General features: G+C 67.8%; 51 protein-coding genes and 1 pseudogene (2 of these 52 cut by a window edge). 25 read left to right on the top strand and 27 right to left on the bottom strand.

Annotation, left to right across the window (positions count from 1 at the left end; all coding sequences use genetic code 11):
* On the top strand, positions 1-1,770 hold the 3' portion of the coding sequence (locus ACYVJ8_RS13785; RefSeq protein ID WP_460713331.1) for a DUF885 domain-containing protein. The gene continues 39 nt to the left of window position 1, outside the view; only the last 1,770 of its 1,809 coding nucleotides appear in the window; its start codon lies beyond the left edge, outside the window; the stop codon is at positions 1,768-1,770.
* An 83-nt stretch (positions 1,771-1,853) separates the two neighbouring features.
* Here the strand turns inward: ACYVJ8_RS13785 and ACYVJ8_RS13780 are convergent, their stop codons facing one another.
* Positions 1,854-2,537: a YdcF family protein gene (locus ACYVJ8_RS13780; RefSeq protein WP_460713329.1), complete on the bottom strand. Its 684-nt coding sequence runs from the start codon at positions 2,535-2,537 to the stop codon at positions 1,854-1,856.
* A gap of 163 nt (positions 2,538-2,700) precedes the next feature.
* On the opposite strand from ACYVJ8_RS13780, the gene ACYVJ8_RS13775 reads away from it, so the two are divergent.
* The 3 genes from ACYVJ8_RS13775 to ACYVJ8_RS13765 are packed head-to-tail and all read left to right on the top strand — an operon-like array spanning position 2,701 to position 5,497.
* On the top strand, positions 2,701-3,891 hold the full coding sequence (locus ACYVJ8_RS13775; protein WP_460713754.1) for a beta-ketoacyl-[acyl-carrier-protein] synthase family protein: 1,191 nt from the start codon (positions 2,701-2,703) through the stop codon (positions 3,889-3,891).
* Entirely contained in the window at positions 3,888-4,688 is an 801-nt protein-coding gene (locus ACYVJ8_RS13770; protein WP_460713327.1) for a beta-ketoacyl synthase chain length factor, read from the top strand. Before ACYVJ8_RS13775 ends, ACYVJ8_RS13770 begins: the two co-directional genes overlap by 4 nt.
* Entirely contained in the window at positions 4,685-5,497 is an 813-nt protein-coding gene (locus ACYVJ8_RS13765) for a glycosyltransferase family 2 protein (protein ID WP_460713325.1), read from the top strand. The genes ACYVJ8_RS13770 and ACYVJ8_RS13765 overlap by 4 nt, the downstream gene beginning before the upstream one ends.
* Positions 5,498-5,508: 11 nt before the next feature.
* Here the strand turns inward: ACYVJ8_RS13765 and ACYVJ8_RS13760 are convergent, their stop codons facing one another.
* From ACYVJ8_RS13760 to ACYVJ8_RS13715, 10 genes are all read right to left on the bottom strand, one after another.
* Positions 5,509-6,036 (bottom strand): hypothetical protein, encoded by a 528-nt coding sequence (locus ACYVJ8_RS13760; protein WP_460713322.1) that lies wholly within the window; start codon positions 6,034-6,036, stop codon positions 5,509-5,511.
* Between the two features lie 394 nt (positions 6,037-6,430).
* Positions 6,431-6,838: a hypothetical protein gene (locus ACYVJ8_RS13755; protein ID WP_460713320.1), complete on the bottom strand. Its 408-nt coding sequence runs from the start codon at positions 6,836-6,838 to the stop codon at positions 6,431-6,433.
* Between the two features lie 149 nt (positions 6,839-6,987).
* Positions 6,988-7,719, bottom strand: a complete 732-nt coding sequence (gene fabG / locus ACYVJ8_RS13750; protein ID WP_460713318.1) for a 3-oxoacyl-ACP reductase FabG — start codon at positions 7,717-7,719, stop codon at positions 6,988-6,990.
* A complete protein-coding gene (locus ACYVJ8_RS13745) occupies positions 7,716-8,153 on the bottom strand; it encodes a phosphotransferase (RefSeq protein ID WP_460713316.1) in 438 nt (145 codons plus the stop codon). The genes fabG and ACYVJ8_RS13745 overlap by 4 nt, the downstream gene beginning before the upstream one ends.
* Positions 8,150-10,432, bottom strand: coding sequence for an MMPL family transporter (locus tag ACYVJ8_RS13740; RefSeq protein WP_460713752.1), 2,283 nt, complete (start codon positions 10,430-10,432; stop codon positions 8,150-8,152). The genes ACYVJ8_RS13745 and ACYVJ8_RS13740 overlap by 4 nt, the downstream gene beginning before the upstream one ends.
* A 266-nt stretch (positions 10,433-10,698) precedes the next feature.
* Entirely contained in the window at positions 10,699-11,358 is a 660-nt protein-coding gene (locus ACYVJ8_RS13735; RefSeq protein WP_460713314.1) for a LolA-related protein, read from the bottom strand.
* Positions 11,282-12,331 (bottom strand): LpxL/LpxP family acyltransferase, encoded by a 1,050-nt coding sequence (locus ACYVJ8_RS13730; protein WP_460713312.1) that lies wholly within the window; start codon positions 12,329-12,331, stop codon positions 11,282-11,284. The genes ACYVJ8_RS13735 and ACYVJ8_RS13730 overlap by 77 nt, the downstream gene beginning before the upstream one ends.
* A complete protein-coding gene (locus tag ACYVJ8_RS13725; protein WP_460713310.1) occupies positions 12,328-12,609 on the bottom strand; it encodes a hypothetical protein in 282 nt (93 codons plus the stop codon). Before ACYVJ8_RS13725 ends, ACYVJ8_RS13730 begins: the two co-directional genes overlap by 4 nt.
* Before the next feature lie 45 nt (positions 12,610-12,654).
* Positions 12,655-13,347, bottom strand: coding sequence for a COG4648 family protein (locus ACYVJ8_RS13720; RefSeq protein WP_460713308.1), 693 nt, complete (start codon positions 13,345-13,347; stop codon positions 12,655-12,657).
* 56 nt (positions 13,348-13,403) lie between these two features.
* Entirely contained in the window at positions 13,404-13,673 is a 270-nt protein-coding gene (locus ACYVJ8_RS13715) for a phosphopantetheine-binding protein (protein ID WP_460713750.1), read from the bottom strand.
* A gap of 112 nt (positions 13,674-13,785) precedes the next feature.
* Between ACYVJ8_RS13715 and ACYVJ8_RS13710 the strand changes: the two genes are divergently transcribed.
* From ACYVJ8_RS13710 to hemB, 9 genes are all read left to right on the top strand, one after another.
* The gene (locus ACYVJ8_RS13710) at positions 13,786-15,165 is read left to right on the top strand and encodes an NAD(P)/FAD-dependent oxidoreductase (protein WP_460713306.1); all 1,380 of its coding nucleotides are present in this window, start codon (positions 13,786-13,788) and stop codon (positions 15,163-15,165) included.
* Positions 15,162-16,169, top strand: a complete 1,008-nt coding sequence (locus ACYVJ8_RS13705) for a chorismate transformation enzyme, FkbO/Hyg5 family (RefSeq protein ID WP_460713304.1) — start codon at positions 15,162-15,164, stop codon at positions 16,167-16,169. Before ACYVJ8_RS13710 ends, ACYVJ8_RS13705 begins: the two co-directional genes overlap by 4 nt.
* A 93-nt stretch (positions 16,170-16,262) precedes the next feature.
* On the top strand, positions 16,263-16,511 hold the full coding sequence (locus ACYVJ8_RS13700; RefSeq protein WP_460713302.1) for a hypothetical protein: 249 nt from the start codon (positions 16,263-16,265) through the stop codon (positions 16,509-16,511).
* Positions 16,512-16,844: 333 nt separating this feature from the next.
* Positions 16,845-18,287: an OprO/OprP family phosphate-selective porin gene (locus tag ACYVJ8_RS13695; RefSeq protein WP_460713300.1), complete on the top strand. Its 1,443-nt coding sequence runs from the start codon at positions 16,845-16,847 to the stop codon at positions 18,285-18,287.
* 15 nt (positions 18,288-18,302) lie between these two features.
* Positions 18,303-19,334 carry a sulfate ABC transporter substrate-binding protein gene (locus ACYVJ8_RS13690; RefSeq protein ID WP_460713298.1) on the top strand — a complete coding sequence of 344 codons (1,032 nt, stop codon included), beginning with the start codon at positions 18,303-18,305 and terminating at the stop codon, positions 19,332-19,334.
* 103 nt (positions 19,335-19,437) lie between these two features.
* Positions 19,438-20,304, top strand: a complete 867-nt coding sequence (gene cysT / locus ACYVJ8_RS13685; protein WP_460713296.1) for a sulfate ABC transporter permease subunit CysT — start codon at positions 19,438-19,440, stop codon at positions 20,302-20,304.
* Positions 20,252-21,139: a sulfate ABC transporter permease subunit CysW gene (gene cysW, locus ACYVJ8_RS13680; RefSeq protein WP_460713294.1), complete on the top strand. Its 888-nt coding sequence runs from the start codon at positions 20,252-20,254 to the stop codon at positions 21,137-21,139. Before cysT ends, cysW begins: the two co-directional genes overlap by 53 nt.
* Before the next feature lie 117 nt (positions 21,140-21,256).
* Complete coding sequence (locus tag ACYVJ8_RS13675; protein ID WP_460713292.1) at positions 21,257-22,303, top strand: sulfate/molybdate ABC transporter ATP-binding protein; 1,047 nt, start codon at positions 21,257-21,259, stop codon at positions 22,301-22,303.
* Between the two features lie 11 nt (positions 22,304-22,314).
* Positions 22,315-23,304, top strand: coding sequence for a porphobilinogen synthase (gene hemB, locus ACYVJ8_RS13670; protein WP_460713290.1), 990 nt, complete (start codon positions 22,315-22,317; stop codon positions 23,302-23,304).
* 6 nt (positions 23,305-23,310) lie between these two features.
* Here the strand turns inward: hemB and ACYVJ8_RS13665 are convergent, their stop codons facing one another.
* Entirely contained in the window at positions 23,311-24,195 is an 885-nt protein-coding gene (locus ACYVJ8_RS13665; protein WP_460713287.1) for a TolB family protein, read from the bottom strand.
* Between the two features lie 188 nt (positions 24,196-24,383).
* Between ACYVJ8_RS13665 and aroE the strand changes: the two genes are divergently transcribed.
* Entirely contained in the window at positions 24,384-25,229 is an 846-nt protein-coding gene (gene aroE, locus ACYVJ8_RS13660; protein ID WP_460713285.1) for a shikimate dehydrogenase, read from the top strand.
* Positions 25,230-25,240: 11 nt separating this feature from the next.
* The gene (locus ACYVJ8_RS13655) at positions 25,241-25,495 is read left to right on the top strand and encodes a YkgJ family cysteine cluster protein (protein WP_460713283.1); all 255 of its coding nucleotides are present in this window, start codon (positions 25,241-25,243) and stop codon (positions 25,493-25,495) included.
* 79 nt (positions 25,496-25,574) lie between these two features.
* Here ACYVJ8_RS13655 and ACYVJ8_RS13650 read toward each other — a convergent pair whose 3' ends face one another.
* The 7 genes from ACYVJ8_RS13650 to ACYVJ8_RS13620 all read right to left on the bottom strand — a co-directional run bounded on the left by ACYVJ8_RS13650 (position 25,575) and on the right by ACYVJ8_RS13620 (position 33,271).
* The gene (locus ACYVJ8_RS13650; protein ID WP_460713281.1) at positions 25,575-26,855 is read right to left on the bottom strand and encodes a DUF58 domain-containing protein; all 1,281 of its coding nucleotides are present in this window, start codon (positions 26,853-26,855) and stop codon (positions 25,575-25,577) included.
* A gap of 47 nt (positions 26,856-26,902) precedes the next feature.
* Positions 26,903-27,928, bottom strand: coding sequence for an AAA family ATPase (locus tag ACYVJ8_RS13645; RefSeq protein WP_460713279.1), 1,026 nt, complete (start codon positions 27,926-27,928; stop codon positions 26,903-26,905).
* Entirely contained in the window at positions 27,925-29,148 is a 1,224-nt protein-coding gene (locus ACYVJ8_RS13640; RefSeq protein WP_460713277.1) for a DUF4350 domain-containing protein, read from the bottom strand. Before ACYVJ8_RS13640 ends, ACYVJ8_RS13645 begins: the two co-directional genes overlap by 4 nt.
* Positions 29,145-30,728 (bottom strand): DUF4129 domain-containing protein, encoded by a 1,584-nt coding sequence (locus ACYVJ8_RS13635; protein ID WP_460713275.1) that lies wholly within the window; start codon positions 30,726-30,728, stop codon positions 29,145-29,147. Before ACYVJ8_RS13635 ends, ACYVJ8_RS13640 begins: the two co-directional genes overlap by 4 nt.
* Before the next feature lie 10 nt (positions 30,729-30,738).
* Positions 30,739-31,776, bottom strand: coding sequence for a stage II sporulation protein M (locus ACYVJ8_RS13630; protein WP_460713273.1), 1,038 nt, complete (start codon positions 31,774-31,776; stop codon positions 30,739-30,741).
* A gap of 2 nt (positions 31,777-31,778) precedes the next feature.
* The gene (locus ACYVJ8_RS13625; protein WP_460713271.1) at positions 31,779-32,504 is read right to left on the bottom strand and encodes an RDD family protein; all 726 of its coding nucleotides are present in this window, start codon (positions 32,502-32,504) and stop codon (positions 31,779-31,781) included.
* Between the two features lie 227 nt (positions 32,505-32,731).
* Positions 32,732-33,271 carry a gamma carbonic anhydrase family protein gene (locus ACYVJ8_RS13620; protein ID WP_460713269.1) on the bottom strand — a complete coding sequence of 180 codons (540 nt, stop codon included), beginning with the start codon at positions 33,269-33,271 and terminating at the stop codon, positions 32,732-32,734.
* Between the two features lie 47 nt (positions 33,272-33,318).
* Between ACYVJ8_RS13620 and xth the strand changes: the two genes are divergently transcribed.
* On the top strand, positions 33,319-34,107 hold the full coding sequence (gene xth / locus ACYVJ8_RS13615) for an exodeoxyribonuclease III (protein ID WP_460713267.1): 789 nt from the start codon (positions 33,319-33,321) through the stop codon (positions 34,105-34,107).
* Positions 34,108-34,170: 63 nt separating this feature from the next.
* Here xth and ACYVJ8_RS13610 read toward each other — a convergent pair whose 3' ends face one another.
* Complete coding sequence (locus tag ACYVJ8_RS13610) at positions 34,171-34,443, bottom strand: GlsB/YeaQ/YmgE family stress response membrane protein (protein ID WP_386754769.1); 273 nt, start codon at positions 34,441-34,443, stop codon at positions 34,171-34,173.
* A 257-nt stretch (positions 34,444-34,700) separates the two neighbouring features.
* Positions 34,701-36,029 (bottom strand): AMP-binding protein, encoded by a 1,329-nt coding sequence (locus ACYVJ8_RS13605; protein WP_460713748.1) that lies wholly within the window; start codon positions 36,027-36,029, stop codon positions 34,701-34,703.
* A 168-nt stretch (positions 36,030-36,197) separates the two neighbouring features.
* On the opposite strand from ACYVJ8_RS13605, the gene ACYVJ8_RS13600 reads away from it, so the two are divergent.
* The 4 genes from ACYVJ8_RS13600 to ACYVJ8_RS13585 all read left to right on the top strand — a co-directional run bounded on the left by ACYVJ8_RS13600 (position 36,198) and on the right by ACYVJ8_RS13585 (position 39,372).
* A complete protein-coding gene (locus ACYVJ8_RS13600) occupies positions 36,198-36,809 on the top strand; it encodes a 4'-phosphopantetheinyl transferase family protein (RefSeq protein ID WP_460713265.1) in 612 nt (203 codons plus the stop codon).
* Between the two features lie 29 nt (positions 36,810-36,838).
* Complete coding sequence (gene rsmG / locus ACYVJ8_RS13595) at positions 36,839-37,495, top strand: 16S rRNA (guanine(527)-N(7))-methyltransferase RsmG (protein WP_460713263.1); 657 nt, start codon at positions 36,839-36,841, stop codon at positions 37,493-37,495.
* Between the two features lie 168 nt (positions 37,496-37,663).
* On the top strand, positions 37,664-38,470 hold the full coding sequence (locus tag ACYVJ8_RS13590) for a ParA family protein (RefSeq protein WP_460713261.1): 807 nt from the start codon (positions 37,664-37,666) through the stop codon (positions 38,468-38,470).
* Complete coding sequence (locus ACYVJ8_RS13585) at positions 38,467-39,372, top strand: ParB/RepB/Spo0J family partition protein (RefSeq protein WP_460713259.1); 906 nt, start codon at positions 38,467-38,469, stop codon at positions 39,370-39,372. The genes ACYVJ8_RS13590 and ACYVJ8_RS13585 overlap by 4 nt, the downstream gene beginning before the upstream one ends.
* 138 nt (positions 39,373-39,510) lie before the next feature.
* Here the strand turns inward: ACYVJ8_RS13585 and pdxR are convergent, their stop codons facing one another.
* A complete protein-coding gene (pdxR, locus tag ACYVJ8_RS13580) occupies positions 39,511-40,971 on the bottom strand; it encodes a MocR-like pyridoxine biosynthesis transcription factor PdxR (RefSeq protein WP_460713256.1) in 1,461 nt (486 codons plus the stop codon).
* Between the two features lie 81 nt (positions 40,972-41,052).
* Here pdxR and ACYVJ8_RS13575 point away from each other — a divergent pair, with 81 nt between their 5' ends.
* Positions 41,053-41,856: an MBL fold metallo-hydrolase gene (locus ACYVJ8_RS13575; protein ID WP_460713254.1), complete on the top strand. Its 804-nt coding sequence runs from the start codon at positions 41,053-41,055 to the stop codon at positions 41,854-41,856.
* Between the two features lie 34 nt (positions 41,857-41,890).
* Here ACYVJ8_RS13575 and ACYVJ8_RS13570 read toward each other — a convergent pair whose 3' ends face one another.
* On the bottom strand, positions 41,891-42,892 hold the full coding sequence (locus tag ACYVJ8_RS13570) for an aldo/keto reductase (RefSeq protein ID WP_460713252.1): 1,002 nt from the start codon (positions 42,890-42,892) through the stop codon (positions 41,891-41,893).
* A 172-nt stretch (positions 42,893-43,064) separates the two neighbouring features.
* Here ACYVJ8_RS13570 and ACYVJ8_RS13565 point away from each other — a divergent pair, with 172 nt between their 5' ends.
* Complete coding sequence (locus tag ACYVJ8_RS13565) at positions 43,065-43,997, top strand: AraC family transcriptional regulator (RefSeq protein ID WP_460713250.1); 933 nt, start codon at positions 43,065-43,067, stop codon at positions 43,995-43,997.
* 37 nt (positions 43,998-44,034) lie between these two features.
* Positions 44,035-44,367 (top strand): low molecular weight protein tyrosine phosphatase family protein, encoded by a 333-nt coding sequence (locus ACYVJ8_RS13560; protein WP_460713248.1) that lies wholly within the window; start codon positions 44,035-44,037, stop codon positions 44,365-44,367.
* 69 nt (positions 44,368-44,436) lie between these two features.
* Here ACYVJ8_RS13560 and ACYVJ8_RS13555 read toward each other — a convergent pair whose 3' ends face one another.
* The 3 genes from ACYVJ8_RS13555 to ACYVJ8_RS13545 form a co-directional block, all read right to left on the bottom strand.
* A complete protein-coding gene (locus ACYVJ8_RS13555) occupies positions 44,437-47,223 on the bottom strand; it encodes an Ig-like domain-containing protein (RefSeq protein WP_460713246.1) in 2,787 nt (928 codons plus the stop codon).
* Between the two features lie 183 nt (positions 47,224-47,406).
* Positions 47,407-49,497, bottom strand: a complete 2,091-nt coding sequence (locus tag ACYVJ8_RS13550) for a M13 family metallopeptidase (protein WP_460713244.1) — start codon at positions 49,495-49,497, stop codon at positions 47,407-47,409.
* Between the two features lie 90 nt (positions 49,498-49,587).
* On the bottom strand, positions 49,588-51,432 hold the full coding sequence (locus tag ACYVJ8_RS13545) for a potassium transporter Kup (RefSeq protein ID WP_460713746.1): 1,845 nt from the start codon (positions 51,430-51,432) through the stop codon (positions 49,588-49,590).
* Positions 51,433-51,741: 309 nt separating this feature from the next.
* Here ACYVJ8_RS13545 and ACYVJ8_RS13540 point away from each other — a divergent pair.
* Together ACYVJ8_RS13540 and ACYVJ8_RS13535 are read left to right on the top strand one after the other, a co-directional pair.
* A pseudogene (locus ACYVJ8_RS13540) lies at positions 51,742-53,133 on the top strand (sensor histidine kinase); the annotation flags it as partial.
* On the top strand, positions 53,130-53,852 hold the full coding sequence (locus tag ACYVJ8_RS13535; protein WP_460713242.1) for a response regulator: 723 nt from the start codon (positions 53,130-53,132) through the stop codon (positions 53,850-53,852). The pseudogene ACYVJ8_RS13540 and the gene ACYVJ8_RS13535, both read left to right, overlap by 4 nt.
* A gap of 51 nt (positions 53,853-53,903) precedes the next feature.
* On the opposite strand, the gene ACYVJ8_RS13530 is transcribed toward ACYVJ8_RS13535, so the two are convergent.
* Positions 53,904-54,988, bottom strand: the 3' portion of a protein-coding gene (locus tag ACYVJ8_RS13530) for an MFS transporter (protein ID WP_460713240.1). The gene runs 583 nt beyond the window's last position; 1,085 of the gene's 1,668 nt are visible here — the last part of the coding sequence; the start codon falls outside the window, past its right edge; its stop codon occupies positions 53,904-53,906.

Below are 54,988 nucleotides of genomic sequence, written 5' to 3'. Positions count from 1 at the left end.
CTCGCGCCCGTCACCCTCACCGCCCAGGCCGCACCCGCGGCCAAGACCGCCGCCGCCAAGCCCGCGGCGAAGGCCGCGCCTTCGTGGGTGGCCAAGAGCAACGAGTACACGCAGATCCTCATACTCGCGCAGGCGCCGTTCCAGCCGGAACAGGTGTCGTTCTTCGGCGTGCCGGGCTTCGACGACCAGGTGTTCGACTACGGTCCGGACTATGCGAAGCGCTTCCGCGATGCCACGACCAAGGCCAAGGCCGAACTCGTCGCCAAGTCGGCGAAGGAAACCGATCCCAATGTGAAGCAGGACATCGCGATCCTGCTGCAGGCCGCCGACGACCAGGCCAAGGCCAGCGAGGTCAACGAGCGCCTGGTGCGTCCGTGGCTGGATGCCGGGCAGACGATCTTCACGGGCATGCAGTCGCTGCTGTCCGACCAGACGCCGCAGGAACGCCGCGCCAAGGCGGTGCTGCGCCTGCAGCGCTATACCGGCCTCGCGTCCGGCTCGACGCCGCTGGTCGAACTGGCCCGCCAGCGTTACACCGAGCGCGCCGAAAAGGGCCTGCTGCAGCCGACGCAGATCGAAGTGCAGCAGTCGCTCGACAACGTGAAGACCTATCAGCAGGGCATCCGCGACCTCTTCGCCAAATACAAGCTCGACGGCGAAGCCGCCGCCGCACTGGATGCGCTGGACAAGCAGCTCACCGAATACGCGGCGTGGTCGAAGTCGACCGTGCTGCCGACCGCGCGCACCGACTACAAGCTGCCCGATGAACTCTACGCGCTGCAGCTCAAGGGCTTCGGCATCGACATCGACCCGCGTGTGCTGATCGAACGTGCGCAGCTGGAATTCATGGAAACCCGCAACGCCATGCAGCAGCTGGCGCCGCTGGTGGCCAAGGCCAAGGGCCTGAAGTCGACCAATTACGTCGACGTCATCAAGGAGCTGAAGTACCCGCAGTTCAAGGACAACGAAGTCGAGCCGCACTACCGCAACGTGGTGATGCCCGAGCTGGATCGCATGATCGCCGCGAACAAGGTCGTTTCGCTGCCGCAGCGGCCGATGCAGATGCGTCTGGGCACGCCCGCCGAGAACGCGGCGCAGCCCGCGCCGCACTTCCTGCCGGCGCCGCTGGTGGGCAACACCGGCCAGCAAGGCACCTTCGTGCTACCGCTGGGCAATCCGAACGCGGGTGCCGACGGCGTCTACGACGACTTCAACTACCCGGCCGGCGCGTGGACGCTGACCGCGCATGAAGGCCGCCCGGGCCACGAGCTGCAGTTCACCGCGATGGTCGAGCGCGGCGTGTCGCTGGCACGCACGCTGTACGCGTTCAACTCGGTCAACGTCGAAGGCTGGGCGCTGTATGCCGAAGCCGAGATGGTTCCGTACGAACCGCTCGAGGGCCAGCTGATCGCGCTGCAATTCCGTCTGCTGCGCGCCTCGCGCGCGATGCTCGACCCGATGATCAACCTCGGCCTCACCAACCGCGACACCGTGGTCCGCGTGCTGACCGAAGAGGTCGGCTATTCGAAGGCGATGGCGCGGCAGGAAGTGGACCGCTACTCGGTACAGTCGCCGGGCCAGGCCGGCAGCTACTTCTACGGCTACTCGCGGATCATGCAGCTGCGCGCCGAAACCGAAGTCGCACTGGGCCGCAAGTTCGACCGCAAGGCCTTCAACGACTTCCTGCTCGACCAGGGCCTGCTGCCGCCGGCGTTGCTGGCGAAGGCGGTGCGTGAGGAATTCGTGCCGGCGCAGAGGGCGAAGCCGTAAGAACGAATGCGAAGGTGGGCCTCGGCCCGCCTTCGTTTTTTCACCGGAGGCGGGCTTAGGCCCGCCTTACTTTTTCAGGCGTGCTACGTCACCCGCTCCAACATCCGCCGATGGCGGATCAACCGCGCCCAGCGCGTGCCCAGGTCGATCCAGCAGACGTAGGCCGCTTCACCCGCCAGGCGCCACAGCGTGTCGGGACGCAGGGGCAGCCGCGTTTCAGCGGCGCACAGCTCCCAATCGAAGCCGAGCTGGTGCGCGAACAGCGCACAACGCGCGAGGTGATAGCGGTTGCTCAAGAGCGTCACCCTCGTGCGCATGCCCTCACCGAGCAGCGCGCGGGCATTGCGCAGGTTCTGCAAGGTGTCGCGCGAGCGCGACTCCAGCCGCAGCGGCACGTCGCGGGCGAAGCCGCGCGCGTACAACCCGTCGCGCGCCACTTCCGCTTCGCTGAGCTCACCGTGCGCGCCGCCGCCGAGCAGCACCAGGTCGCGTTGCGGCACCTGCTGCCACAGCGATACGGTGCGGTCCAGGCGTGCGGCGAAATCGGCGTCGATGCGGCCTTGCGGGGCATTCTTGCCGAACAGGAGCACGCATTCGCCGCGCTGGGGTTGGCACGGCGCACGCCGGGCGACGCGCAGCACGTGCATGAAGTAGCCCACGTACACCAATCCCGCGCTCAGCACGCAGACGCTCGCGGCGACCACGCCGGCATGCAGCACGTCGCGGTCGACGGCGAGCGAGATTCGGTGGGCGATACGGCTGCTCATGGGGCGGCGCTTCTTGGACGCGAATTGGGGGCAGGCGCCCCGCTAAAGGATAAAGGCACGGTGTTGCAAACAGTTGGCCGCGACCGGGCGCTGGCTATACTCCGGGCCCGTCCTGTTGGAGTTCCGCGTGTCGCCGATGTCGTCGCATGTCCGCCCGCCGCCGATGGCGCCGCTGGCGATCCGCGCCTACACCGCCACCACGGCATTGGGCCGGGGCCGCGAAGCCCAGCGGCAGGCGCTGCGCGCGGCTCGCAGCGGCCTGCGCCGCAACGACCTGCCGGTGCTCGCGCCCGGACAGGAGCCCCTGGACTGCTGGATCGGCCGCGTCGACGGCCTCGAAGATCTCGCCCTGCCAGCTGAACTGGCTGAATGGGAATGCCGCAACAACCGCCTCGCCTGGCTCGCCCTGCAGCAGGACGGCATGCGCGACGCGATCGACCAGGCGATCTCGCGCCACGGCGCCGGCCGCATCGCGGTGGTGATCGGCACCTCGACCGCCAGCATCGGCGCCACCGAGGAAGGCTATGCGCGCCAGGAGAACGGCGTCATCCCCGCCGACCTGCAGCGGCCGCGCGTACATACGCCGCATTCGCCCGGCGACTTCGTGCAAGCGGTGACTGGGCTGACCGGTCCGTGCATGACCGTGGCGACGGCGTGTTCCTCCAGCGCCAAGGTATTCGCGCAGGCGGCGCGCCTGATCGCCGCGGACGTGTGCGATGCGGCGCTGGTCGGCGGCATCGATACGCTGTGCGGCAGCGTGCTGTTCGGCTTCAACTCGCTGCAATTGGTCTCGCCCGATCCGTGCCGGCCGTTCGATGCGGCGCGCACCGGCCTATCGCTGGGCGAGGCCGGCGGCTACGCGCTGCTGGAGCGCGCATCCGAAGGCGATGCGTTGCAGTTGCGCGGCTATGGCGAATCCAGCGACGCCCACCACATGTCCACACCGCACCCGCAAGGGCTGGGCGCGCAGCTGGCGATGCGCGATGCGCTCGCCCGCGCCGGCATCGCACCGGAAGACGTGGGTTACCTCAACCTGCACGGCACCGCCACGCAGGCGAACGATTCGGTCGAAGCGCTCGCGGTGGCCGCGCTGTTTCCCGAATCGCTGCACGCCAGCTCCACCAAGGGCTGGACCGGACATACGCTCGGCGCGGCCGGCATCGTCGAATCGGTGATCGCGCTGCTCGCGCTCGAACACGGCGAGCTGCCCGGCATCCTCAATAGCACCACGCCGGATCCGGCCTGCGGCCCGCAGATCCGCTTCGACGCCGCACGCCGACCGATCGCGCACTCGATGAACAATTCATTCGGCTTCGGCGGCAACAACTGCTCTTTGGTGTTCGGTCGCGCATGAAGCCCTTGTTCGCCACCATTGAAGGCATCGGCTTCTGGGCACCCGGCCTGCCGTCCTGGGATGCCGCGGTCGCCCATGCTCGCGACGGAAGCGTGGTCGCCGACGCCGCTGTCCGTCCGTCGCCGCAACTGCTCGCGCCGAACGAACGCCGCCGCGCACCGGAAACCGTCGCCGTCGCGCTCGACGTCGCCCTCGCCGCCTGCACCGCCGCCGGCCGCGAACCGGCCGCGCTGCCGTCGGTGTTCGCTTCGACCCACGGCGATCTGGCGATCACCGATTACATGTGCGCCACGCTCGCTACCGATCCGCGCAGCATCTCGCCGACGCGCTTCCACAACTCCGTGCACAACGCCGCGGCGGGTTACTGGACGATCGGCGCCGGCGCCATGCAGCCGACGACCGCGATCAGCGCGGGCGGAGCCACCTTCGCCCAGGGCCTGCTGGAAGCGCTGACGCAACTGGCGGGCGATGCCGAGGCGGTCCTGCTGGTCGCCTACGACAGCCAATCGACCGGGCCTCTCGCGCAGATTCTTCCCAGTCGCGGGCTATTGGGAGCGGCCTTGGTTTTGTCGCGCTACGAGCGCGAAGGCGCGCCGATGCTCACCGCCGAACTCGCTTCCGGCGAAGCCGACGCGGCCGCCGCCGGGCCGCTCTCCCGTCACGTCGCCGGCAACGCCATGGCGCCGATGCTGCCGCTGTTCGATGCACTTGCCGACAACGGCACGCGTGCTAAGGATGACACCGTAACGCTGCCTGCCGGCCCCGGCCGCACGCTCAACCTCAGGATCCGCTGGTGATCGACCGCAACCACGTCCACATCGTGATTCCCGCCCTCAACGAGGCGCTGCGCATCCGCGGCGTCGTCGAGGCCGCGCTGCGCGAATGCCCGCACGTGATCGTCGTCGACGACGGCTCCGACGACGGCACCGGCGAGCGCATCGCCGACCTGCCCGTGACCGTGCTGCGCCATGCTCAACGCATGGGCAAGGGCGCCGCGCTGCGCGACGGTTTCGCCGAGGCCCTGCGCCAGGGCGCGCGCGGCGTCATCACCATGGACGGCGACGGCCAGCACGACGCCGCCGACATTCCGCGCCTGATCGAAGCGGCCAACGCCTATCCCAACCACATCGTCATCGGCGCACGCCTGCGCAAGCGCGCATCGCAGCCGGGCTACCGGCGCATGGCCAACGAGTTCGGCGACTGGGGCATCTCCTGGGGTTGCGGCTTCCTCGTCGCCGACACGCAGAGCGGCCAGCGCTTCTACCCGGCCAGTGTCGCGGCGTTGCGCGACGTGCCGGGCGAGGATTTCGTGTACGAGGCGCAGATCCTGATCACTGCGTCGCGCCGCCTGGGCGTGCGCTGCGTATCGGTGCCGATCGAATCGCGCTACCAGGGCGCCGAGCCGGAAGGCCCGCAGTTCCGCAAGAGCCACTTCCGCCCGCTACGCGACCTGTACCGCATCACTTCGCATGTGGTGAAGCAGGTGTGGAACTACGGCGACGTAGTCCGCGAATACCGCATCACCCGCGCGCATCCGCCGGTGATCCACGACCCGAGCGGTGAATTCGCCAAGCTGCCGTTGGAGCGTGCGCAGCGTAGCGCTTGACGGCTTGCTTGCTAGCCGCGACCAACAAAGCGTTGAACGGCATCCCAAGCCTTGCGCCACAGGGACACCTCCCATGCCATGAGCCGGGCAGCCCACTCCGGCATGCCCGCGTCCTTGGCCGCAGCCAATGCCGCAGGAGCAGCGTCTTGGCCCTTGCGGAAGACGGAGCGATAGATCACCAGCGCAAGCTTGAGCTCAATAGCGAAAAGCACGGCAAGTCCAATGTAACGGACGAAGCCGGCAGAACTAAGGATGTGATGATGCTCGCTCGGCACGATGTGCCCCGCCACCCAGATCCCAAGACAGGACAATCCCAAAGCGCGCAACACAGCGGCCTTTCCTCTGGCGCGATAGCACCAGAGATACAGCGCCGGAATAACGACGCTCAGGTCAAAGAGTAGGGCCGCCTCAAGCAGTACCGGACTCGACCAATTGTCTAGTGATACGACCGAGATGTCTGCGGCGGCTACAACCAACGCTGCAGGAACAAACCAGTGCGCACGAAGAGCACTTCTTGCTTTTCCATCAGTTGCGGTCATGGAAGTTCCTTCGCAGCCCACTTGTCGGGGCGACCATGATTACGGCTTTGGCGTTAAGCAACTATCGAACGATCTCGCTCCCCGAACGCGTTGCCCGCGAGCGCACAGGTCGCCTCGCTAGGAACCAGCCATTGCAGGCGCTCTTGTCTTTTGCCAGCGCACCCGAGATGTGTGACGGGCAGGTGGTGCCGGTGGGCAGGCGTGACTGTCAGCGGCATGGATGCCGCTGACAAGCCTCCATGGACGGATTCACGGCGTGTCACGACTGCCTGCCGGCGCCGCCTGCCCGCGCCGGGATTGCTACCGCCGACAGCACGTCCCCTCACCCTGCGTCGCTGGCGCGACGCTTTCCCTCTCCCCGCAAGCGGGGCGAGGGGTCGGCCTAGGTCGGCTGCTATTCCTCGATCACGTAGATCGCGATGCCGTCGGCGCGCTGCTGCGCCGTCGGAATGCCCAGGCCGACCGAAGCGCCACCGTGGCGGCCAAAGCTGCCGCCACCGACGCCGAAGCTGACCGGGGACGCCGTCTGGTCGACACCGAGCAGGATCACGCCGTTGGCGCCGAGTTTGGCCGCTTCGCGCGCCAGGCGGTCGATGGCGGAATTGATCTGCCCCTGGGTGCCGAAACCGGCGCCGCTCTTGGCATCGAGGCGGGCGATTTCCTCGTACTTCTTCGGCGGCACCTGATAGACCTTGACCTGGCTCGGGTCGATGGCGGGACGCGCCTGGCCGAGCATCACGTGGTGCGTGCTCGCGCAGCCGGCGAGCACCAAGAAGAGGACGGCGGTGAGGAGCGTGCGCATAGGTCACCTGAAGGAAGAATCGTCGCTTCGACCCCAGGGATGTTCCGCCCGGGCCGCTGAATGCCGGGTCAAATAATGCCCGTCGAATCCCGCAGCCACCACCGCAGTCATCACCGGCGATAGCGTGGCGGCGACGGACGGCGTACGGCTCAGCTCATCCCGCCGTCGATGCCGATCACCTGGCCGTTGATGTAACCGGCGGCGTCCGAACACAGAAACCCGACCAGCGCAGCGACTTCGGCCGGCGTGCCCGCGCGCGCGGCCGGGACCATCTGCCGGATCGCTTCCGGGGAGAACACGTCCGCGGTCATGCGCCCGGCGATCACGCCCGGCGCCACGACATTCGCGGTGATCCCCCGTGAACCCATTTCGCGCGCCAGCGACTTGGTAGCGCCGTGCAACGCCGCCTTCGCCGCGGCGTAGTTCGCCTGGCCGCGGTTGCCCAGCACCGCCGCGACGCTCGATACGCTGACGACGCGACCCCAACGCGTGCGCGCCATCGGCAGCAGCAGCGGTTGGGTAACGTGGAAGAAGCCGTGCAGCGATACGTCGATCACGCGCTTCCATTGCGCTTCGCTCATGCCGGCCAGCGGCGCGTCGTCGTGGATGCCGGCATTGTTGACGACGATCTGGATCGGGCCGGCTTCGAGCAGCGCGTTCAAGGCCTGGCGACTGGCTTCGCCATCGGTGACGTCGAAGGCGACGGCTTCGGCCGAACCACCCGCCGCACGAATCGTCGCCACCGCTTCTTCGGCACGCACGACATTGCCGTTGGCATGCACGATCACGTGCAGGCCGTCCGCGGCGAGCCGCGTGCAGATTGCCGCGCCCAAGTCGCCGCTGCCGCCGGTGACCAGCGCGCGCTTGCGGGTGTCGCTCATGCTTCGTCTCCTTGCAGCATCACCGCGGCGCGGCCTTCGGCGATCACCTCGCCGGCGTGGGTGATGCGGAATGCGTATTGCTGGCTGTGCGCCGATTCGGCGAGCGGCTGCGCCTCGCACTCGATGGCACCGGCGAGGTTGTCGATGCGGTCCACGTGCAGGGCGATGCCGCGCAAGGCGACGAGCACGCCAGGCCGCGCGGCGCGATGGCCGGCGCCCGCGCGCAGGCCGCCGTGTACCGCCATCGCCTGCGCGCCGTATTCGCACAGGTGTACCGCATGCAAGCGACCGTTGTGACGCAGCGGATGCGCGAGATCCAGGTGGTTATGGGCGCGCAGGCGGATATGCGCCTCGTCCCACGCCAGCACCTCATCCCAAAGGCACATCGAACCCTGATGCGGGATCAGGCGCTGGATGGCGGCGCGGTCGATCACGACGGCATCCTTTCCTGAAGATCGCGAGGCAGCGTTTCAGCGGCAGGCTCGACGGCAGGCAAGTCCGAGGCGCCACGCGTCGTGCTCCGCGTCACCAGCAGCGCGAGGACGAAGTTGAACAATACGCCCAGCGCCACGGTCGAACCGATCGCGCGCAGCACGGGTATCGACGACAGCGCCAGCAGCGAGAACACCAACAGCGTCGTCAGGCTGCACACGATGAGCGCATGCAGCGTGCGCAGCTGCTCATCGCGCTCGTCGCCGGCGTGATCGAAGAACAATGCGTAGTCGAGGCCAAGCCCGGCGGCCAGGATCAGCGCGACCAGATGGAACAGATTGAGCTCGATCCCCAGGCCGCGCAGCACGGCGAGAATCAGCAAGGTGGTGAGCACCATCGGCGCCAGCACGCGCAGCACGCGGCGCGGCTGCTTCAGCGCGATCCAGACGGTGATCACCAGCAGCACCGATGCCAATGCCAACGCCCACAGCACGCGTTGGCGATAGGCGGCGACGAGCGATTCGGACGCCTGCTTGAGATCCAACAGTTGCGCGCCATGTGCCTTGGCGACACGTGCGACGGCGGCGGGATCGCGCAGTCCACTCAGCGAAACCAGCGCGGTGGCGTGATCGCTACGCTCCAGCAGCAGGCCGCCGACCGTGGCGGCGAGCGGCGTGTCGTCGAGGTCTTGTGGGGATAGCGGTGAAGCGGCGCGTGCCGCTTCGATGTCTTCGAGGAATTCCGTGAACGCGTCCGCATCGAAAGCGCTGCCGGCCACTGCGCCGGTGAAGGCGCGCTGCAAGACTTTGCGCTCCGGCAACCGTGCCTGCCGCGCGCGCTGCACGGCACGGCTGGGCAGATAGCGCGCGGCGGAGTCGTAGGCGGCGATGACGCGACGGGTGCACAAGGCCTCCAGCGCGGGCTGCATCTTTTCCAGCGCCTGCAGTGCGTGCTCCGCATCCGGCGCTTCCACGGCAACGATGTAGCGCACGTCGGGTGCGCCCATCTCGCCGCGCAGGTGCGCATCGCGCGCGAGCAGCGCGGACGGCACCGGCGTGAGCTTGGACAGATCGTTCTGCCAGAACGCACCGGGCGCCCACCACGCTATCGCGAAGGCCATGCCGCACAAGGCGACATAGGCCACGGCGTTGAGGCGCGGCCACTTCACCACATGCGCCCACAGCTGCGCCAGGCGCGGCGACGCGGCGGGATCGCGCGGCGAAGGATCGATCAGCGCGGGCAGCAGGAAGCGCGTGGTGAGTGCGGCCACGCCCAGGCCGGCGACGGTGAACACCGCCAGCTGCTCGAGTCCGTCCACGCCCGACACGAGGAAGGTGAAATACGCGATGCAGGTCGAAGCCACACCCGTGCCCAGCGTCGGCCACAACGCGCGCGCATTCGCCCACGGCGATACGCCTGCGCGCTGGTGCGAGAACAGATGGATCGGATAGTCCTGCGCGACGCCGATGAGGGTGAAGCCGAACGCGACGGTGATGCCATGCACGCCATCGAAGAACAACGTCACCGCCGCCAGCCCCGCGAGTCCACCGCTCGCCAGCGGCAGACCGCCGAGCAGCGGCGCCTTCCAGCGGCGGTACGCAAGCCACAGCAGCAGCACGAAGATCACGCTGTCGATGGTGCCGATCCAGCCGGCTTCGCGCGCGGTGCGACCGCCGATTTCGACCGAGAACGCACCGGGTCCGCTGACCGTGAGTCGCGTGCCGCTGTCGCCACTGGCTTGGGCGAACGCGTCGCGGATCGCCGCCATCGCTGCCTCCTGGCCCTTGGGATCGAAGCCGGCGGCGCGGGTTTCGATCGCCATCAATGCTTCGCGGCCGGCATGATCGAACCACACGCCGTGCAGGTGGCGCGGTGCGTTGGCGGGCTGCCAGGATTCGGCGAGTTTCAGCGTTTCCAGCGTCGGATCGCGCGGCAGCAGCGGCTCGATCAGGCCCGACGCGGGCGAACCCAGATCCTGCATGCGCTGCGCAAGTTCGCCGCTGAAGTAGGCGCGATCGAAGGTCTGCGTATCGAGCGTGTCGGAAAGCAGATAGCGATACGGACGCAGGCGTTCCGGGATCGCCTCCAGGCCGTTCTCGCCGCCGTTGGCCACCAGCTTGAACAACGGCTGCGCGACAAGCGTCGCGCGCATCGCCGCGGACTGCTGCGCCAGCGTCGGCGCATCGGCGTTGGAAATCGCAACGAGGAGCAGGCGCGAACCCGGGCCTTCGCCGAGTTCGTCGATGAGGAGCTTCTGCGCAGGCGTTTGCGCGGATGGCATGAACTTGCGCAGGTCGCCGCTGAGTTCGAGCCGGCTGCCGACCAGCCAACCCGCGAGCGCGAGCAGGCCCAGCCAGAGCAGGGCCAGCGCTATTCGTTTGCGTTCAGGCTGAGGGGTTATTTCCCAGAGCACTAGCTCTTCTCCGCATCATGGCTGGCCGCGGACGCGGCTTTTACGATCATGCCCGCCTTTTGCTGAGGCGGGTCAGCCGCGGACGCGGCTTCTTGCATTCGTGCCCGCCTCTTGCCGAGGCGGGTCCCCGTCGTTCATTGCGTCTTCGCACCGCCGTAGCACAGCGTCGCCAGCGCCCCCGCGCCGGTCACGCCCGCGGCCGCCTGCGCGGCGCCGGCGAGCAGCGTGCGTTGCGCATCGGCACCGACGGGCTGCGTTTCGATGCAGCGCAGTTCGGAGCCGCGCCCGTACAAGGTGATCGTCTCCAGCTTCTGCTGCATCACCGCGTCCTTGGGCGTCAGCGTCATCGTCCAGCGCTGACGCGTGCCCTGGGTGTCCAGGCGGTAGTGCTGTTCCAGGCGCGCGCGGTCGCCCCCGAGGAGAGCGCCGAAGCTCGATTGCAGGCCGGCCATTTCCGGTACGCGGGCCAGCGAGAAGCGGCGCGGCGTCTTGCCCGCACGCGCAATCTCGACCTCGCCGGCGCGGATCGTGGTGGTTTCCGCGTAAGGGGTCGTGACCTGGCGCACCAGCGTGTCGGCGTCGGGGCGGCGGTATTCACCCTGCAGGCGCAGCGGCTTCTTCAGCAGGCGCGAACCGCGCAGCTCGACGAACGCCGTGCGCGCCGGCACCGGCTGCACCAGCCGCGCCAGGATCCAGTCGCTGTCGACGTGCGCCGGCTCAGCCGCGGCGGCGTGCGGGATCGTGGCCGTCGACAGCAGCGCGAACAGCGTCGCGGCCAGACTCAGGGCTTTCATCGCGGGCGGCTGTCGCGTCATCGGTTTGCCAGAAATCGTAGAAGTTGAACCAGTTGTAGGGCGCACGCCGCGCATGATGCTGCAGCCGCACCGCGTATGTCTGCACGAGCGCGCCCAGCGCCTGCGCGCGTTCATGCCGTGGCAGGGACAGGCCGTCGCTGACCGGCTCGAACACCAGCTCGTAGCGGTTGCCGCCACGGTACAGGCCGAACGCCAGGCAAACGGGGACCTGCAACACGGCGGCGATCTGCCAGGGGGCGAGCGGAAACCGTGCGTCCTCGCCCAGGAACGCCACGCGCGTCGCCACATCGCCCGGCAGCACACGATCGGCGAGCAGCGCGACCAGCGCGCCTTCCTCCAGCGCTTCGCGGATCGCAAGCACGATCGAGGTGCCGGGTTGGCCGGCGTCGATAATGTCCGCGGCCAGGCGCGGGTTGAGCGCATCCAGCAGCTGCTGCATCGCCGGGTTGTGCGCTTTGTCCAGCAGCACCCGCACGCGCACGTCCGGACGGCGCGTAGCCAGCACGCGCAACGCGTCGAAGCTGCCCAGGTGCGAACCCACCACCACCAGGCCTCGGCCGAGATCCAGCTGCGCCTCCAACGCCGGCAGGCCCTGGACGTCGAACTCGAAGCGTTCGAGCTGGCCGCTGAGCAGGAACACGCGATCGAGAATGGTCGAGGCGAAGGTGTGGATGTGCCGCGCCACGTGCAGCAGGTTCGGCCGCGTCGGCAGCACGCGCCGCAGATAGGCGAGCGAGGCGCGCCGTTCCGGTCCGCGCAGCAGCAGGAAGTAACAGGTGATCGGCCACAGCAGACTGCGCGCGACGGCACGACCGCCGCACCGCGCGATCAGGCGGATCAGCCAGATCGCGAAATAGCCACCGCCTTCGGGACGGCGCTTCCAGTTCGCGGCCCGCGGATCAGAAATGGACGCAGGGTTTTCGGCCGGTGCGCTTCGCGTGGACGTGTTCATGCCTCCGCCACCACTTCGCCGCTGGCGATGGTCGCGTCCCCGCGCAGCACGCGGAAGCGCCAGCGCGGCGCCGCGCCTTCGACTTCGATGCGGGCGTGTTCGCCCGGCAGCAGCGGCTGCTGGAACTTCACTTGCGGCAGGCGCAGGGGGCGCAGCGGTCCGTGTGCGGCTTCGATCGCGGCGAGCACGTGCTCCAGCACGACGACGCCGGGCACCAGCGGACGACCGGGGAAATGGCCGGGCAGGCTCGGATGATCGGGCGGAATGACGAAGTCCATGGACGGATTATGCGATGCCGCGGCGCTCTGCTTTTGCCATTTCGGCTAGCGGAACAGCCCGGTCCAGAACTGCGGGCCCAGCCGGCCCATGCGGTGCAGGAAGTCGAAGAAGTGCCGGTACGGCCGATCCTTGAAACGGAATCCACGGAACACGTACTCGCCCACAAAGAACGCCCCGACCACGCCATAGTTGACCAGGTTGGCCAGCAGCGAACCTTCATTGCGCGGAATGCCCCAGGGCGGTGCCTGACCCAGCAGCGCGAGTACGCCGCCGGGCACTTCGGCGAAGGCGAGCGCACCGTTGACCACCGCCAACATGCCCAGCAGCAACGCCCAGGCAGCGGTCAAACGGCGCGTGTAGCGCAGCAGTTCGTCAGGCAACTGCTCCGCGGGCTGGTCGTGCAGCGCCGCCACGATCCGGGTAATCAGCGGTTGCCGCGATCCACGCAACGTGCGCCCGAACAGCCACGACAGCAGGGCGAGGAACAACACGGGTGGTGCCAGCAGCAGCATCTGTGGAATCGCGGTGCCCGACGCCGAATACAGGCCCACGGCGAGCGCGGCGGCGACCGCCCATGCCCACGGCCGCAGGTACAACATCGGGCCAGCCAGGAACACCAGCGCGAGATCGCCCAGCGCCAGCGCCGCGGCGGCACCGCTGCCCGTGCGCGTGGCCGTGTACGCCAGCAGCGGATACGCCAGCGCGAAGACCGTGCGCGCTACGACGGCGCTGCTCATGCGGCCCGACTCATGCAGCCCGATTCCACCATGCATCGCCGACGACCCGACGCCGGTCAGGCGGCCTTGTTCTGTTCGATATGCGCCGACAGCGCGCGCAGCGAGGCGAAGATGCGGCGGTTCTCCTCACTGTCCGAGCGCAGCTGGAAGCCGTACTTCTTCGACACCGCCAGCGCCAGTTCCAGCGCGTCGATCGAATCCAGGCCCAGGCCTTCGCCGAACAGGCGCGCCTCCGGATCGATCCCGGCCGGGTCGATGCCCTCCAGGTTCAGGCTGCCCACCAGGAGCTGGGCCAGTTCGGTTTCGGCGGCGGTCTGGGCGGCGATCGATTCAGACATCTGAAAATTCCGGGTAATGCGAAGTACGGGGGCGCAACGATCCGGCATCGCGCCGCCTCGCGCAAGCATTCCGGCGGCCGTCCCCGACTATCATGGCGGAATGATCGATCCGCACCTGCCCGGGCCCGGCGCCGACGCGCCCGGCGAGACCGCCTCCATCGAAACCGACGTACTGGTGATTGGCGGTGGCCCGGCCGGCACCACCACCGCGACTTTCCTGGCCCGCAAGGGCTGGCGGGTGCTGCTGCTGGAGAAGGATCGCCACCCGCGCTTCCACATCGGCGAATCGCTGCTGCCCATGAACCTGCCGATCCTGCAGCGTCTGGGCGTGCTCGATCGGGTCCATGCCCTGGGGACTTTCAAGGCCGGCGCGGATTTCCCGATCTCCGGCCACCCGGAAGGCGCGGACTACAACACCTTCCGCTTCGAACGCGCACTCAATCCGGTGTTCGGGCACGCCTACCAGGTGCACCGCGCGGAGTTCGACCAGATGCTGTTCGCCCACGCGCGCGACAGCGGCGTGGACGCGCGCGAAGGCGTGAAGGTCGAACGCATCGAGTTCAGCGCCGATGGCCGCCCGGTACGCGTGCACGCGCGCGACGAGGCCAGTGGCGCGCTGACGGTGACGCCGCGCTACGTGGTCGACGCCAGCGGGCGCGACACCTTCTTCGGCAACCATTTCAAGCTCAAGCGCAAGAACGAACGGCATCAGTCCGCGGCGATCTTCAGCCACTTCGACGGCGTGCAGCGCCGCCCCGCGGGCGACGAGGGCAACATCACCGTGCAGCGCTTCGCACACGGCTGGATGTGGCTGATCCCGCTGCCGCGCGGGGTCATGAGCATCGGCGCGGTGTGCTTCCCTTCCTACCTGAAGCAGCGCCGCGGCGAGAGCGAAAAGTTCCTGATGGACACGCTGCTCGCCGAGCCGCAGGTCGCCGCTCGCATGCAGGGCGCCACGCGCGTGGCGCCGGTGCACGTGACCGGCAACTACGCCTACAACTGCACGCGCATGGCCGGTCCGGGCTGGACCATGGCCGGCGATTCTTACGCGTTCGTCGATCCGATCTTTTCGTCCGGCGTGTTCCTGGCGATGGACAGCGCCGAGCAGGCGGCCAACGTCGTCGACGGCGCACTGCGCGAACCGGCGCGCGAATCGGCGCTGCAGGCCGCGATGGCCAGGCGCATGGACCGCGGCCTGCGCTGGTTCCAGTGGTTCATCTATCGCTTCAACACGCCGGTGATGAAGCACCTGTTCGCCAACCCGCGCAACAACTGGCAGGTGGAGCAGGCAGTGATTTCGATGCTCGCCGGCGACGTCTTCGACAACCCGGCGGTGATCCGCCGCCTGCGCCTTTTCCGCGTGATCTACGCACTGACCGCGCTGCAGCAGGCGCCGGCCGCGCTGCGCGGCTGGTTGCGCCGCCGCCGGGCTGCGCGTGAACAGTTCAGCGGCGACACGCTGCAGCAGGACAATCCATGAGCGCGGTGGAATCGCTGCTGCTGCCGGCACTGCACGTCGACTACAGCGACGCACCCGCCGAACGCTTGCTCGCCGCGGACGACACGCTGGCGGTGTTCGGCTTCGGTGCGCAGGCGCCGGTGCTCGACGATCCGCGTTATCTGCGCATCGCCCTGGAGCCGCATGGCGCACCGATGTTCGAACATTGGCGCGTGCCCGGCCCGGTGCGCCGCGGCCGCGAAGGCGGCGTGGCCTGGGCCGAAACGGACCCCCTCAAAGCCGGCGCGCTGCTGTTCGGCGCAATCGAGCTGGACGAGGACGAAGGCGGCATCGAGACCACGGCGATGGCGGCCTACGCCAGGCTGGCCGAGTTCACGCAGTCGCGCGGCTATCCGCATCTGCTGCGCGTGTGGAACTACCTCGACGGCATCACCCACGGCGACGGCGATGCCGAGCGCTATCGCCTGTTCTGCGTCGGCCGCGCGCGCGGCTTGGGCGAATTCGATCCGCACGCGTTGCCGGCGGCGACGGCGATTGGCCATACCAGCGGTGCCCGGCGCCTGCAGGTGTATTGGCTGGCTTCGCGCGTGCCCGGCACGCCGCTGGAAAACCCGCGTCAGGTCAGCGCCTACCGCTATCCGCGCCGCTACGGCCCGCAGCCGCCGAGCTTCGCCCGCGCGATGCTACCGCCCGGCACGGCCATGCCGCTGCTGCTCTCGGGCACCGCGGCGATCGTGGGACACGAATCGCAGCACATCGACGACGTGCGCGCCCAGGTGGACGAAACCCAGGCCAACCTCGATACGCTCATCACCGCCGCACGCGCACGCCGTCCGGATCTGCCCGCGCGCATGGGCGCGAGTACGCGGCTGAAGGTGTACGTGCGCGACCGCCACGAACTCGATACGGTCGCCACGCAACTGCACGCGCGGCTGGATCCGCAGGTGCGCTTCATCGTCCTGCATGCCGCGGTCTGCCGGCGCGAGCTGCACGTGGAAATCGACGGCGTGCACGGCGCGACCTAGTTGCGACTGGGTCGTTGGTTGGCTTGATGCGGCGCCCCATCGCCGCCATCGTGTGAGCGTCGGCCGCGCCGCGGCCCGCAAGGAGACGTCGCGATGGGATTGATCAGCCTGCTGTGGGGCATTGTCGCCCTGTTCTGGATGGTGCTGGCGCTGATTCCGGTGATCGGCCTGACCAATTGGCTGCTGATCCCCTTCGCCGCGGCGGGCGCGGCGATCGCCGCGATCGGCATTCTCTTCACCCGCAGCGAAAAGCGCGGCCGCGCCAAGGCGGGGCTGATCCTCAATGGCATCGTGATCGTGGTGGCGGCGATCCGGTTGGGCTTGGGTGGCGGGTTGATCTAGCCATCGCGTCGCTTTAGCGACATGGCCGTCGCTTCGGCGATACGGCCCCTCACCCTGCGTTGCTGACGCAACGCTGTCCCTCTCCCCGCAAGCGGGGCGAGGGGGCTGCCTTTCCCTTCTCCCCGCAGAGCGGGGAGAAGGTGCCCGCAGGGCGGATGAGGGGCGGCCGGCGAAGCCGGCCTGCACTCCCTTTGACCCCGATCATGGCGGCCCTCACCAGGCCCCGGCACGCTGGCGTCCGCAGATGCGCAACCGGCATATGCAGATGAAGCATGACCGTTTCCGTCCCATCCCGCGCCTCGCCACTGTTTCCTTCCCATTCCGGTGGCTCCTATGTCCGCACAGACCGTCCGCTTCCCGCGTCGCACCGCCGTCTCCCTGGCGCTCGCGCTCGCCGTTCTGCCCGCCCATGCCGGTGAGGTGACGGTCGAGGAGCTCGCCAAGCGCCTGCAGGCGCTCGAGCAGCGCCTCGGCGTCGGCTCCGAACCCGGTGCCGACAGCGCCGGCCTGGCCGACCTCGACCAGCGCCTGCGCGTGATCGAGCGCAAGCTGGAGCTGCAAGCCGAAGAGTCCGCCGCCAAGGCCGCAAAGGACTCCGTCGTGAGCCTCAGCCCCAAGGGCCTGTCGTTCAAATCACCGGCGAGCGACGGGCTCGAACTCAAGTTCAAGGCCTTGGTGCAGGGCGACGGCCGCTTCTTCCTCGGCGACGACGCGCAGCCGCAGAACGACACCTTCCTGCTGCGCCGGGTCGAACCGACGATCGAAGGCACCTGGGGCCAGTTGCTGGCCTTCCGCATCCAGGCGCAGCTCGCCGGCGACACCGCCACACTCAACGACGCCTACCTCGATCTGCGCTTCGATCCGCGCGCGACCTTGCGCGCGGGCAAGTTCAAACAACCCTTCGGCCTGGAGCAACTGCAGTCGTCCGGCAGCCTGGCGCTGATCGAGCGCGGCCTGCCGAGCGAACTCACGCCCGGCCGCGATCTCGGCGCGCAGCTGCAAGGCGAATTCGCCAATGGCACGCTCAATTACGCGGTCGGCGCATTCAACGGCGTGGTCGACGGACGCGACGCTGCAAGCACCAATCCGGACGACGAGTTCGAAGCCGCTGCGCGCGTGTTCTGGGAGCCGTTCAAGAACTCCGCGAACGCATGGTCCGGCTTGGGCGTGGGCATCGCCACGACCGTCGGCGATGTCTTCGGCCAGGGCAACAACGTTCTGCCGCGCTACCGCACGCCGGGCCAGGCGCAGTTCTTCGCCTATCGCAACGAAGTCGCGGCGGATGGTCTGCACCGCCGCTGGTCGCCGCAGGCCTACTACTACAACGGGCCGCTGGGACTGCTGGGCGAATACGTCACCTCCGAACAGGAACTGCGTTTGGTCAGCGGCGCGAACGCCGGCCGCGTCGAACATCTGGAGAACACCGCCTGGCAGGCCGTCGGCAGCTGGGTGCTGACCGGCGAAGACGCGTCGTATCGCGGCGTCGCGCGGCCTACACATCCTTTTACGGTGGGTGCGCCAGGCTGGGGCGCCGTGGAGCTGGTGGCGCGCTATGGCGAACTGGACATCGATGACGACGCGTTCCCACTGTTCGCCAATGTCGCGACGTCGGCGAGCCGTGTCGATGCCTGGAGCATCGGCCTCAACTGGTACCTCACGCAGAACCTGAAGCTGGTCGCCAACTACACCCAGGCCAGCTTCGATGGCGGTGCAGCTGGCGGTGCCGATCGCGAAGACGAAAAGACCCTCTTCACCCGCGCGCAAATTTCCTTCTGACCCGGACGAACCTCGATGACCTTACCCTCATTGCGCTTCACCCTGAGCACCACTCTGCGTAGCACGCTGCTGGCGCTGGCACTGTGCGGCGGTGCCGTGCAGGCCAAGGACGTCGAGTTGCTCAATGTCTCCTACGACCCGACGCGCGAGTTCTACGCCGACGTCGATCAGGCCTTCGCCGCGCAGTGGAAGCAGCAGACCGGCGAAACCCTCAGCGTGCGCGCCTCGCATGGCGGTTCCGGCAAGCAGGCGCGCGCGGTGATCGATGGCCTGGAAGCCGACGTGGTCACGCTTGCGCTCGCCGCCGACATCGATGCCATCGCGACCAACGGCAAGCTGCTGCCGGCGAACTGGCAATCGCGCCTGCCGCACAACAGTGCGCCGTATACCTCGACGATCGTGTTCCTGGTGCGCAAGGGAAACCCCAAGGGCATCAAGGACTGGAGCGACCTGGTGCGGCCCGGCGTGGCGGTGATCACGCCGAACCCGAAGACCTCCGGCGGCGCGCGCTGGAACTACCTGGCGGCCTGGGCCTGGGCATCGAAGGAATACCGCGACGGCGACAAAGTCGTCGACTACCTCACCCGCTTGTTCAAGAACGTGCCCGTACTCGACACCGGCGCGCGCGGCGCGACCACGACCTTCGTCGAGCGCGGCATCGGCGATGTGCTGATCGCCTGGGAGAACGAAGCGCTGCTGACCTTGAACCAGAGCGACACGCGCGGGAAGTTCGAAGTCGTGGTGCCGTCGCTGAGCATCCGCGCCGAACCGCCGGTGGCCTGGGTGGACAAGAACGTGGCCAAGCACGGCACGCGCAAGCAGGCCGAGGCCTATCTGCGCTTCCTGTACACAGCCGAAGGCCAGCGCCTGGCGGCGAAGCATTTCTATCGCCCCGCCGAGCCCGACAAGGTGCCGGCGGAGGATCTCGCCCGCTTCCCGAAAGTGACGCAGGTGACCATCGACACGGCGTTCGGCGGCTGGAAGAAGGCGCAGGCCGAACACTTTGCCGACGGTGGCTTCTTCGACAAGATCTATCAGCCGCGATGACGGGACGCGTTCCAGCACCGCGTCCCCTCACCCAGCGTCGCTCACGCGACGCTGTCCCTCTCCCCGCACGCGGGGCGAGGGAGGTTGACGTCCGGATGCTTTCATGACGACTGCTGTCCTGCCCTCGCTGATTCCCTTCCGCAGCCGCCGCCCGTTGCCCGGCTTCGGCCTCAGCCTCGGCCTCGGCATGGCATGGCTGGGCGTCGTCGTGCTGCTGCCCTTGCTCGCGCTCGCCGTGCGCGCCGCCGGGTTGGGCGGCGCGGGCTGGTTGCGCGCCATCCACGATCCGCGCGTGCAGGCCGCGCTGAAGTTGAGCTTCGGTGCCTCCCTCGTCGCCGCCTTGCTCGCGCTGGTCGCCGGCGCCGTGGTGGCCTGGGTGCTGGTGCGTTATCGCTTTCCGGGCCGGCGCTTGCTCGACGCGCTGGTCGACCTGCCGTTCGCGTTGCCCACTGCCGTGGCGGGCATCGCCCTCACGGCGATCTATTCGGGCAACGGCTGGGTCGGACGATTCAGCGAAGCGGCGGGATTCAAGATCGCTTACACGCCGCTGGGCATCGTCATCGCACTGGTCTTCATCGGCCTGCCCTTCGCCGTCCGCACGGTGCAGCCGGTGCTGGAAGCGCTGGGCCACGAACAGGAAGAAGCCGCCGCCTCGCTGGGTGCGTCGCGATTCACCACGTTGCGGCGGGTGATCCTGCCCGAGCTGCTGCCCGCCCTGCTGACCGGCTTTTCGCTCGCCTTCGCCCGCGCCCTGGGCGAATACGGCTCGGTGATCTTCATCGCCGGCAACAAGCCCTACGCGACCGAGATCGCGCCGCTGCTGATCACCATCCGGCTGGAGGAATACGACTACAACGGCGCGATCGCGATCGCCGCGCTGCTGCTCGCGGCTTCGTTCGTCTGCCTGCTGGCGATCAATGCGATTCCCTCGCTGTTCGCGCACGGGCGCAAGGAGCGCGGCCATGCGTGACATCCACGAGCCGCTGTGGTTGCGCATCGGCCTGATCGTGCTGGCAGTGCTGATCATGCTCGGCCTGGTCGTGCTGCCGTTGCTGATGGTGTTGGGCGCCGCGTTCGGCGACGGCTTCAAGGCCTGGTGGGACGCCTTGAACGAGTCCGACGCGCGTTCCGCGCTCAAGCTCACCTTGCTCACCGCGGCGATCGTCATCCCGATCAACGCCGTGTTCGGCACGATGATGGCGTGGGCGTTGACCCGCTTCGAATTCCCGTTGAAGAAGCTGCTGCTCGCGCTGATCGACCTGCCCTTCGCGGTGTCGCCGGTGGTCGCGGGCCTGTGCCTGGTGCTGTTGTTCAGTACGACGCACGGCTGGTTCGCCGACGTGCTGGAGCGTTGGGACATCAAGATCCTGTTCGCGCGGCCAGGCATCGTGCTGGCGACGTTGTTCATCACCTTCCCCTTCGTGGTGCGCGAGCTGATCCCGCTGATGCAGCAGCAAGGCAGCGACGAAGAACTCGCCGCGCGCTCGCTCGGCGCCGGAGCCTGGACCATGTTCCGTCGCGTCACCCTGCCCAACATCAAGTGGGGCCTGCTGTACGGCGTGCTGCTGTGCGCGGCGCGTTCGATGGGCGAGTTCGGCGCCGTGTCGGTGGTGTCGGGTCACATCCGCGGCCTCACCAACACGCTGCCGCTGCACATCGAGATTCTCTACAACGAGTTCGACAGCACCGCGGCGTTCGCAGCGGCGTCGCTGTTGAGCGGGTTGGCACTGGTGACGCTGATCATCAAGTTCTGGCTGGAAGCGCGGCATGGCGCGGATATCGCCAAAGCACATCGGAGACATTGAATGAACGTCGTCAGGGTCGACTTCGACAAAGCCAGGGCGCCGCGATCGGACGGTCACCCACCCGGGGCGCCGGTACTGGTACAACATGGCTCCAACTCTCCGGCAACGCGGCGCGGAATGGACCTGCACATCCGCCAGCTCAGCAAGCGCTACCCCGATATCGCTGCGCTCGACGCGGTCGAACTCGATATCGCCTCGGGCGAACTGGTCGCGTTGCTGGGCCCGTCCGGCTCGGGCAAGACCACGCTGCTGCGCGTCATCGCCGGGCTGCTGCATGCCGACAGCGGCCAGGTGCTGTTCGGCGAGACCGATGCCACGCGCATGAGCCTGCGCGAACGCAACGTCGGTTTCGTCTTCCAGCACTACGCCTTGTTCAAGCACATGACGGTGGCGGAGAACATCGCCTTCGGCCTGCGCAGCCGTCCACGTTCGCGGCGCCCGGACAAGGCGACGATCAAGCGCCGCGTCGAGGAACTGCTGTCGCTGATCCAGCTGGCCGAGCTGGGCGAGCGCTATCCCGAACAACTGTCCGGCGGGCAGCGCCAGCGCGTGGCCCTGGCGCGCGCGCTCGCCATCGATCCGACCGTGCTGCTGCTCGACGAACCCTTCGGCGCGCTCGACGCCAAGGTCCGCATCGAGTTGCGCCGCTGGCTGCGCCGCCTGCACGAGCAGACCGGACAAACCACCTTGTTCGTCACCCACGACCAGGAAGAAGCCCTGGAACTCGCCGACCGCGTGGTGGTGCTGCGCGAAGGCCGCATCGAACAAGTGGGCACACCGCACGAGATCTACAGCGCACCGGCGTCCGAATACGTCTTCGATTTCATCGGCCGGGCCAATGCGTTGGAGGGCCGCGTCGAGGCCGGGCGCTTCGTGGTGCCCGAGCAGACGCCGGCCTTCGCCACCGATGCAAGCGAGGGCGCCGCGCGTCTGTACGTGCGGCCGCACGACCTGGCCCTGGTGCGGGCCGGGGAGGGCTGGAGCGCGCGCGTGTTCGCGGCACACCGGCTCGCCGACCGCATTACCCTGGAACTGGAGATCGCAGGCCAGCCACGGCCGCTGGAATTCGACTTCGCCGCCACGCCTGACGTGGAAACGCCGGCCGTGGGCAGCGTGATTGCGGTGCAGCCGTTGCGGTATCGGGTGTATTCGCGCAAAGCGTAGAATCGCCCCCCATGAGCTACCCGCACACCCGCCTGCGGCGCATGCGCCGCGATGATTTCTCGCGCCGCCTGATGCGCGAGAACGTCCTCACCACGAACGACCTGATCTACCCGGTGTTCGTCCACGAGCTTCAGGGCCGCGCCGCCGTGCCCTCGATGCCGGGCGTCGAGCGGGTCTCGATCGAAGAGCTACTCAAGGTCGCCGAACAAGCCAGCGAACTGCGCGTGCCGGCACTGGCCCTGTTCCCCGTCACCGCGCCGGAGGCCAAGTCGCTCACTGCCGAAGCCGCCTGGGCCGACGACGGCCTGGTGCAGCGCGCGGTGCGCGCGCTCAAGCAGCGCTTCCCGGAACTGGGCGTGATCACCGACGTGGCGCTCGACCCCTACACCACGCATGGCCAGGACGGCCTGATCGACGAGAGCGGCTACGTGCTCAACGACGAAACCGTCGAGGCGCTGGTGCAGCAGGCCCTGTCGCACGCGCGCGCCGGTGCCGACGTGGTCGCGCCGAGCGACATGATGGACGGCCGCATCGGCGCCATCCGCGACGAGCTCGAAAGCGACGGCCGCATCCACACCCGCATCCTCGCCTACAGCGCCAAGTATGCGAGCGCGTTCTACGGTCCCTTCCGCGATGCGGTCGGTTCCGCCGCGGCGCTGGGCAAAGGCAACAAATACACCTACCAGATGGACCCGGCCAATTCGGACGAGGCGCTGCAGGAAGTCGCGCAGGATCTCGCCGAAGGCGCGGACATGGTGATGGTGAAACCGGGCCTGCCGTACCTGGACATCGTGCGCCGGGTAAAGGACGAGTTCGGCGTGCCGACCTTCGTGTATCAGGTCAGCGGCGAGTACGCGATGCTCAAGGCCGCCGCGCTCAACGGCTGGCTCGACGAACGCGCCTGCGCGCTGGAAGCGCTGACCTCGATCAAGCGAGCGGGCGCAGACGGCGTGCTGACCTACTTCGCGCTGGATGCGGCGCGGTGGTTGCGGGAAGGCTGAGGGTTTCTAGAGGCAGCCCGCCTTTCCTGTGGCCGCCGGCGCTTTCATCCGGTAAATGTCGAGCTTGCCCGCACTGGGCGCTCTCGCCTTGCCGGTGACCAGCAGCTCGCCGGGTTTGTTCCAATCCACGGCCGGACCCAGCGTCCAGGCGTCGTCGGTATTGAACGAGAGCTTCAGCGGCACCGCATCGCCATAACGCTTCCCATCGCATTGCGCGACGAACAACTGCATGGGCTTCTCGTCGACGTTGGCCGAGCGCGTGAACACGATCGCCTTGCCGCCATCGAGCCAGGCCGCATCGAACTCGTCATTGCGGGTGTTGACGCCCGGCACCGGCTTGCGCCCGGTGAAGTGGCTGCCATCCCATTGCGCGACGAACAAATCGTGCCGGCCGGCGCCGTCGAAACCGTCGCTGGCGAACAGCAGAGCCTTGCCGTCCGCGCTCGGCGTGGGCGCCCATTCGTTGCCGCGGCTGTTGACGCCGGGTCCGAGGTTTTCCGCCGTGCCGAAACCATTCGCGCGCACCGCGACACGGTAGAGATCGTCGCCTCCCTGCCCGCCTTCGCGATTGGAGAAGAAGTACAGCCAGCGGCCATCGGCGCTGAACGCCGGATCGAAATCGTTCGCCTTCGAGTTGATCGGCAACGGCTGCGCGTCCTGCCACCGACCCTGTTTCAGCGTGGCCTGCCACAGATCCCAGCCGCCCGGGCCGCCGGCGCGATCGGTGCTGCCCCAGACGATGTGCTGGCCGTCGGGGCTGATCGCGCCACGCACTTCCGAGGCGGGTGTGGAGACCACGTGCATGCCTTCGATGCCGAACTCGGCCAGCCACGCATGCGCGGCTCCCGATGCCAACAGGACGGTCAGGGTCAGCGGAGCGAGGCGGCGCATCGCGGTTCCTTGGATGAACGATGCGCCAATGTGCCGCAGTTGCTGACCCGCGGCTATCGCAAAAGCTGTCGCGGGCGCACAGTTCGCGAACGTGGGCGTAGACTCGATCGTGGACGGCCGACCCGTCGCGGGCTTCGCGTTCGTCCAGTACACGCTCCGCCACAATCCCTGTACCGCGCGAGGCCTCCATGTCCGTTCAGCGCTACGCCGTCATCGGCCATCCCGTCGCCCATTCGCTCTCGCCGCGAATCCACGCCGCCTTCGCGCGGCAGACGGGCATCGCGCTGGAGTACACCGCGATCGACGCGGCCCCGGACGAGTTCGATGCGGCGCTGGCCGAATTCGCGGCCGAAGGCGGCGTCGGCGCCAACATCACCTTGCCGCACAAGCCGCGCGCGGCACAGATCTGCAATTACCTGACCGATGCCGCCAAGCGCGCGGGCGCGGTCAACACGCTGATCCGCGCCGCGACCGGCTGGCATGGCGACAACACCGATGGCGTCGGCCTGATCCGCGACCTCACCGACCGGCATGGGCTCGACCTGCGCGCCCGCCGCACGCTGCTGATCGGCGCGGGCGGCGCCGCGCGCGGCGTAGCACCGGCCCTGCTCGACGCCGGCGTCGGCGACCTCTTCATCGTCAATCGCACGCCCGAACGCGCCGACGCGCTGGCCGATGCGCTGGCCCAGCCCGGTCGCGTGCATCCGCGCTACCTCGAGGATGTCGGCACGCTGGGCAACTTCGACCTCGTCATCAACGCGACGTCGGCCACACGCGAGGCGACGCTGCCCTCGCTGCCGGTGAATCTGGTCGCGCCGCGCGGTGCCGCGGTGGATCTGAGCTATGGCGAAGCCGCGGTGGCATTCCTCGCCTGGGGCCGTTCCGCACGCGCGCACGACTGCATCGACGGACTGGGCATGCTGGTGGAACAGGCCGCGGAAAGCTTCCAGCGCTGGCACAAGGTGCGCCCGGAAACCGACGCCGTTTATGCCGCACTGCGCGACCGCGGCGCGGTGCTGGTCACCGCAGACTGAAGCATCCGCACGTGGAATGCCGCGAACGCTGCGGCGCGTGTTGCATCGCGCCGTCGATCACCTCGCCCATTCCCGGCATGCCGCATGGCAAGCCGGCAGGGATTCCGTGCGTGCAGTTGGACGACGAGTATCGCTGCCGCTTGTTCGGCAAGCCGGAGCGACCGGCGTTTTGTGCGTCGCTGCGGCCGTTGCACACGATGTGCGGCGACTCGCGTGCGGAGGCGATCGCGACATTGGATGCGCTGGAAGTCGCGACGCGGCCGTAGCAAAAGCAGCTCGCTGCGCTCGCTCCCCTCACCCGCCCTGCGGGCACCCTCTCCCCGCAAGCGGGGAGAGGGATGAGCGCTACAGCAATCCGTCCCGCTTCACCGCGAGATACTTCTCCACCAGGGCGGCCGCAAGCTGATCGCACGACACGTCCAGCACCATCACGCCGTGACTGCGTAACGCGTCATGCGCGGCGCTGCGGCGCGCGAGATATTCGGCGGTGGCGCCGGCGCGGATGGCCGAAGGCAGGTCGTGCACGTCCTGCGCCAGCGTCGTGTCGAGCGCGGCTTCGCGCAAGCTGGCCACGCAGACCAGGTGGCGCTTGCGCAGCATCTGCACGGCGGCGAGCAGGTCGTCCATGTCCTCGTCGCGCAGGTTGGTGACCAACATCACCAGCGCGCGGCGGCGCTGGCGCAGCGAGAGCTCCGTCGCCGCTTGCAGGAAATCCGTCGCGATGGGCTTGGGCTGCAATGCATAGGTCGCTCGCAGCAGATTGTCGATCGCGCCGACGCCACGCTGCGGCGGCACCCAGGCCGTATCGCCGCCGCTCGCCAGCAGGCCGACGCCGTCGCCCTGGCGCAGGGCGAGATAGGACACGACCAGCGCGGCGTCCAACACGTGGTCGAAGTGCGCCAGTTCGCCGTCGCGCGCAAGCAGCCGCCGGCCCGTGTCGAGCAGCAGCACCAGTTGCTGGTTCTTCTCGTCCTGGTATTCGCGCGAGATCAAGCGCCGCGCGCGTGCCGTGGCCTTCCAGTCGATCTGGCGCAGGCTGTCGCCGACGCGGTATTCGCGCATCTGATGGAAGTCGGTGCCTTCGCCGCGGCGGCGCTTCACGTGCGCGCCGACCAGGCGCGAAGCCTGTTCGGCGCTGAACATGGCGAAGCGCGCCAGCGGCGCGAAGTTCGGGAACACGCGCACGCGTTGCGGTTCACCCGCCACGCGCGACTGCCACCACAGACGCCAGGGCGAATGCAGGCGCAGCTGCACGCCATCGAAGACGAAATCGCCGCGCGCATTCGCGCGCAATGCGTAGTCGATGCTCGCCGCCTCGCCTCGCTGCAGACGCAGGCGACGTGGCAACCCTTGCATCGCCCACGTGCCCGGGTGCAGGTCGAATACGTCGAGTCGCTGCGTAGTGGCCGCTTCCAGTTGCAGCGTCACCGGTCGCTCGACGCCGATCGGCCAGGTGTCGGGAACGCGACGGCGCACGCCGGGTGTCGCCGCCGCGATTACGCGCCAGGCGTCCAGTGCGGCGATCAGCAGCAAGGCGGCTCCGGCGAGCCACCACGCCGATGCCGATACCACGCCGATGCTCGCAGCTAGACCCAGTCCTGCCCACAGCGCCAGCAGCCACAGCATGGCCGGTGCCGGGCGGGGCAAGGTGCGCCGCGATGTCGCCGATGGCGTCATTGCCGCGGCGCTTCGACCTTGGACAGCAATGCGTGCAGCACGTCGTCCGGCTCCTGGCCTTCGATCTGCAGTTCCGGCGCCAGTGCGATGCGATGGCGCAGGGCCGGCTTGGCGATCTCGCGCACGTCGTCGGGGGTGACGAAGTCGCGGCCGGACAGCACCGCCTGCGCACGCGCCGCGCGCACCAGGGCGAGACTGCCGCGCGGACCGGCGCCGAGCGCGATGCCAGCCCAGTCGCGCGTGGCGGCCACGATCCGCACCGCGTAATCGATCACCGCGTCGTCCACGGTGACTAGCGCAGTGCCCAGCTGCATCGCGACGATTTCTTCGGGTCCGACCACGCGCTGCACCTGCGAGAGGTCGAAGTCGGAGGCCATGCGGCCCTGGCTGACCGCCACGACCATCTTCTTCTCGTCGGCGCGCGTCGGGTATCCGATCAGAATCTTCAGCAGGAAGCGGTCGAGCTGCGCCTCAGGCAGCGGATAGGTGCCTTCCTGTTCGACCGGATTCTGCGTGGCCAGGGTGAGGAACGGCGGCGGCAGTTCGAAGCTGTGGCCTTCGATGGTGACCTGCAGTTCCTGCATCGCTTCCAGCAAGGCGGACTGCGTCTTGGCCGGTGCGCGATTGATTTCGTCGGCCAACAGCAGATTGGTGAACACCGGGCCGCGGCGGATATTGAAGGTCTCGGTCTTCGGGTCGTACACCGCGTGGCCGCTGATGTCCGAGGGCATCAGGTCGGGGGTGAACTGCACGCGTGCGTAGCCGCAGTCGAGCGCCTTCGACAGCGCGCGCACCAGCAAGGTCTTGCCCAGGCCCGGCACGCCTTCGATCAGCGCGTGGCCGCCGGCGAGCAGCGCGATCAGTACCTGGTCGAGCGCATCGGCCTGGCCGATGAATGCCTTGCCCACTTGTTCGCGGATGGCGGCGGCGCGCTGCGACAGGGCCTCGCCGGTGATCGGCGCGGTGGCGCGCGGCGTGGCGACATGGTCCGGCGCCAACGGTGGGATGAGGGTGTCGCTCATAGTCGGTTTCTCAGTCGGATCAGGGTGGCGATGCGGGTGCGGAAGGCGGTCGGGTCGTTCTGGAACGGCGGCAGCAGCGCGTCGCGGGTCTCGCTGGGCGGAACGTCCTTGAAGCGTTCGGCCAGGAGCATGAGCTGCGGCTCGCCCTGCAGGGCGGCGGCCTGCGGGTCGCGGCGACGCAGCCGCGAGAGGAAGGCGTTGCGCGCGGCGTCGTAGAGCAGATGCGCATAGCCGTAGCGGTACGCCAGCTCGCCGCTGGCGGTGATGTGTTCGAGCAGGGAGCGTCGCTCCAGCGCGGCGCTACCGAACTGCGGTCCGAAGCGCTGCATGCGCCGCCACAGCCAGAACAGCAATGCCAGCAGCAAGGGCCCCCAGGCCATCCAGCTATGGCGGATCAAGGTCATCCACAGCGACGGCATCTGCGCGGCATACACCAGGTGCACCACGCCGACGCGATGGTTGGGCTGCAGCAACTGCCGCGCCAGCTGATAACTTGCCGGCGACTCCAACCCGTCGCTCTGGAGAAAGTCCAGATCGGCGAGCACGTCGACGCTGCCCTTGCCGCGCTGCACTCGCGCGAAGACGTAGCCGTTCTGCAGATCGCCCCAGCTGTTGGTCGGGTTCGCACCGATAAGGGTGAAGCGCCGGCCACCGCAGAACAGGTAGCCCGAATCATCGTCGCCGGTGGCGGCTGTCTGCGCGGCTGCGTCCGGTGTGGCGAAGCCGGTCATTTCCTCGCAGTCGCTGCTGTCATTCGCCATCGGCATCAGTTGCAACCGCGTGAGCAGCGGCACTGGTGTCTGCTTCGCCAGCAGGCCGATCGGCGGCGTGCGCACGATCAGGTGCCCGCCCTGGTCGACCCAACGCAGCAGGGCCTCGATCTCGTCGGCGCTGAGGGTGCGCGGGTCGTTGTAGAGCACCACCGTGTCGCGCGCGCCCAACGGCACCGCGGCCTCGCGTCCTTCCGGCAGCAACTGCAGGCGGCGGCGCGAGTGCACGCGGATGCCGTCGCGCTCCAGTGCGACCTGCAAGGCGAACAGCGGATTGCGCCGTGCCTCGCCGATGCGCGGCATGTCCACGACGCGGGGAACGCGTTCGTAGGTGTGCAGCCACCACGCCAGCAATCCGCCCACGACCAATACGCCGAGCAGCACCAGCAGCACGACGAAGGAGGTCTTCGACCCTGGCGCCCTCGCCTGCGAAACCGGCTGCGCGCTCATGCGGCCGCTCCCAGGCGCGTCGCAAAGAAGCGCTGCGCCACCTGCGACAACAACGCCTCGAACTCGCCGTCGTCCGGCAGGCCATGCGCGTAAGCGGCGATCTGCCACACCCGCACCACGCGGGCGAATACGTCACGATCCTCCGCCGTGGGCAGTTGCCGCGACGCGCGCAAGGTGTGCGCTTCGGTCGCACCCGGAACGAGCACGACGTGCGCCCGTTGCGTCATCGCTTCGACGCTGGCGCGGTAGAGCAATGCCAAGGCGTCGCGCTGGTGGCCCGACTGCCACAGGCGCCGCGTCGCGGTAGCGACGTCGTCGGGCAACGGCGCTTCTTCCGCCAGCGTTTCGCGCTTCACCTCGTCGTCTTCGCGCTGGCGCCGATGCGCGGGGTCGCGTATCCAGCGCAGCCAGCGCGGCGCGGTGATCAGCAGGGCGAGCACGATCGCGCCGGCGACGATCCACAAGCCGTACTCGCCGATGGACGCGAAAATGCCGGCGAAGCTCTGCAGCCAGCTGGGCGTATTGGGATTGGGCGGTTTGGGCTGTTGGGGATTCTTCGGCACCCACTGCATGACCGTACGCTTGGGACTGACGCGCGGGTCTTCGTAGGCGCGCTTGACCGCCTGCCGCCAGCCTTCGTCTTCGACCGCCCGCGCGCCGAAGACCTCGCGCAGGGTCGATTGCTCGGCGCGCGCGGGTGGTGTCGCGGGTTCGGCCGTTTGCACGGGCGTGTCGTCGACGAAGGGATCGCCGTCGTCCTGCGCGTGCGCCGGTTGCAGCGCGCCCAGCCACAACGCACACAGCACCAGCAAGGGTGCGGTGGCATGGCTGAGGCGGTTGCGCAGGCGGCGCAGCACCATTTCGATGTCCCAGGCTTCGATTTCGGTACGGCGATTGAGATACAGGCCGAAGCCGGCGCCGACATAGAACGGCTCCAGCGCGCTGGTCGCGATCCACAAAAGCAGGTTTTCCGCGAACTGCACCCAGGCCTGCTGCGACTCGAAGACGTTCCACAGACGCGCCGCGGTTTCCTGCACCACGTCGGTGGGCACGAACAGCATCACCGCGGAGATGCCGCCCAGCACCAGCGCCATCTCGAAGTGCGCGAACACCAGAAACATCATCGCCGCCACGCCGTAGATCGGTGAACCCAGCGCGCTGCGCCGCGCGCGCGCCTCGGCGCCCTCGCCGCCTTCGAGCAGATCGACCGGCAGGTAGATCGCACGCGCGGGACTGAGCCGGCGCCAGGTCAGATACGCAGGCAGCCAGCGGCGACCGAAGCGCCATTGCGCGCGCAGCGTTTCGCCCACGCTCGGCACATGACCGAAGACCGCACGCGACAACACGTACAGAGGGATGCGATCGAACAACGGTTTCAGCCACCACATCAGCAGACCGGCCAGCCAGATCTCGTCGATCGCCCAGCACAGGGCGTTGATCAGCAGCAGCGCGGGCAGCGACAGCAACAACCACGGCCGCCACACCGCCGCGGCGTGGCGCCGCACCAGCGCGGTGCCGAGTTCGACGGCTTCCCACGCGGTGCGCGGACGCAGGGCGACGGTGAGATCTTCGATTCTCATGGCGTCGGACTCATGCGGCCGACTTCCCGGTGACGGGCAACGCTTCGTCGTCCGTGTACAGCGCGTTGCGGCCGCCAGCCAGCAACCAGACGAACACGGACGTCCACAGCACCGCGGCGACCGAGTACTTCACCGACGCCGGCATCCAACCGATCGAGGACCAGAACGCCTCGATGAAGGCCGCGATCAGCAACATCACCAGCACGCCCACGCAGAGCAATCCGCCGCGGCGGCCGCCTTCGATCAAGGCATCGCTGCGTCGTCGCTGGCCGGGTGCGACGAGATTGAGCCCGAGGCGCAAGCCGGCACCGCCGGCAATGACTATCGCGGTGAGTTCGAACGCCGCATGCCCGCACACGAAACGCCAGAACGGATCGCCGTGCCCGACCGCCTGCAGATGGCTGGCGATGGCGCCGGCACGGATGCCTTCCGTCGTCAGCGACAGGATCGGTCCCAGACCGACCAGCAAGCCGCTGGCGAACACGCGGAAGCCGACGCTGACGTTGTTCCAGATGTAGAAGCCGAACATCGCCACGTCGGTCTGATCGTCGCGGCCCAGCGCGCGCTGCGGATCGTTCGGGTCGTACATGTCCTCCATGCCGGCGAGCTGGACCGGATCGTAGAGGGCGCTGGACAGGTCGGGCTGGATCTGGATCGCGACGTACATCGCCACCAGCGGAATCACGAACATCGCCGCCGCGGCCAGCATCACGCCCTTCTCCGCGCGCACCAGCCGCGGGAAGCCCGCCAGCAGGAACTCCACCGCGCGCCGCCAGCGCGGCGCGGGCGTGCGATACAGCACGCCATGGCCGCGTTGCATCAGTTGCTGCAGGCGATCGGTCACCACCGGGCTGTAACCGCGGCGGCGCGCCAGCGCGAGCTGCTGGCACAGGCGGCGATAGCGCCCGGGCATTTCATGATCGGCCAGCCCGTGCCATTCGCGCCGCTGTGCACGCGCCTTGCGTGCGTTGCCGCTGCGCGCATCCAGCCACTGCTCGAACGCGATCCATTCGGCCCTGTGCTTTTCGACGAAGGTTTCCTGTCGCATCTCTAGGGCCTGCGTCCGAGCAACCAGTTGGCGATGCCGTACAGCCGCGCCAGCGCGAGCGTGCCGCGCGCCTGCACCAAAGGCTCGGCGATGTCGGCGAGTTCGGCCTGGCGTTCGGGCGTGAGTTGCGGGCCGCGTTCGGCGAAGGCCACCAGCGCGGCCTGCTCGTGCGGCAACAGCGCCACGGCGGGCGCCAATACGGCCCCGGCCGCCGCAGCCTGCGGTTCGTGCGGGCGCGCGGTGTGCACGACCAGCGTGCCCGCGATCATGTCGCCCAGCCGGCGTCCCCAGGGATCGGCCAGGCTGGCGATCAATCCGGTCGTGTAGCCGAACGGCAGCATGTCCACGGTGCGCAGCAGATTGCGCAGGAACGCGGCCAGCCAGCCGACCGGCGCGCCGTTGGCGGCGATCACGCGCAGACCCAGCGCGCGCTTGCCCGGTGTGCGGCCCTGATCCAGCACTTCGAACAACACCGGGTAGAACCAGAACACCAAAAAAGTCGCGATGAAGTATGGCCCGTATCCGGCCGTACCCAGCAGCCCCATCACCATGCTCACGACCGTGAGCGAGGCCATGCGGATAGCCAGGTCAATCGCCCACGCCAACGCGCGCGGCACCGGGCCCGCCGCGGGCAGGTGCAGCGCCACGCCCTCGGGCGTGACCACTTCGCGGTAGGTGTCCAACATGGACGCGCGCGCGGCGCTGGCGGAAATCGTGCTGCTCGACATCGTGTGCCTGGCTCGTTCCGGTCAGGCCTCGACCATGAGGATGTCGGCGAGCACGTCGTGCAGGCCTGGGGTGATCGCCACCGTCGGTGCGGCGTACGGATTGACGGCTTCTTCCATGCGAAACGCGTTCCCCGCTCCCCTGTGCTCCGGGCGACTGTAAAGCCCCCTCGCGACAGTCACAACCACGGCATTGTCTGAGGCCGTGGGCGCCGCTCCCTTGCAGCGGCTCAGGCCGGCAAGCCGAGGTACTGGTTCTTCAGTCGCACGTAGTGCTGCGCCGAGTAGTACAGCGCCTGGATTTCCGCGTCGCTGAGCATGCGCACCTTCTTGGCCGGGTTGCCCAGCCACAGCTCGCCCTCGCCGACGACCTTGCCCGGCGCGATCAAGGCACCGGCGCCGACGAAGCCGTGCTTCTTCACCACCGCGCCGTCGAGCACGATCGCGCCCATGCCGATCAGCACCGCGTCCTCGATCCGGCAGGCGTGGATGATCGCCTTGTGGCCGATGGTCACGTCCTCGCCGATCACCGTGGCGAAGCCGCCGAGCTTGGCGTGCGGCCCATCGTGGCTCACGTGCACCACACTGCCGTCCTGGATATTGGTGCGCGCGCCGATGCGAATGAAATTGACGTCGCCACGCACGATGGTGCCGGGCCAGATCGAAACGTCTTCGCCCAGCACCACGTCGCCGATCACGCTGGCGGCGGGATCGATGTAGCTGCGCTCGCCGAGGGTCGGGGTCTTGTCGAGGTAGGGGCGGATGTTCATGGAAGTATTTTAAACCGGCAGGAACTAGCCTCCGCTACACTCGCGCGATGAAAATCGCCAGCTGGAACGTCAACTCCCTCAACGTCCGCCTGCCGCATCTGCTGCAGTGGCTGCAGGACTTCGGCCCCGATGTGGTCGCGCTGCAGGAAACCAAGCTCGAGGACAGCAAGTTCCCCGACGCGGCGCTGGCCGAACTGGGCTATCGCAGCGTGTTCTGCGGGCAGAAGACCTACAACGGTGTGGCGCTGGTGAGCCGTCTGCCCTTCAGCAGCGAATGCATCACCGCGATCCCGAACTTCGACGATCCGCAGAAGCGCGTGCTCGCCGCTACCGTGGGCGCGCCCGGCTCCGCGGAGGCCATCCGCATCGTCGACCTGTACGTCGTCAACGGCGAGGCCGTGGGCAGCGAGAAGTTTGCCTACAAGCTGCGCTGGATCGACGCGGTGCGCGAATGGCTGCGTGAGGAGCTGCGCCAATATCCGAACCTGGTCGTGCTGGGCGACTTCAACATCACCCCCGACGATCGCGACGTGCACGATCCCAAGCGCTGGCGCGAAAAGATCCTGTGCTCCACGCCAGAACGCGATGCGCTGCGCGGATTGCTGGACCTAGGCCTGCACGACAGCTTCCGCCTGTTCAATGAAGAGCCCGGCCACCACAGCTGGTGGGACTACCGCCTCAACGCCTTCGAGCGCGGCTGGGGCCTGCGTATCGACCTGGTGCTGGTGAGCGAAGCCTTGCGCGCTCGCACCATCGCGGCCGGCATCGACACCGCACCGCGCATCCGCGAGCGTCCGAGCGACCACACGCCGGTGTGGGTGGAATTCGGGCTGTAGTCCCTAAAAAACAAAGGCCCGGCAGATCCGGGCCTTTGCGCGTCGTGCGCTGCGATGGTCAGATCAACGCACGCGTCCGCGACGGAACAGGTTGATGATCGCCAGCAGGACGACCGCGCCGACCAGCGACAACAGCAGACTGGTCAGGTTGAAGGCACCGTCGTTGATGTCCGCACCGCCGATGCCGAGCATGCTGCCGATCCAGCCGCCCAGGAACGCGCCGATGATGCCGACGACGATGTTGAGGAAGATGCCTTGCTGGGCGTCGGTCCTCATTACGAGGCTCGCCAGCCAGCCGATGATGCCGCCTACGATCAGCCAAACAATGAAACCCATCATGTGCGTTTCTCCTTCCAGCTGCGAGTGAGAAGTGGTGGATACCGGCGCATCGCTAGCGTCGGATTCCGCTCCCGCAATGGGGGCACACGAAGTCTGTGCGCGCTTGCGTGATGGCAGCGTCAGCGGTTTAAAGGGTTTTTCTTCGTCGAAAACGCGATGAAAGTCCTGTTAAAAAACAGGCCTCGTCATTCGCCGCGAAACCGTTGCCGCGCGCACTTTTTTGTCACGCCTTCGCTCGCGTGCAATGAACGCGTTCAGGCTGCTCCGCGCAGCATTTCCGCCAGCGCCGCGCGCGGCAATTTTCCGGTTTCGTTGCGCGGCAGGGCATCGACCAGGCGCAGGGGCCGCGGCAGAAACACCGCGTCGACGTGCTCGCGCAAGCCCGCCTGCACGTCGGCTTCGGTCACTCCGTGTGCGACCACGGCCAACGCGGCGATGCGCGCCACGCCCGTGCGCGGGCAGGGATCGAGCTGAAACACGACGCCGTCACGCACGCCCGCGACAGCCAGCAGGCGCCGACTCAAATCGCCCAGTGAAGCGCGCTTGCCGGCGATTTCGATGAGATCCGCGTTGCGGCCGCGCAGTTCGAAGCGGCCGTCGGCATGCACTTCCATCAGATCGGCCAGCGTCACCGCCTGCGACAGATGCGCCGCCTGCACGGCGGTGCCATCCGGTTGAGGTGTCAGACGGACGCCCGGCAACGGTGTCCACGCGTCTTCGCATGCGGTGCGGCGACGCGCGATCACGCAGGTTTCGGTCGAACCGAACAGTTCGCGCACTTCGCAGCCGAAGCGCTGTTCCGCGGCCTGCGCCAGTTCGCGCGACAGCGGCGCGGTCGCCGAGACGATGCCGCGCAGCGGCGGCAGTTGCGCGTCGGATTCGACCAGCGCGCGCAGATGCACCGGCGTGGTGACCAGCAGCGGTGGCGTCGGCGCATCGTGCAAAGCGCGTGCGATGTCGGCGGGAAAGAACGGACGCGCCGCATGCACGGCGACGGGGCCGAGCAAGGGCAACAACACCGACATCTCCATGCCGTACATGTGTTGCGGCGGCACGGTGGCGATCAGCGGCGTGGCGCTGGCGTGGTCGAGCAGGTCGTCGAGGGCGGCGAGGTTCTGCGCCGTGCTCGCGCGGAAGGAGGCCCACGTCTTGGGATTCGGCTTGGGCCTGCCGGTGCTGCCCGAGGTGTACCCGATCGCCATCAGCAGATCCTCGGCAATGGCCACCGGTGCGTCCGCTTCGCATTGCGGCAATGTCGCCGGCAGTTCCCAACCGTGCAGTGCGGGGGCGATGCCATCGCACGGTGCCAGCGCATCGGCCAGCACATAGCTGTCGGGATGCTGCGCAAGCACTTCCGCGACCACCGCCGGCGCACGCGATGGCGGCAGCAGCGTGGTCTGGCCACGCAGCGACGCGGCGCACAGCGCGACCATGAACCGGTAGCGGTCCTCGCACAGGTTGAGCACGAAGCGCGCCTCGGGCAGCGCGGCGGCGACGCCGCGCACGGCGGACTCGAAACGATTCAGGTCGATCGAGCCGGTCGCGTCGAACGCAAACCGGCGCGCACGCGCTCCGCCCGTCAGCGCCACCTCGCGACGCTGCCCGGACTCGTGCTCGGACCCTTCAATGGATTTGACAACTGCGGACATAGATAACGACCTGCGCTCCCAGCAACCCTTACGGCTGCCCCTCCCTGGGCCGCTTTCCCCTTGGGGTATGTTACCGGCACCCGCGTCAAGATCCGTGCCTTGATGGCATTCGCCGCCACCGATACCGCTTCCCCACCCGAATTCCTGCGCTGGAGCTGGCATGCGCACGCGCATGGCACCCCCACCGACCCGGTCGCGACGGCATGGCTGGCGGCTGTCCTCGGCGTGCCCCCGGAAGGCCTCAATCTCGGGCGCGAACCGCGCGGCCGCCCGCGCCTGGGCCCGCCGCAGGACGGCTTCGACTGCAGTTGGAGCCACAGCGGCGATGGCCTGCTGATCGCGCTGGGCGAAGGCGTTGAGGTGGGCGTGGACTGCGAACGCGTGCGTTCGCGGCCGCGCGCGCTCGACGTGGCGCAGCGCTACTTCACCGTGCCCGAGCATGAGTGGCTCGCCTCCTTCGACGCAGGCCTGGCGCGCGACCGCGCCTTTCTGCGGCTGTGGTGCGCGAAAGAGGCGGTGCTCAAGGCGCACGGCCATGGCCTGTCGTTCGGCCTGGAAAAGCTGCGCTTCGCCGCCGCAGGCGATGCGCTGGTACTGGTAGATTGCGCACCGGGCCTGGGCCGGGCGGCGGACTGGTCGCTGCACGAATTCGAACCGGCTGCGGGCTATGTCGCGGCGCTGGCCTGGCGCGACCCGCCGCGCGCGCACAGCTGAGACGTCGCCTTCACGTTCATAATTTCGCGATGACTCTGCCCGCTGCCCTGCCCGCCACCCTGCGCCCTTCGCTCGAAGCCGGCCTGCTCGAACTCGGCCTCGATCGCGCCTTGGCCGAGCCGCTGCTCGCCTATCTCGCCCTGCTCGCGCGCTGGAACAAGACCTACAACCTCACCGCGATACGCGACCCGCAGGAAATGGTCGGCAAGCACCTGCTCGATTCGCTGGCGATGCATCCCTTCGTCGATGCGCTGGCGGCGCGCGGCGGCAGTCTGGCCGACCTGGGCACCGGCCCCGGCCTGCCGGGCATCCCGCTCGCCATCGTCAAGCCGGGCCTGCAGGTCACCCTGGTCGAGAGCAATGGCAAGAAGGCGCGCTTCCTCCGCGAAGCCGTGCGCCAGCTGGGCCTGAGGGACGTGCGCGTGGCCGAATCGCGGATCGAAGCGGTGGACGAACCCGGCGCCTACGACGCGATCACCGCCCGGGCCCTGGCGACCCTGCCGCTGATCCTGGAGCTCGGCGGCCACCTGCTGAAGCCGGACGGCGCCCTGCTCGCGATGAAGGGTGTCTACCCGGCGGAGGAGATCGCCGCCCTGCCGGAAGGCTGGACTGTGACCGCCACCCACGCCTTACGGGTACCGGGCATGGATGCTGAGCGGCATCTGGTCGAAATCCGCCGCGGATAAGGCCCAACCCGCTGAATCCGCGCCCGCGGCCCTCGCCGTTGTACCGCCCGCCGGGTGGTCCCAACGGCGCCCGTTATGGCCGCCGCTCCCCGGCGCGCGATAACGCATAATCCCGGGTCCGGCCGGAGCTCGGCCATCCACCGCACCACCCCCGAGGCAACGAGCCGCATGGCCCGCATCATCGCTGTCGCCAACCAGAAAGGCGGAGTCGGCAAGACCACCACCGCCGTCAACCTGGCCGCCGCCCTGGCCAAGACGCCCAAGCGCGTGCTGCTGGTCGACCTGGACCCGCAGGGCAACGCGACCATGGGCAGCGGCATCGACAAGCGCGAGATCGAGGACACGATCTGCGACGTGCTGCTGGGCGAAGCCGACGCGAGCAAGATCCTCAAGCGCACCGCCGAGGACTTCGACCTGCTGCCGGCCAACATCGAGTTGACCGCGGCCGAAATCAGCCTGATGAGCGAATCCGGCCGCGAGCAGCGCCTGAAGACCGCGCTGGCGCCGATGCGCGTGCATTACGACTACATCCTGATCGACTGCCCGCCGGCGCTGTCGCTGCTCACGCTCAACGCGCTGACCGCGGCCGACTCGATCATCGTGCCGATGCAGTGCGAGTACTACGCGCTGGAAGGCATCAGTGCGTTGATCGACACGATCGAAGCGCTCAAGGCCAAGCTCAATCCGCAACTCGAAATCGAAGGCGTGCTGCGCACCATGTTCGATGTGCGCAACAACCTGGCCAACGCGGTGTCGGCGGAACTGACCAAGCACTTCGGCGACCGCGTGTTCCGCACCATCGTGCCGCGCAACGTGCGCCTGGCCGAAGCGCCCAGCCACGGCCAGAGCATCGTCGGCTACGACCGCGCCAGCCGCGGCGGCATCGCCTACATGGGCCTGGCCGGCGAAGTACTGCGCCGCCAGCGCGAGCGCGAACAAGCGACGAAGGCCACAGCCAAGGAGGCGGCAGCATGAGCGCGGCGAAGAAGCGCGGCCTCGGCCGCGGCCTGGAAGCCTTGCTCGGCCCGAAAGCGGCGGCGGAAGCGCCCACGCTGGTCGAAGCGCAGCCCGGCGACGCATTGCGCACGCTGCCGATCGATTCGCTCACGCCCGGCAAGTACCAGCCGCGCCGCACGATGGACCAGGGCAAGCTCGGCGAGCTGGCCGATTCGATCCGCGCGCAGGGCGTGATCCAGCCCATCGTCGTGCGCGACCTGGGCGGCAAGTCCTACGAAATCATCGCCGGCGAACGCCGCTGGCGCGCCTCGCAACTGGCCGGTCTGCACGAAGTGCCGGTGGTGATCCGCGAAGTCGACGACCGCACCGTAGTCGCGATGGCGCTGATCGAGAACATCCAGCGCGAAGACCTCAATCCGCTGGAAGAAGCGATCGCGCTGCAGCGCTTGATCGACGAATTCGACCTGACCCACGCGCAGGCCGCCGACGCGGTCGGCCGTTCGCGCGCCGCGGTCTCGAACCTGCTGCGCCTGCTGGAACTTCCTGTCGACATCCGCGTACTGGTGGAAACCAAGGCGCTGGAAATGGGCCATGCCCGCGCGCTGCTGACGCTGGCGCCGCAAGCCGCGATCGCCCTGGCCCGCCAGGCTGCGGAAAACGGCTGGTCGGTGCGCGAAGTCGAACACCGCGCGCAACTGCTCGCCGCCGGCAAGGTGGCCAGTGGCACCAAGGCCAAGCCGGCCAAGCCGAAGCCGCAAGCCGACATCGCCGCGCTGGAACGCGAGCTGTCCGAATCGCTGAGCACGCAGGTGAGCATCCTGCATGGCCGCGGCGGCAAGGGCCGTCTGGTGATCCATTACAGCGATCTGGATTCGCTGGACGGCGTCCTCGAACGCCTGCGTAGCAAAGCCGAGTCCTAGCAATCTTCCTTCTCCCCGCGCAGCGGGGAGAAGGTGCCCGAAGGGCGGATGAGGGGCGCTTTTGCTGGGCTTTCACACACCCCCTCACCCTGCGTCGCTACGCGACGCTGTCCCTCTCCCCGCAAGCGGGGCGAGGGATTAAGGCGCTTCCAGCGCCTCCCGCAACCGCCGCAACGTCGGCGCGATGGCTTCTTCGTCGATCACACCGAACCCGAACACCACCGCCGGTACCGCCGGCAGTTCGAACGCGTAATCCGCCGCCGCAATCGCGCCCGGCACATGCTGCCGCGCCTTCGCAATGACGCGTTCCGCGAGCGCCGGATCGCGCACTCGTGCCGCCAGGTGCAACCCCGCCTCCGAAGGAATCGGCTCCAGCCAGGCCGACAGCTCGCCTGAGATCGCCTCCAGCAACACCTCGCGCCGCTGCGCATACACGCCGCGCATGCGCCGCACGTGCCGCGCCAGATGGCCGTCGCGGATGAAGGCCGCGAGCACCGACTGCGTGATCGTGTCGCAATGCGCGTCGGCCACATGTTTGACCGCGATGAAACTCTCGCGCGCCCAAGCGGGCACCACCACGAAGCCCTTTCGCAGCGAGGGAAACAGGCTCTTGGAGAAGGTGCCGATGTAGAACACCCGGCCTTCGCGATCCAAAGTCTGCAGCGCATCGAGCGGTCGCCCGCCATAGCGGAATTCGCCGTCGTAGTCGTCTTCGACGATCACCGCATCGTGCGCGCGCGCGTAATCGAGCAGGGCCAGTCGCCGCCGCAAGGACAAGGCAACGCCCGTGGGCGACTGGTGCGACGGCGTGACACTGATGACCTGCACGCCGGGCGGCAGCGCCTCGACGCACAGCCCTTCATCGTCGACCGGCACCGGCACCAGCGTTGCCCCCGCCGCCGCGAAGGCCGCGCGCAGCGGCGGATACCCCGGATCCTCGACCGCCACCTTGGTCTTGCCCGGCGTTACCAGCAATCGCGCGAGCAGATCGAAGGCCTGCTGCGCGCCCGACGTCACTACGATGTCCTCCGCGGTGCACGCGACTGCGCGCGCGAACGCGACATGCTTCGCGATCGCTTCGCGCAGCACCGGAATGCCTTGCGAAGGCGGATAGGCGAACGCGGTCTTCGACCAGGTGCGCAGCGACTGCGCCATCAATCGCCGCCATACCTCGTGCGGAAAATGCAGGTGATCGGGCATGCCCAGACGGAAGCTGCGCGGCGGCAGCGTGCGCGAAGACAGGCTGTGTACGTCCGTGCCCCGCCAGTACGGGGCGATGCGCGCGTCGCCAGCCGCGCTGCGGCGCACCTCCTGTTTGCGCTGCAGGCGATCGACGTCGGCCACAACCGCCTTGGCGCCGGCGCGCGGCAGCACATAGCCCTCCGCGACCAGGAGGTCGTAGGCGGCGATCACGGTGTTGCGGGCGATGCCCAGCCCGGCCGCCACCTGGCGCGTCGACGGCAGCGCGGCACCCGCGGCGAGGCGCCCGTCGAGGATCGCGGCGCGCAGTTGTTCGTGCAGGCGGCGGGTGCGGCCGCCGTGGTCGCCTGCATCGTCGAAACGGATGGGGAATTCGAAAACTGGTTCCTGCGAATTCATCGGGACCGGCCTGCCTGCGGAGCCAGTCGCAGCCTACGGTAAAGCCACCGCACCACCAAACCGGCCACCGAGGAACCCGCCATGACCTGCTACATCTGCGAGACCTGCGGCACCCAATACGCCGAATCGGACGCCCCGCCGGCACGCTGCGTGGTCTGCGAAGACGAGCGCCAGTACGTCGGCTGGAACGGCCAGACCTGGACCACCCACGAAGCCCTGGCCGCGAAGTACCGCCTGCGCATCGAAGAGGACGCGGGCCTGCTCGGTCTCGGCGTGCCCACCGACTTCGCCATCCCGCAACGCGCGTTGTTGTTGCCCGCCGACCTGGGCAACGTGCTGTGGGAGTGCGTCAGCCTGGTCACCGACGAAGCCGTGGCCGCGTTGCGCGCGCGTGGCGGCATCGATCTGATGGCGATCTCGCATCCGCACTTCTACACCTCGATGGTCGAGTGGAGCGAAGCGCTCGGCGGCGTGCCGATCCTGTTGCATGAAGCCGACCGCGCCTGGGTGCAGCGGCCATCCAGGCACATCCGCTTCTGGAGCGGCGACGAACTGCGTCTCTCGCAGGACGTGACCCTGCTCCGCGTGGGCGGCCACTTCGACGGCAGCACCGCGCTGCATTGGAAGCGCGGTCCGCGCGGCGCGACCCTGTTGCCGGGCGATGCGCTGCAGGTGGTGCAGGACCGCCGCCACGTCACCTTCATGTACAGCTATCCCAACTTCATGCCGATGAAGCCGACGGACGTGCGGCACATGCAGGCGCTGCTCGAAGGCTACGAATTCAACGACGTATTCGGCTTCACCTGGGGCCGCAACATCATCGGCGGCGGGCGCGAGGCCGCGGACGCTTCGTTCGCGCGCTACCTGCAGGCGGTGGCGGCATGACGGGACGGAGAGCCCGACATGCCGCTCGCAGCCTTTACAGATTCACCGCCGCCATATGCGCTTCGGGATAGCGCGTGCCGGCGACTTCATGCGCGGTGAGCACCGACGCGATGCGTTGCAGCTCCGCGTTGCTCAAGGCGATCGCCGCCGCGCCCGCGTTCTCGTCCAGACGGGAAATGCGGCGCGTACCCGGGATCGGCACGATGTCTTCGCCCTGCGCCAGCAGCCAGGCCAAGGCCAGTTGCGCCGGCGTGCAGCCGCGCGCCTGCGCGAGTTCGGTGACCGCTTCGACCAGTGCGCGGTTCTGTTCGACGTTGCCGTCCTGGAAGCGCGGGTTGGTGCGGCGCCAGTCGTTGGCGGCGAGCTCACCGGTGTTCTGAATGGCACCGGTGAGGAAGCCGCGGCCCAGCGGGCTGTACGGGACGAAGCCGATGCCGAGCTCACGGCACGCCGGCAAGATTTCGGCTTCGACATCGCGCGTCCACAGCGAGTACTCGCTCTGCAGCGCCGCGATCGGATGCACCGCGGCGGCGCGGCGCAGCGTCGACGCCGAGGCTTCCGACATACCCAGGTGACGGACCTTACCCGCTTCGACCAGGCGCTGCATCGCACCGATGGTGTCTTCGATCGGCACCTTGGGATCGACGCGATGCTGGTAGTACAAGTCGATGTGATCGACGCCCAGGCGCTGCAGGCTGGCATCGCAGGCGGTGGCGACATATTCGGGCGTGCCGCTCACGCCGAGGAAGTCGCCGTTGGGCGCGCGCACATTGCCGAACTTGGTCGCCAGCACGACTTCGTCGCGGCGCGTCTTCAACACTTGCGCGAGCAGGCGTTCGTTGGCGCCGACGCCGTACATGTCGGCGGTGTCGAGGAAGTTCACGCCGATGTCGATGGCGTGGTTGAGCACGGCGAGGTTGGCGGCTTCTTCGCTGGGGCCGTAAAAGTCGGACATGCCCATGCAGCCCAGGCCGATGGCGGAGACTGTCAGGCCTTGGCGGCCGAGGGTGCGGCGGGGGAAATTCGAAGTGGTCATGCGGGCAACTCCGGTGCGTGGGGGGAGTGCGCTACACGCTAGTCCCCCGCTCCGGAATCCGTTAGCCGATTGCTCGCGGATTCTTGCCCGATTCTCCACGGCATTGGTTCCACGCGCGCCGATTCGAGCATCGGCGCGCATAATCGCCATAGGCTTTTCGGCAGGAATCTCCATGCAAGACAAGGCTTTCAATGTGATCGCGGCGCGCCCCGAGCTATCGGCCCAACAGGCGGAGCTCGCGGACCGGGTTGCACGAAACACGCGGGAGGAAGGGCTGAATCCCACCTCGGTGCCGGGCCTGTCGCTGATCCGCGCGAGTGCCCCCTCGCAACCACTGCCCGGCGTCTACCACCCCTGCCTGTGCGTGGTGGTACAGGGCCGCAAGCGCGCGCTGCTGGGCGAGGAGGTCTATTTCTACGACCCGCTGCACTACCTGGTCGTGTCGATGACCCTGCCGATCACCGGCCAGATCCTCGAGGCATCCCCGGCGCATCCGTATCTGTGCCTGCGCGTAGATATCGACCCGGCGCTGGTCAGCGAACTGCTGGCGCAACTGGGACCGTCGTTGCCGGCGCGCGAGCCGGCAGCGCGTGCCTTGTTCATCGCCCGCACCGGCGCGCCGCTGCTCGATGCCGTGCTGCGCCTGGCGCGCCTGCTCGACACGCCGGAGGAAGCTGCGGTGCTTGCCCCGCTCGCCCTTCGCGAAATCCACTACCGCGTGCTCACCGGCGAATTGGGCGAACGCCTGCGCCAGTTGTGCGAAGTCGACGGCCCGTCGCAGCGCATCGCCCGCGCGATCGAGCGGCTCAAGTCACACTACGCCGAGACGCTGCGCATCGAAGACCTCGCCGCAGCCGCGCACATGAGCCCTTCGTCGCTGCATCAGCGCTTCAAGGCGGTGACTTCGATGTCGCCGCTGCAGTTCCAGAAGCAGCTGCGCCTGCAGGAAGCGCGCCGCCTGATGTTGAGCGAAGGCATGGAAGCCGCCGCGGCCGGACATCGCGTCGGTTACGAGAGTCCGTCGCAATTCAGTCGCGAATACCGGCGCTTGTTCGGCGCACCGCCGCGGCGGGAAATTGTGGCGGCGCGACTGGGCGAGGCGTGAGTTCCACCTGGCACAAGCGCCTAACCGAAGAGCAACGATGGCACGCAACGTCCTTTTCATCTGCAGCCAGAACCGGCTGCGCAGCCCAACGGCGGAGCAGGTCTTTGCCGACTGGCCCGGTGTCGAGACCTCGTCGACCGGACTGAACAACGACGCGGAGAACCCCGTCACGCCAGAGCTGCTGGAGTGGGCGGAACTCATCTTCGTCATGGAGCGCGCGCACCGCTCCAAGCTCTCGGCCAAGTTCAAGCGCCACTTGGGTCACGCGCGTGTGGTCTGCCTGGATATTCCGGACGAGTACGAGTACATGGACGCGGAGCTGGTCCGTTTGCTCGAGGCCAAGGTGTCGCCCTACTTGCCGTCGGTGTGAACCAGGGCCGCGCTCAGAAGCAGCAATGCCCGCCATAAGGCGGGCATTGCCGAGGTTGAAGCAACCTGCTTATTGCGCAGTCACGGACACGTCATCGACCAGGAAGGAAGTAGCCACCTGCGTGCCTTCCTTGCCTTCGAAGTAGATGCGCACCGTCTGGCCCTTGTAGGCGCTGACATCGAAGGTCTTCTCCACGTACACGCTGCCCTTGTTGAGGTTGGAGAAGCTGCCCAGCGTCGTCAGCACGGTGTTGCCGGTGTTGCGCACCTGCACCGCGAGGGTGTCGTAAGCGGTCGTCGTGGTGGTCTCGTCGCTATCCACGCGCAGCCAGAACCGAAGCGTCACGGTGGTTGCCGTGGACGGGATGGCGATGTCCTGCCGCACATAGTCGGTGCTGGTCGTGCCATAGCCGTTGAGCCAGGCCTTGTAGCTGCCGCCATGCGCGGCGTACGTCGTGCTGCTGGTAATCACGCCTGAAGACGCGGTCCAGCTGCTGCTGCCGGATTCGAAGCCACCGTTGAGGATCAGCTGGACCGGCTGCGCCACGTTGTTGACCGAGAAGTTCACGGTCGACGAGGTGCCGCTATTGCCGGCGGCGTCGTACGCGACTGCGACGAGACCGTGGCTGCCGTTGGCAAGCGTGGTCGAGTTCAGCGTCATCGAGTACGGCGCGGCGCTGTCGGTGCCCTTGAGCGCGCCGTCGACGAAGAAGTCGACCGAGCTGACGCCGACGTTGTCCGACGCGGTCGCCGACAGCGTGATCGTGCCGCTGGTGCCGCTTTCGGACGCCGAGACCGTCGGCGGCGTGGTGTCGGCCGTCGAGTTGCTGACGGTGAACGGCACCGCCGTGGACACCGTGCTGTTGCCCGCCGCGTCGAAGGCCTTGGCGGTCAGGTTGTGGCTGCCATTGGCCAGCGTGGTCGAATCCAGCGTCATCGAGTACGGCGCGGCGGTGTCGCTGCCTTGCAGCAGGCCATCGACGTAGAACTCCACCTTGCTCACGCCGACGTTGTCGCTTGCGCTCGCGCTGAAGGTGATGGTGCCGCTGCTGCCGGTCTCGCTCGCGCTCACCGTCGGCGGTGTGGTATCGCTCGGGCCGCTGCCCTGGCTGACCCACACCGGCGCGGACCACAGGCGCTTGCCGTTGGCCTGGGTGACGAGCGCGTAGTAGAAGTGCTCGCCGGCCGCCGGAGTGAACGTGTAGGTGCCGCTGCCTTCGGTCAGCTGCGTCACCGTGCCGTTGCGGCCGGGCACGCCTTCGAAGAACTGCACGCGCTGCGTGGTCTGGCCGCCGGTGCTCGCGTAGTTGGCGGTGAGCGTGAGCGCGCCGCTGCTGGCGAAGCTCTCGCCCATCACGTGACCGTTGGCGGTCAGCACGAGCTGCCCGGTCTTGTCCTCGGTGGCGAAGGCGCGACGCGCGCGCACCGCATCGAGGAAGTTCGCCGTCGTCAGCGTCGTACCGGTCGGCAACAGCACGCCGGTGCGGTTGGTGAAGCTCAGGCCCCAGTTGGCGCAGTGGTTGTCCTGGTCGCTGGTGGGAGCCACTTTGTAGCCGCGCTCGAGCAGAATCTTGAAGGCACCTTCGTAGCTGCTGCGGCCGGTTTCGGTCTCGGTGGTGTTCGTGGAGAACGCCGAGCTGTTGAGGACCTCCGCCAGCATCATCACGTCGGCGCCGTTGGCGTCGTAGCCCAGCGGCGTGGTGCCGACGAGGAACTGGCCGCTGGTGGCCGGATGGTTGAACTGGCCGATCCAGCCGCGTGCCTTCATCGTGGCGTAGAGCGCAGGGTAGTTGCTCTTCGGTGTTTCCACACCGCCGAGCAATTGGCCGGAAGCGTTCTTCTCCCACGTGGCCAGCACATCCGGATTGAGGATGTTGAGGTGGCCGCCGTTGCTGATCACGCCCCACTCATTGCCGTACAGCGCCATGAAATTCGAATGCGCAGAACGGTAATTGCTGGCCAACTGCAGACCGCTGTTGAACAGGTTGTTGGCGGTGGCCGGCGAGGCCGACGTATTGGTGCCCGTCGAACCGTCGTACATATGGTTATGTTCGGAGGTCAGCAGGAAGTCGCCGCCCGCCTGGTTCTGCATCATCGTGTACGCTTCGGTCGGCCCCTGCGTGCCGCCCTGCGGCACTTCGGCACCGCCGCAGCTAGCGACCTCCGTGCCGCCATCGCTATGGTTGGTCTGGCTGTGGAAGTTGCCGTAGTAGATCGTGTACGGCAGGCCGCTCTGCTCCGGAATCGACTGCGCCGTCACCATCGCGTCGCGCGTCGGCGCGCTGGCGGTTTCCGCCTTCGCCGCGGCCGCGGCGTGGCCCTTGGCGCCTACACCGAGCGCCTTGGTGTTCGGCATCTTCGCCGGCGCGACGGCGCCCACCATCACGTCGTAGGTCTGCTCGACCACTTCGTCTTCGAACGCGGCGAAGGCATCGGCGATGCGCTTGGCATCCGACTGGCTCAGGTCCTGGGCCGTCGTCACCGTCGGCACCGCGCGCATGCGCAGCGTGTAGTAACCCTCGGCGGCGACGCGCCCGTCCTTCTGCTTGCCGTTCCACCAAGCGGTGACCTTGCCGCGTCCGCTCTTCAGCGGCGCAAGGCCCTGCTCGGTGGCGACGACTTCGCCGTTCGGCGCGATGACGTCCAAGGTCCAGGCTGCGCTGGTCGAGTCGCCGGCACCCGGATAGTCGAAATGCAGAACGGCCGGCCAGCGGCCGCCCTGCGGCTTGAATGCAACATCGAATGAAGCCCCGAATTCGTAGTGATCCGGGTGACCAAAATCATTGGCGTGAACACACGCGCACGCAGCAGCAATCAGCGCGGCGAGCGTGCGCACGCGCAGGTAACGATGATTCATTTGTCCTTTCCCCAAGATGGGCAATCCCTGCCCGGAGCGGTCCTCGGCCCGGCGTCGTTATACCTGCCGGACTGCGTCAATGGAATGACACTTGCGTCAGGGTGGCGTGAAGGCGGGGGGAGAAGAAAAAAGAAAAACGGCCGCGGATGCGGCCGTTTTCGTAGACGACGGTAGGCGCGAGCCTTACCAGATCTTCACCCGATCCACCGGCGCCAGATACAGCTGCTCGCCTGGCTTCGCGCCCCAGGCGTCGTACCAGGCGTCGATGTTGCGCACGGTCTGTGCGCGCCAGCGGCCGGGCGAATGGCCGTCGGTGAGCACGCGCTGGCGCAGCGCCGCGTCGCGCATCTTCGAACGCCACGACTGCGCATAAGCCAGGAAGAAGCGCTGATCGCCGGTCAGGCCGTCGATCACCGGCGCTTCCTTGCCACCCAGCGACTTCTTGTAGGCCATGTACGAAATCGTCAGGCCGGAGACGTCGGCGATGTTCTCGCCCAGCGTCTGCTCGCCGTTGATGTGCAGGCCCGGCAGCGGCTCGTAGGCGTTGTACTGGGCAACGAGCTTGGCGGTGGCTTCCTTGAAGTGCTTGGCGTCTTCCGGCGTCCACCAGTTGGCGAGGCGGCCCTGCGCATCGAACTCCGCGCCGGTGTCGTCGAAGCCGTGGCTGATTTCATGGCCGATGACCGCGCCGATCGAACCGTAGTTGGCGGCGGCGTCGGCCTTGGGATCGAAGAACGGCGCTTCCAGGATCGCGGCCGGGAAGTTCATCGCGTTCTGCAGCGGCAGGTTCACCGCGTTGACCGTCTGCGGCGTCATCCACCACTCACCTTGATCGACGGGCTTGTCGAGTTTCGCGATCTGGTGCTTGTACTCCTGCACTTCCGCGCGCAGGCGGTTGCCGAGCGGATCGTCGGCGCGGATGTCGAGCGCGCCGTAATCGCGCCAGGTCTCCGGATAGCCGACGCTCACGCGCATGGTCTGCGCCTTGGCTTTCGCCTTCGCCTTGGTTTCCGGCGTCATCCATTCGAGCGTGTCGACGCGTTCGCCGAAGGCGGCGAGGATGTTCTTCACCATGTCCTCGACCTGGGCCTTGGACGAGGGCGGGAAGTACTTCTCCACGTAGAGCTTGCCCACGGCATCGCCGAGCGCGTTGTTGGTCGAGTCCAGCGCGCGCTTCCAGCGCTCCTTCTGCTTAGGCGTGCCCTGCAAGGTGGTGCCGTAGAAGCCGAAGCTCAGATCGGCGTAGGCCTTGGGCAGCAGGCCCGCGCTGTGGTCGAGCGCGTGGAAGGTGAGGTAGTCCTTCCACACCTGCAGCGGTTCGCTACCGACCAGCGCGGACAGGTGCGTGATCGCGGCGGGCTGCCAGGCCACGATGGTCTTCTGCGTGGACAGGCCGGCGGCGTTGAAGTACTCGTTCCAATCCAGGCCCGGCGCCTTCTTCGCGAAGTCCGCCATCGCCCAGGGATTGTTGGCCTTGTGCACGTCCTGCGTTTCGACGATGGAGGTCTGCGCCTTGGCGATCCTGGTCTCCAGCGCGACGATGGCCTTCGCCTTGGCTTCCGCGTCCTGGGTGCCGGCGAGCTTCAGCAGCGAAGTCACGTACTCGAGATACTTCGCGCGCGTGTCGACCATCTCCTTGTCGGTGGAGAGGTAGTACTCGCGATCGGGCATCGCGATGCCGCCCTGCATCAGCGTGGCGACGTTGTGCTGCGGATCCTGCAGGCCCTGCGCGACGAACAGGCCGAACAGGTTGGCGGTGTGGTAGTTGGTCGCGTTGAGCGGATCGACGTCGGCACGCAGGCCGCCGCCGAGCACGCGCGACAGGTCCGCCTTCGTGGCGATCGCGTCGATCTTCGCCAGCTCCGGCTTCAGCGGTTCCAGACCGCGCGCTTCGATGCCGGCTTCGTCCAAATAGGCCGCGTAGTAGTCGGCGATCTTGCGCGCGTCGGTGCCGGCGGCGGGATTGCTCGCGGCCAGGCCCTTGATCAGGTCGGCATTGCGCTGCTCGGCCTTCTTCTGCACGTCGTAGCCGGTACCGATGCTGGAGCGGTCTTCAGGGATCTCCGCGGTGTTGCGCCAGGTGCCATTGGCGTAGGCGTCGAAGTCGTCGCCCGGCTTCACGGCCTTGTCGATGCCGGTCAGGTCGACGCCGATGGTCGGGGCCGTCGCCGCCGCGGCCGGCTGCTCAGGTGCGGTAGCGGTTTGTGGAGCCGGTTTGCACGCGGCCAGGCTGCAGGCCAGAGCAAGGAAAAGGACGTTGCGCTTGAAAGACATGGAGTTCTCGGATCGCCGGTGAAAGCGCGATGGTGCCCGTATGCCATCGGCGCGCATGTGTAGAAAGGCACAGAGAAGAGTCCGATCCGTTCAGATTTCCACCGGCGCGCCAAGTTCGACCAACCGCGTAGTGGGAATGCGGAAGAAATCCGTCGCCGGCGCCGCATTGCGATGCAGGAAGGCGAACAGCCAGTCGCGCCAGATCGGCATGCCGCGGCGCGGCCGCGCCACGATGCTCTCGCGGCTGGCGAAGTAGGTCGTTTCCATCGGATCGAAGCACAGCCCGCTGTAGTCGCTGGCGCGCATCAGCGCGAGCGGTACGTCCGGCGTCTCCATGAAGCCGTAGCGCACGATGGCGCGATAGAAATCGTCGCCGACGGTTTCGATGCTCAGCCGTTCCGGCGCCGCGACATGCGGCACCTCGCGCGTCTCCACGGTCAACAGCACATTGCGCTCATGCAGCACCTTGTTGTGCTTCAGGTTGTGCAGCAGCGCCTTGGGCACGATGTCCTTCTGCGCGGTGAGGAACACGGCGGTACCCGGCACGCGCACCGGCGGCGACAACATCAGACCCGGCAGGAAGCTGTCGAGACGAATGCCGTCCTTGACGATCTCCGCGCGCAGCAGCTGGCGACCGCGCCCCCATGTGCGCAGCAGCGTGAACACCAGAACGCCCAGCGCGATCGGGAACCATGCGCCGTCCATGAACTTGACCAGGTTGGCGCTCAGGAACGCCACATCCACCAGCACGAACAACGCAGCCAGCGGCCAGAACAGCCATGGCGGCAGCTTTCGGTGCGCGCGCATCGCCACGATCAGGATGATGCTGGTGATGAGCATGGTGCCGGTCACCGACACGCCGTAAGCCGTGGCCAGCGCGGTGGAACTGCCGAAGCCGATTACCGTCGCGATCACCGCCAGCATCAGCACCCAGTTGATCGACGGCACGTAGATCTGCCCCATCGTGGTATGCGAGGTATGACGGATCGCCATGCGCGGCAGATAGCCCAGCTGGATGGCCTGGCGCGTGGCCGAATAGGCGCCGCTGATCACCGCCTGCGAGGCGATCACCGTCGCGGCGGTGGCCAATGCGACCATCGGATAGAGCGCCCACGCCGGCACGCCGAGGTAGAACGGATTCTCCACCGCGTGCGGATCGGTCAGCAGAAGCGCGCCCTGGCCGAGATAGTTGATGGTCAGCGCCGGCAGCACGATGAAGTTCCAGGCGTACTGGATCGGACGGCGGCCGAAGTGGCCCATGTCCGCGTAAAGCGCTTCGCCGCCGGTGACCGCGAGCACCACCGCGCCGAGGATGAATAGCCCATGCCAGCCATGCGTCATGAAGAAGCGCAGGCCCCACCATGGATTGAGCGCCTGCAGCACGTCCGGATGCGCGGCGATGCTGTGGATGCCGATCGCGGCCAGCGCCAGGAACCACACCACGATCACCGGCCCGAAGGCCTTGCCGACCAGATCGGTACCGAAACGCTGCGTGGCGAACAGAATCACCAGCACCCCGATGGTGATCGGCAGCACCCAGCTCTGCAGCGCCGGCGCCGCGACCTCCAGCCCCTCCACCGCCGACAGCACCGACATCGCCGGCGTCAGCACGCCGTCGCCGAAGAACAGTGCCGCGCCGAACACGCCGAGGATGCCGATCACGTATGTCGTCTTCGACGCTGCCGGCAACGTGCGCTGCGCCAGTGCGGTGAGCGCCATGATGCCGCCCTCACCGTCGTTGTCGGCGCGCATGATGACGGCGACGTACTTCACCGTGATAACGAGCATCAGCGACCAGAACACCAGTGAGAGGATGCCGAGCACCGTCGGCACGTCGGGCGTCAGCCCGTAGTGCGCAGAGAAGGCCTCTTTGATGGTGTAGAGCGGACTGGTGCCGATGTCGCCGAAAACGACGCCGATCGCACCGAGCATCATGGTGCGCAGGCCGGCCCGGCCATGGTTGTCCGCATGGAAGGAGGAATGGGTGGTGGTGGCGGTATTCAAGGGATGTCTCGACACCGCCGTGGCGCGGTGTTTTCAGGGCGGCAGTGTTCGCCCGCGGTGCGTAAAGGCAAAAGACACTGGGCGCCGCTCCGGCGTAAATTCCGCGTAAATTTTCGTCGCCGGCCGCCTGTGCCGGGGCCGGCCGACGCCGCGATTGCAGGCACAATGCGCGCCATGCCGATGCATGAGTATTCCGAACCGACTCCATACGCGCGCCGTCCCGCGGGAGGTTATGCGCTCGCGGTCGTCGGCGCCGCGGTTGCGGTGGTCGTCGCGGCGCTCGCCGAGCGTTGGGTCGGGCTGGCCGACCTCTCGCTGGTGTTCATGCTTGCGGTGCTGGTGGTCGCCTCGCGCACGCATACCGGGCCGGCGGTGCTCACCGCGGTCTTGTGCTTTCTCGCCTACAACTTCTTCTTCATCGCCCCGCGCTACACGCTGTATATCGGCGCCTGGCAGGGCGTGGTCACCGTCGCCCTGTTTCTCGCCGCCGCGCTGCTGGCCGGGCGCATGGCCGCCACGCTGGCGATGCAGGTGCAGGCACTGCGCATCGCCAATCGTTCCGTGCAGGCGCGGCAGGAGCTGGCCCAGCGCCTGGCCGTGGCCGGTGACGAAGCCGCCGTGATCGAGGCTGCGCACGCGATGTTCCGCCAGGGGTTGGAAACCGATGTGTGGTTGCGCCTCGAGCCTTCCGACGCATCCACGAGCGTCATGGCGTCCGCGCGCGAACCGGTGGAGGAATACGGCTGGCTGTTCCTGCCGCTGCACTCACCGCAAGGCCCGCTCGGCACGATCGGACTCAAGCGCGCCACGCATGCACCGCGGCTGGACGAAACTCAGCAACGGCTCGCCCGCTCCATGGCGGACGGCATCGCCCAGGCGCTGCAACGCGTGCGCCTGGCGGCGCAGCTCCAGACCGAGCGCATGGCCAACGAAACCGAACGCCTGCGCTCGGCCCTGCTCTCGTCGGTGTCGCACGACCTGCGCACGCCGCTGGCCGCGATCATCGGCGCCGCCGGCAGTCTCGACAGCTACGGGGAAGCGATGGCGGCGTCGGACCGCCATGCATTGCTCGCCACCATCCGCGAGGAAGGCGAGCGTCTGGATCGCTATATCCAGAACCTGCTCGACATGACCCGCCTGGGTCACGGCGAGCTCACCCTCAATCGCGACTGGATCGGCGTCGACGAACTGATCGGCTCGGCCATCGGCCGCCTGCAGCGCTACCAACCGGACGCGCGCTTCGACGTGCATCTCTCCGACGACGCAGGGCTGATCTGGGTGCATCCGGCATTGGTCGAACAGGCGCTGTTCAACGTGCTGGAAAACGCCGCGCGCTTTTCGCCGCCGGATGCGGCCATCGAAGTCGATGCCTGCCGGCCTGGACCCGATCAGCTGCGCATCGAAGTGCGCGACCGCGGCCCCGGCATCCCCGAGGACGAGCGTCGCCGAATCTTCGACATGTTCTATAGCGTCAGCCGCGGCGATCGCGATCGCAGCGGCACTGGCCTGGGGCTGGCGATCTGCCGCGGCATGATCGGCGCGCACGGCGGCGAGGTCGAAGCGTTGCCGAATCCCGGCGGCGGCACGATCCTGCGCATCAGCTTGCCTCTGATCGAGCCCGCCGGACCATGACACACCCGTCCGACCATCACGCCGCAGCGACCGCCCGATTGCTGGTGATCGACGACGAGCCGCAGATCCGTCGCTTTCTCGACATCAGCCTGCGTGCACAAGGCTATGCCGTGCTGCAGGCGGAGACGGGGCAGGCCGGACTGGACGCCCTGGCCACGCAGGGCGCGGATCTGGTCATCCTCGATCTGGGGTTGCCCGACATGGAGGGACATGCCGTGCTGCAAGCGTTGCGGCAGTGGTCGCAGGTCCCCGTGATCGTGCTGACGGTGCGCGCAGGCGAAGCCGAAAAGGTAGCTGCGCTGGATGCCGGCGCCAACGATTACGTGACCAAGCCGTTCGGCGTGCAGGAAATGATGGCGCGGGTGCGCGCGCTGTTGCGTTCGCACATGCAGCCCTCGGATACGCCACCGCTGTATGACGACGGCCATCTGCGCGTCGACCTGGCCCGTCGCGAAGTGAGTCTCGGGGGCGACGCCGTGTCCTTGTCGCGCAAGGAGTACACGCTGCTCGCGCTGCTCGTGCGCCATGCCGGCCGCGTCGTCACCCAGCCGCAATTGCTGCGCGAAGTGTGGGGCCCGACGCACCAGGAAGACACGCACTACCTGCGCATCCTGGTGGCCAAGCTGCGGCAGAAGCTGGGCGACAATGCGGCATCGCCGCGCTGGATCGCGACCGAACCCGGCGTCGGCTTGCGCTTCATCGGCGAGCAGGACAAGTAGAACAGCGCCCGCCACAGGCCGGCGCTGCTGATCACTCACCCGACCGCGAAACTATTCGCGGATGTCCACGTCCTTGGTCTCGCGCAGGAATAGCGAGCCGATCACGAACGTCATCACTGCGATGATGATCGGATACCACAAGCCCTGATACATGTTGCCGCTCGCGGCGACTAGGGCGAACGAGATGGTCGGCAGGAAGCCGCCAAACCAGCCGTTGCCGATGTGATACGGCAGCGACATCGAGGTGTAGCGGATGCGCGTGGGGAACAGCTCGACCAGCCACGCGGCGATCGGGCCGTAGACCATCGTCACGTAGATCACCAGGATGGTCAGCAGCGCCAGCAACATCGGCTTGTTGATGCGCGCGGGGTCGGCCTTTTCCGGATAGCCCGCCGTGCCCAGCGCCGACTTCAGCGCCGCGCCGAAGGCATCGCCCTTGGCCCTGCCGTCTTCCTTGCTCAGGCCCGCGCCTTCGTAGCCGGGAACGTTGGTGCCGCCGATCGACACGCTCGCGACCGAATCTGCCGGCGCCGCCTGAATCGTGTACGGCACACCGGCCTTGGCCAGCGCCGCAGTGGCGATATCGCAGGAATTGCTGAAGACCTTCTTGCCCACCGGATCGAACTGGAACGAACAGGTCGCCGGATCGGCATGCACCACCGCCGGATGGGTGCTGCGCGCTTCCTCGATCGCCGGATTGCCGTAGTGCGTGATCGCCTTGAACAGCGGGAAGTAAGTGAGTGCGGCGATCAGGCAGCCGGCCATGACGATCTTCTTGCGGCCGATGCGATCCGACAGCCAGCCGAACAGGATGAAGAACGGCGTGCCTAGCGCCAGGCCGCCGGCGATGAGGAGGTTCGCGGTCGTCGCATCGATCTTCAGCGACTGGGTGAGGAAGTACAGCGCGTAGAACTGGCCGCAGTACCACACCACCGCCTGGCCGGCCGTCGCGCCCAGCAGCGCGAGCAGCACGATCTTGCCGTTCTTGGAGAAGAAGCTCTCGGTGATCGGCGCCTTCGATGTCTTGCCTTCGGCCTTCATCTGCTGGAACAGCGGCGACTCGCTCAACTGCAGGCGGATCCACACCGACACGCCCAGCAGCACGATCGACAGCAGGAACGGCACGCGCCAGTATT

The organism is Lysobacter terrae, assembly GCF_054782215.1.
The sequence above is the reverse complement of the archived record's forward strand: the minus strand, read 5'-3'. Positions and strand labels throughout refer to the sequence as shown.

What these genes read in the sequence shown, in the direction of transcription:
- ACYVJ8_RS13640 (WP_460713277.1), bottom strand. Translation starts at nt 29,148, where the DNA reads ATGAGCGCGCAGCCGGTTTCGCAGGCGAGGGCGCCAGGGTCGAAGACC.
- ACYVJ8_RS13545 (WP_460713746.1), bottom strand. Translation starts at nt 51,432, where the DNA reads ATGATGCTCGGTGCGATCGGCGTCGTTTTCGGCGACATCGGCACCAGT.
- ACYVJ8_RS13550 (WP_460713244.1), bottom strand. Translation starts at nt 49,497, where the DNA reads ATGTCTTTCAAGCGCAACGTCCTTTTCCTTGCTCTGGCCTGCAGCCTG.
- ACYVJ8_RS13760 (WP_460713322.1), bottom strand. Translation starts at nt 6,036, where the DNA reads ATGACCGCAACTGATGGAAAAGCAAGAAGTGCTCTTCGTGCGCACTGG.
- ACYVJ8_RS13620 (WP_460713269.1), bottom strand. Translation starts at nt 33,271, where the DNA reads ATGAACATCCGCCCCTACCTCGACAAGACCCCGACCCTCGGCGAGCGC.
- hemB (WP_460713290.1), top strand. Translation starts at nt 22,315, where the DNA reads ATGAGCTACCCGCACACCCGCCTGCGGCGCATGCGCCGCGATGATTTC.
- ACYVJ8_RS13705 (WP_460713304.1), top strand. Translation starts at nt 15,162, where the DNA reads ATGAGCGCGGTGGAATCGCTGCTGCTGCCGGCACTGCACGTCGACTAC.
- ACYVJ8_RS13675 (WP_460713292.1), top strand. Translation starts at nt 21,257, where the DNA reads ATGGACCTGCACATCCGCCAGCTCAGCAAGCGCTACCCCGATATCGCT.
- ACYVJ8_RS13630 (WP_460713273.1), bottom strand. Translation starts at nt 31,776, where the DNA reads ATGCGACAGGAAACCTTCGTCGAAAAGCACAGGGCCGAATGGATCGCG.
- ACYVJ8_RS13575 (WP_460713254.1), top strand. Translation starts at nt 41,053, where the DNA reads ATGACCTGCTACATCTGCGAGACCTGCGGCACCCAATACGCCGAATCG.
- ACYVJ8_RS13700 (WP_460713302.1), top strand. Translation starts at nt 16,263, where the DNA reads ATGGGATTGATCAGCCTGCTGTGGGGCATTGTCGCCCTGTTCTGGATG.
- ACYVJ8_RS13690 (WP_460713298.1), top strand. Translation starts at nt 18,303, where the DNA reads ATGACCTTACCCTCATTGCGCTTCACCCTGAGCACCACTCTGCGTAGC.
- ACYVJ8_RS13625 (WP_460713271.1), bottom strand. Translation starts at nt 32,504, where the DNA reads ATGTCGAGCAGCACGATTTCCGCCAGCGCCGCGCGCGCGTCCATGTTG.
- ACYVJ8_RS13645 (WP_460713279.1), bottom strand. Translation starts at nt 27,928, where the DNA reads ATGAGCGACACCCTCATCCCACCGTTGGCGCCGGACCATGTCGCCACG.
- ACYVJ8_RS13560 (WP_460713248.1), top strand. Translation starts at nt 44,035, where the DNA reads ATGGCACGCAACGTCCTTTTCATCTGCAGCCAGAACCGGCTGCGCAGC.
- ACYVJ8_RS13565 (WP_460713250.1), top strand. Translation starts at nt 43,065, where the DNA reads ATGCAAGACAAGGCTTTCAATGTGATCGCGGCGCGCCCCGAGCTATCG.
- rsmG (WP_460713263.1), top strand. Translation starts at nt 36,839, where the DNA reads ATGACTCTGCCCGCTGCCCTGCCCGCCACCCTGCGCCCTTCGCTCGAA.
- ACYVJ8_RS13725 (WP_460713310.1), bottom strand. Translation starts at nt 12,609, where the DNA reads ATGGACTTCGTCATTCCGCCCGATCATCCGAGCCTGCCCGGCCATTTC.
- ACYVJ8_RS13650 (WP_460713281.1), bottom strand. Translation starts at nt 26,855, where the DNA reads ATGCTGTGGCTGCTGGCGCTGTGGGCAGGACTGGGTCTAGCTGCGAGC.
- ACYVJ8_RS13740 (WP_460713752.1), bottom strand. Translation starts at nt 10,432, where the DNA reads ATGCCATCCGCGCAAACGCCTGCGCAGAAGCTCCTCATCGACGAACTC.
- xth (WP_460713267.1), top strand. Translation starts at nt 33,319, where the DNA reads ATGAAAATCGCCAGCTGGAACGTCAACTCCCTCAACGTCCGCCTGCCG.
- cysW (WP_460713294.1), top strand. Translation starts at nt 20,252, where the DNA reads ATGCGATTCCCTCGCTGTTCGCGCACGGGCGCAAGGAGCGCGGCCATG.
- fabG (WP_460713318.1), bottom strand. Translation starts at nt 7,719, where the DNA reads ATGAGCGACACCCGCAAGCGCGCGCTGGTCACCGGCGGCAGCGGCGAC.
- ACYVJ8_RS13730 (WP_460713312.1), bottom strand. Translation starts at nt 12,331, where the DNA reads ATGAACACGTCCACGCGAAGCGCACCGGCCGAAAACCCTGCGTCCATT.
- cysT (WP_460713296.1), top strand. Translation starts at nt 19,438, where the DNA reads ATGACGACTGCTGTCCTGCCCTCGCTGATTCCCTTCCGCAGCCGCCGC.
- ACYVJ8_RS13665 (WP_460713287.1), bottom strand. Translation starts at nt 24,195, where the DNA reads ATGCGCCGCCTCGCTCCGCTGACCCTGACCGTCCTGTTGGCATCGGGA.
- ACYVJ8_RS13610 (WP_386754769.1), bottom strand. Translation starts at nt 34,443, where the DNA reads ATGGGTTTCATTGTTTGGCTGATCGTAGGCGGCATCATCGGCTGGCTG.
- ACYVJ8_RS13635 (WP_460713275.1), bottom strand. Translation starts at nt 30,728, where the DNA reads ATGAGAATCGAAGATCTCACCGTCGCCCTGCGTCCGCGCACCGCGTGG.
- ACYVJ8_RS13695 (WP_460713300.1), top strand. Translation starts at nt 16,845, where the DNA reads ATGTCCGCACAGACCGTCCGCTTCCCGCGTCGCACCGCCGTCTCCCTG.
- ACYVJ8_RS13720 (WP_460713308.1), bottom strand. Translation starts at nt 13,347, where the DNA reads ATGAGCAGCGCCGTCGTAGCGCGCACGGTCTTCGCGCTGGCGTATCCG.
- ACYVJ8_RS13770 (WP_460713327.1), top strand. Translation starts at nt 3,888, where the DNA reads ATGAAGCCCTTGTTCGCCACCATTGAAGGCATCGGCTTCTGGGCACCC.
- pdxR (WP_460713256.1), bottom strand. Translation starts at nt 40,971, where the DNA reads ATGAATTCGCAGGAACCAGTTTTCGAATTCCCCATCCGTTTCGACGAT.
- ACYVJ8_RS13570 (WP_460713252.1), bottom strand. Translation starts at nt 42,892, where the DNA reads ATGACCACTTCGAATTTCCCCCGCCGCACCCTCGGCCGCCAAGGCCTG.
- ACYVJ8_RS13755 (WP_460713320.1), bottom strand. Translation starts at nt 6,838, where the DNA reads ATGCGCACGCTCCTCACCGCCGTCCTCTTCTTGGTGCTCGCCGGCTGC.
- ACYVJ8_RS13600 (WP_460713265.1), top strand. Translation starts at nt 36,198, where the DNA reads ATGGCATTCGCCGCCACCGATACCGCTTCCCCACCCGAATTCCTGCGC.
- aroE (WP_460713285.1), top strand. Translation starts at nt 24,384, where the DNA reads ATGTCCGTTCAGCGCTACGCCGTCATCGGCCATCCCGTCGCCCATTCG.
- ACYVJ8_RS13775 (WP_460713754.1), top strand. Translation starts at nt 2,701, where the DNA reads ATGGCGCCGCTGGCGATCCGCGCCTACACCGCCACCACGGCATTGGGC.
- ACYVJ8_RS13735 (WP_460713314.1), bottom strand. Translation starts at nt 11,358, where the DNA reads ATGAAAGCCCTGAGTCTGGCCGCGACGCTGTTCGCGCTGCTGTCGACG.
- ACYVJ8_RS13710 (WP_460713306.1), top strand. Translation starts at nt 13,786, where the DNA reads ATGATCGATCCGCACCTGCCCGGGCCCGGCGCCGACGCGCCCGGCGAG.
- ACYVJ8_RS13535 (WP_460713242.1), top strand. Translation starts at nt 53,130, where the DNA reads ATGACACACCCGTCCGACCATCACGCCGCAGCGACCGCCCGATTGCTG.
- ACYVJ8_RS13555 (WP_460713246.1), bottom strand. Translation starts at nt 47,223, where the DNA reads ATGAATCATCGTTACCTGCGCGTGCGCACGCTCGCCGCGCTGATTGCT.
- ACYVJ8_RS13780 (WP_460713329.1), bottom strand. Translation starts at nt 2,537, where the DNA reads ATGAGCAGCCGTATCGCCCACCGAATCTCGCTCGCCGTCGACCGCGAC.
- ACYVJ8_RS13585 (WP_460713259.1), top strand. Translation starts at nt 38,467, where the DNA reads ATGAGCGCGGCGAAGAAGCGCGGCCTCGGCCGCGGCCTGGAAGCCTTG.
- ACYVJ8_RS13590 (WP_460713261.1), top strand. Translation starts at nt 37,664, where the DNA reads ATGGCCCGCATCATCGCTGTCGCCAACCAGAAAGGCGGAGTCGGCAAG.